The organism is Streptomyces sp. NPDC096013, from assembly GCF_044763565.1.
GTDB lineage: Bacteria > Actinomycetota > Actinomycetes > Streptomycetales > Streptomycetaceae > Streptomyces.
The window spans coordinates 341954-397867 of record NZ_JBIWGK010000005.1 but is presented as its reverse complement, the minus strand read 5'-3'; the positions used below and the strand labels follow the sequence as shown (position 1 = coordinate 397867).

Annotated in this window: 53 protein-coding genes and 1 tRNA gene (2 of these 54 only partly in view); 20 read left to right on the top strand and 34 right to left on the bottom strand. The window is 71.8% G+C overall.

The features are described 5' to 3' along the window. Positions 1-531, bottom strand: partial view of a serine-threonine protein kinase gene (locus ACIRB1_RS19895; RefSeq protein ID WP_403466392.1) — the 5' portion only. The gene continues 834 nt to the left of window position 1, outside the view; the window shows 531 of its 1365 coding nt (coding positions 1-531); the start codon lies at positions 529-531; its stop codon lies beyond the left edge, outside the window. A gap of 81 nt (positions 532-612) precedes the next feature. Then, entirely contained in the window at positions 613-1833 is a 1221-nt protein-coding gene (locus ACIRB1_RS19890) for an exo-beta-N-acetylmuramidase NamZ domain-containing protein (protein WP_403466391.1), read from the bottom strand. Between the two features lie 185 nt (positions 1834-2018). Between ACIRB1_RS19890 and ACIRB1_RS19885 the strand changes: the two genes are divergently transcribed. From ACIRB1_RS19885 to ACIRB1_RS19875, 3 genes are read left to right on the top strand one after another with little or no spacing between them, the layout of a single operon-like run. After that, the gene (locus ACIRB1_RS19885; protein ID WP_352180225.1) at positions 2019-2783 is read left to right on the top strand and encodes an SDR family oxidoreductase; all 765 of its coding nucleotides are present in this window, start codon (positions 2019-2021) and stop codon (positions 2781-2783) included. Then, positions 2780-4447 carry a class I adenylate-forming enzyme family protein gene (locus ACIRB1_RS19880; RefSeq protein ID WP_403466390.1) on the top strand — a complete coding sequence of 556 codons (1668 nt, stop codon included), beginning with the start codon at positions 2780-2782 and terminating at the stop codon, positions 4445-4447. The genes ACIRB1_RS19885 and ACIRB1_RS19880 overlap by 4 nt, the downstream gene beginning before the upstream one ends. A 26-nt stretch (positions 4448-4473) precedes the next feature. Then, entirely contained in the window at positions 4474-5067 is a 594-nt protein-coding gene (locus ACIRB1_RS19875) for a TetR/AcrR family transcriptional regulator (protein ID WP_352180227.1), read from the top strand. A gap of 2 nt (positions 5068-5069) precedes the next feature. Here ACIRB1_RS19875 and ACIRB1_RS19870 read toward each other — a convergent pair whose 3' ends face one another. Continuing rightward, positions 5070-5768, bottom strand: coding sequence for a response regulator (locus ACIRB1_RS19870; protein WP_403466389.1), 699 nt, complete (start codon positions 5766-5768; stop codon positions 5070-5072). Next, positions 5765-7759: a sensor histidine kinase gene (locus tag ACIRB1_RS19865; protein WP_403466388.1), complete on the bottom strand. Its 1995-nt coding sequence runs from the start codon at positions 7757-7759 to the stop codon at positions 5765-5767. Before ACIRB1_RS19865 ends, ACIRB1_RS19870 begins: the two co-directional genes overlap by 4 nt. A 186-nt stretch (positions 7760-7945) precedes the next feature. Here ACIRB1_RS19865 and ACIRB1_RS19860 point away from each other — a divergent pair, with 186 nt between their 5' ends. Further along, the gene (locus tag ACIRB1_RS19860) at positions 7946-8512 is read left to right on the top strand and encodes a hypothetical protein (RefSeq protein WP_403466387.1); all 567 of its coding nucleotides are present in this window, start codon (positions 7946-7948) and stop codon (positions 8510-8512) included. A 60-nt stretch (positions 8513-8572) separates the two neighbouring features. Here ACIRB1_RS19860 and ACIRB1_RS19855 read toward each other — a convergent pair whose 3' ends face one another. The 7 genes from ACIRB1_RS19855 to ACIRB1_RS19825 form a co-directional block, all read right to left on the bottom strand. Further along, positions 8573-9787 (bottom strand): acyl-CoA dehydrogenase family protein, encoded by a 1215-nt coding sequence (locus ACIRB1_RS19855; RefSeq protein ID WP_403466386.1) that lies wholly within the window; start codon positions 9785-9787, stop codon positions 8573-8575. A 6-nt stretch (positions 9788-9793) separates the two neighbouring features. Next, positions 9794-10816 (bottom strand): phosphotransferase family protein, encoded by a 1023-nt coding sequence (locus ACIRB1_RS19850; protein WP_352180232.1) that lies wholly within the window; start codon positions 10814-10816, stop codon positions 9794-9796. 185 nt (positions 10817-11001) lie between these two features. Continuing rightward, positions 11002-11298 carry a hypothetical protein gene (locus ACIRB1_RS19845; RefSeq protein WP_352180233.1) on the bottom strand — a complete coding sequence of 99 codons (297 nt, stop codon included), beginning with the start codon at positions 11296-11298 and terminating at the stop codon, positions 11002-11004. A 799-nt stretch (positions 11299-12097) separates the two neighbouring features. Beyond that, positions 12098-12421, bottom strand: a complete 324-nt coding sequence (locus ACIRB1_RS19840; RefSeq protein ID WP_352180234.1) for a DUF202 domain-containing protein — start codon at positions 12419-12421, stop codon at positions 12098-12100. Next, positions 12418-12810 (bottom strand): YidH family protein, encoded by a 393-nt coding sequence (locus ACIRB1_RS19835; RefSeq protein WP_266767151.1) that lies wholly within the window; start codon positions 12808-12810, stop codon positions 12418-12420. Before ACIRB1_RS19835 ends, ACIRB1_RS19840 begins: the two co-directional genes overlap by 4 nt. Before the next feature lie 10 nt (positions 12811-12820). After that, the gene (locus tag ACIRB1_RS19830; protein ID WP_352180235.1) at positions 12821-13342 is read right to left on the bottom strand and encodes an NUDIX domain-containing protein; all 522 of its coding nucleotides are present in this window, start codon (positions 13340-13342) and stop codon (positions 12821-12823) included. A gap of 54 nt (positions 13343-13396) precedes the next feature. After that, positions 13397-14290, bottom strand: a complete 894-nt coding sequence (locus ACIRB1_RS19825; RefSeq protein ID WP_352180236.1) for a DMT family transporter — start codon at positions 14288-14290, stop codon at positions 13397-13399. A gap of 410 nt (positions 14291-14700) precedes the next feature. Between ACIRB1_RS19825 and ACIRB1_RS19820 the strand changes: the two genes are divergently transcribed. From ACIRB1_RS19820 to ACIRB1_RS19805, 4 genes are all read left to right on the top strand, one after another. After that, a complete protein-coding gene (locus ACIRB1_RS19820) occupies positions 14701-15651 on the top strand; it encodes a hypothetical protein (RefSeq protein ID WP_403466385.1) in 951 nt (316 codons plus the stop codon). Positions 15652-15751: 100 nt separating this feature from the next. Continuing rightward, positions 15752-17299, top strand: coding sequence for an APC family permease (locus tag ACIRB1_RS19815; RefSeq protein WP_352180238.1), 1548 nt, complete (start codon positions 15752-15754; stop codon positions 17297-17299). Positions 17300-17445: 146 nt separating this feature from the next. Next, complete coding sequence (locus tag ACIRB1_RS19810) at positions 17446-18195, top strand: molybdopterin-dependent oxidoreductase (protein ID WP_352180239.1); 750 nt, start codon at positions 17446-17448, stop codon at positions 18193-18195. Then, positions 18179-18814, top strand: coding sequence for a cytochrome b/b6 domain-containing protein (locus ACIRB1_RS19805; RefSeq protein WP_352180240.1), 636 nt, complete (start codon positions 18179-18181; stop codon positions 18812-18814). The genes ACIRB1_RS19810 and ACIRB1_RS19805 overlap by 17 nt, the downstream gene beginning before the upstream one ends. Before the next feature lie 108 nt (positions 18815-18922). Here ACIRB1_RS19805 and ACIRB1_RS19800 read toward each other — a convergent pair whose 3' ends face one another. Genes ACIRB1_RS19800 through ACIRB1_RS19785 form a run of 4 tightly spaced genes read right to left on the bottom strand, consistent with a single transcriptional unit; the run spans position 18923 to position 22696 of the window. Further along, positions 18923-19948: an L-idonate 5-dehydrogenase gene (locus ACIRB1_RS19800; protein WP_403466384.1), complete on the bottom strand. Its 1026-nt coding sequence runs from the start codon at positions 19946-19948 to the stop codon at positions 18923-18925. A gap of 18 nt (positions 19949-19966) precedes the next feature. Continuing rightward, positions 19967-20725, bottom strand: a complete 759-nt coding sequence (locus ACIRB1_RS19795) for an SDR family oxidoreductase (RefSeq protein ID WP_403466383.1) — start codon at positions 20723-20725, stop codon at positions 19967-19969. Positions 20726-20735: 10 nt separating this feature from the next. Further along, positions 20736-22133, bottom strand: coding sequence for a gluconate:H+ symporter (locus ACIRB1_RS19790; RefSeq protein ID WP_352180243.1), 1398 nt, complete (start codon positions 22131-22133; stop codon positions 20736-20738). 44 nt (positions 22134-22177) lie between these two features. Beyond that, positions 22178-22696 (bottom strand): gluconokinase, encoded by a 519-nt coding sequence (locus ACIRB1_RS19785; protein WP_352180244.1) that lies wholly within the window; start codon positions 22694-22696, stop codon positions 22178-22180. A gap of 130 nt (positions 22697-22826) precedes the next feature. On the opposite strand from ACIRB1_RS19785, the gene ACIRB1_RS19780 reads away from it, so the two are divergent. Next, the gene (locus ACIRB1_RS19780) at positions 22827-23528 is read left to right on the top strand and encodes a FadR/GntR family transcriptional regulator (protein WP_352180245.1); all 702 of its coding nucleotides are present in this window, start codon (positions 22827-22829) and stop codon (positions 23526-23528) included. Positions 23529-23551: 23 nt separating this feature from the next. On the opposite strand, the gene ACIRB1_RS19775 is transcribed toward ACIRB1_RS19780, so the two are convergent. The 5 genes from ACIRB1_RS19775 to ACIRB1_RS19755 form a co-directional block, all read right to left on the bottom strand. Next, positions 23552-23932 carry a YchJ family protein gene (locus ACIRB1_RS19775; RefSeq protein ID WP_403466382.1) on the bottom strand — a complete coding sequence of 127 codons (381 nt, stop codon included), beginning with the start codon at positions 23930-23932 and terminating at the stop codon, positions 23552-23554. An 18-nt stretch (positions 23933-23950) separates the two neighbouring features. Next, positions 23951-24682 carry a hypothetical protein gene (locus ACIRB1_RS19770; protein WP_403466381.1) on the bottom strand — a complete coding sequence of 244 codons (732 nt, stop codon included), beginning with the start codon at positions 24680-24682 and terminating at the stop codon, positions 23951-23953. A gap of 84 nt (positions 24683-24766) precedes the next feature. Further along, the gene (locus tag ACIRB1_RS19765) at positions 24767-26110 is read right to left on the bottom strand and encodes a M1 family metallopeptidase (protein WP_403466380.1); all 1344 of its coding nucleotides are present in this window, start codon (positions 26108-26110) and stop codon (positions 24767-24769) included. Between the two features lie 80 nt (positions 26111-26190). Beyond that, positions 26191-30054, bottom strand: a complete 3864-nt coding sequence (locus ACIRB1_RS19760; RefSeq protein ID WP_403466379.1) for a Pls/PosA family non-ribosomal peptide synthetase — start codon at positions 30052-30054, stop codon at positions 26191-26193. 279 nt (positions 30055-30333) lie between these two features. Beyond that, positions 30334-30418: transfer RNA gene (locus ACIRB1_RS19755), tRNA-Leu, on the bottom strand. A 208-nt stretch (positions 30419-30626) separates the two neighbouring features. Here ACIRB1_RS19755 and ACIRB1_RS19750 point away from each other — a divergent pair. The 3 genes from ACIRB1_RS19750 (at position 30627) to ACIRB1_RS19740 (ending at position 33572) form a co-directional block, all read left to right on the top strand. Further along, positions 30627-31952, top strand: a complete 1326-nt coding sequence (locus ACIRB1_RS19750; protein WP_403466378.1) for a M20/M25/M40 family metallo-hydrolase — start codon at positions 30627-30629, stop codon at positions 31950-31952. Between the two features lie 223 nt (positions 31953-32175). Further along, positions 32176-32409, top strand: a complete 234-nt coding sequence (gene chpH / locus ACIRB1_RS19745) for a chaplin ChpH (RefSeq protein WP_352180251.1) — start codon at positions 32176-32178, stop codon at positions 32407-32409. A gap of 131 nt (positions 32410-32540) precedes the next feature. Beyond that, positions 32541-33572 carry a chaplin gene (locus tag ACIRB1_RS19740; RefSeq protein WP_403466377.1) on the top strand — a complete coding sequence of 344 codons (1032 nt, stop codon included), beginning with the start codon at positions 32541-32543 and terminating at the stop codon, positions 33570-33572. A gap of 75 nt (positions 33573-33647) precedes the next feature. Here the strand turns inward: ACIRB1_RS19740 and ACIRB1_RS19735 are convergent, their stop codons facing one another. Continuing rightward, positions 33648-33836, bottom strand: coding sequence for a DUF5703 family protein (locus tag ACIRB1_RS19735; RefSeq protein WP_005485166.1), 189 nt, complete (start codon positions 33834-33836; stop codon positions 33648-33650). Positions 33837-33883: 47 nt separating this feature from the next. Between ACIRB1_RS19735 and ACIRB1_RS19730 the strand changes: the two genes are divergently transcribed. Continuing rightward, complete coding sequence (locus ACIRB1_RS19730) at positions 33884-34609, top strand: hypothetical protein (protein WP_352180253.1); 726 nt, start codon at positions 33884-33886, stop codon at positions 34607-34609. 321 nt (positions 34610-34930) lie between these two features. Here ACIRB1_RS19730 and ACIRB1_RS19725 read toward each other — a convergent pair whose 3' ends face one another. Continuing rightward, positions 34931-37282 carry a helix-hairpin-helix domain-containing protein gene (locus tag ACIRB1_RS19725; RefSeq protein WP_403466376.1) on the bottom strand — a complete coding sequence of 784 codons (2352 nt, stop codon included), beginning with the start codon at positions 37280-37282 and terminating at the stop codon, positions 34931-34933. Further along, positions 37279-38262 carry an aldo/keto reductase gene (locus ACIRB1_RS19720; protein ID WP_352180255.1) on the bottom strand — a complete coding sequence of 328 codons (984 nt, stop codon included), beginning with the start codon at positions 38260-38262 and terminating at the stop codon, positions 37279-37281. Before ACIRB1_RS19720 ends, ACIRB1_RS19725 begins: the two co-directional genes overlap by 4 nt. Before the next feature lie 186 nt (positions 38263-38448). Between ACIRB1_RS19720 and ACIRB1_RS19715 the strand changes: the two genes are divergently transcribed. Then, entirely contained in the window at positions 38449-39504 is a 1056-nt protein-coding gene (locus ACIRB1_RS19715) for an LLM class F420-dependent oxidoreductase (RefSeq protein ID WP_403466375.1), read from the top strand. A gap of 236 nt (positions 39505-39740) precedes the next feature. Next, on the top strand, positions 39741-40529 hold the full coding sequence (locus tag ACIRB1_RS19710; RefSeq protein ID WP_403466374.1) for a ferritin-like domain-containing protein: 789 nt from the start codon (positions 39741-39743) through the stop codon (positions 40527-40529). Between the two features lie 23 nt (positions 40530-40552). Here the strand turns inward: ACIRB1_RS19710 and corA are convergent, their stop codons facing one another. After that, positions 40553-41551 (bottom strand): magnesium/cobalt transporter CorA, encoded by a 999-nt coding sequence (gene corA, locus ACIRB1_RS19705; protein ID WP_403466373.1) that lies wholly within the window; start codon positions 41549-41551, stop codon positions 40553-40555. 62 nt (positions 41552-41613) lie between these two features. On the opposite strand from corA, the gene ACIRB1_RS19700 reads away from it, so the two are divergent. The 4 genes from ACIRB1_RS19700 to mshC all read left to right on the top strand — a co-directional run bounded on the left by ACIRB1_RS19700 (position 41614) and on the right by mshC (position 45072). Next, entirely contained in the window at positions 41614-42300 is a 687-nt protein-coding gene (locus ACIRB1_RS19700; protein ID WP_403466372.1) for a histidine phosphatase family protein, read from the top strand. Positions 42301-42375: 75 nt separating this feature from the next. Next, on the top strand, positions 42376-42966 hold the full coding sequence (locus ACIRB1_RS19695) for a DUF3090 domain-containing protein (protein ID WP_352180260.1): 591 nt from the start codon (positions 42376-42378) through the stop codon (positions 42964-42966). After that, a complete protein-coding gene (locus tag ACIRB1_RS19690) occupies positions 42930-43748 on the top strand; it encodes an SCO1664 family protein (protein WP_403466371.1) in 819 nt (272 codons plus the stop codon). Before ACIRB1_RS19695 ends, ACIRB1_RS19690 begins: the two co-directional genes overlap by 37 nt. Positions 43749-43842: 94 nt before the next feature. Further along, positions 43843-45072 carry a cysteine--1-D-myo-inosityl 2-amino-2-deoxy-alpha-D-glucopyranoside ligase gene (gene mshC, locus ACIRB1_RS19685; protein ID WP_352180262.1) on the top strand — a complete coding sequence of 410 codons (1230 nt, stop codon included), beginning with the start codon at positions 43843-43845 and terminating at the stop codon, positions 45070-45072. 95 nt (positions 45073-45167) lie between these two features. Here mshC and ACIRB1_RS19680 read toward each other — a convergent pair whose 3' ends face one another. From ACIRB1_RS19680 to ACIRB1_RS19645, 8 genes are all read right to left on the bottom strand, one after another. Continuing rightward, positions 45168-46178, bottom strand: a complete 1011-nt coding sequence (locus ACIRB1_RS19680) for a PAC2 family protein (RefSeq protein ID WP_352180263.1) — start codon at positions 46176-46178, stop codon at positions 45168-45170. Between the two features lie 198 nt (positions 46179-46376). Beyond that, positions 46377-47048, bottom strand: coding sequence for a FadR/GntR family transcriptional regulator (locus ACIRB1_RS19675; protein ID WP_352180264.1), 672 nt, complete (start codon positions 47046-47048; stop codon positions 46377-46379). An 85-nt stretch (positions 47049-47133) separates the two neighbouring features. Further along, on the bottom strand, positions 47134-48429 hold the full coding sequence (locus ACIRB1_RS19670; protein ID WP_352180265.1) for an amidohydrolase: 1296 nt from the start codon (positions 48427-48429) through the stop codon (positions 47134-47136). Continuing rightward, complete coding sequence (locus tag ACIRB1_RS19665; RefSeq protein ID WP_403466370.1) at positions 48426-49178, bottom strand: nucleoside phosphorylase; 753 nt, start codon at positions 49176-49178, stop codon at positions 48426-48428. The genes ACIRB1_RS19670 and ACIRB1_RS19665 overlap by 4 nt, the downstream gene beginning before the upstream one ends. Next, positions 49175-50047, bottom strand: coding sequence for an ABC transporter permease (locus tag ACIRB1_RS19660; RefSeq protein WP_352180267.1), 873 nt, complete (start codon positions 50045-50047; stop codon positions 49175-49177). Before ACIRB1_RS19660 ends, ACIRB1_RS19665 begins: the two co-directional genes overlap by 4 nt. After that, positions 50047-51156 carry an ABC transporter permease gene (locus ACIRB1_RS19655; protein WP_403466369.1) on the bottom strand — a complete coding sequence of 370 codons (1110 nt, stop codon included), beginning with the start codon at positions 51154-51156 and terminating at the stop codon, positions 50047-50049. Before ACIRB1_RS19655 ends, ACIRB1_RS19660 begins: the two co-directional genes overlap by 1 nt. A gap of 1 nt (position 51157) precedes the next feature. Beyond that, the gene (locus ACIRB1_RS19650; protein ID WP_403466368.1) at positions 51158-52681 is read right to left on the bottom strand and encodes an ABC transporter ATP-binding protein; all 1524 of its coding nucleotides are present in this window, start codon (positions 52679-52681) and stop codon (positions 51158-51160) included. Continuing rightward, complete coding sequence (locus ACIRB1_RS19645) at positions 52662-53714, bottom strand: BMP family ABC transporter substrate-binding protein (RefSeq protein ID WP_403466367.1); 1053 nt, start codon at positions 53712-53714, stop codon at positions 52662-52664. Before ACIRB1_RS19645 ends, ACIRB1_RS19650 begins: the two co-directional genes overlap by 20 nt. 308 nt (positions 53715-54022) lie before the next feature. Here ACIRB1_RS19645 and mtnA point away from each other — a divergent pair, with 308 nt between their 5' ends. Next, positions 54023-55054 (top strand): S-methyl-5-thioribose-1-phosphate isomerase, encoded by a 1032-nt coding sequence (gene mtnA / locus ACIRB1_RS19640; protein ID WP_352180271.1) that lies wholly within the window; start codon positions 54023-54025, stop codon positions 55052-55054. 50 nt (positions 55055-55104) lie between these two features. Here mtnA and mtnB read toward each other — a convergent pair whose 3' ends face one another. Continuing rightward, positions 55105-55713 carry a methylthioribulose 1-phosphate dehydratase gene (gene mtnB / locus ACIRB1_RS19635; protein ID WP_403466366.1) on the bottom strand — a complete coding sequence of 203 codons (609 nt, stop codon included), beginning with the start codon at positions 55711-55713 and terminating at the stop codon, positions 55105-55107. Then, on the bottom strand, positions 55710-55914 hold the end of the coding sequence (mtnC, locus tag ACIRB1_RS19630) for an acireductone synthase (RefSeq protein ID WP_403466365.1). The gene runs 521 nt beyond the window's last position; the window shows 205 of its 726 coding nt (coding positions 522-726); the start codon falls outside the window, past its right edge — the gene reads right to left on this strand; the stop codon is at positions 55710-55712. Before mtnC ends, mtnB begins: the two co-directional genes overlap by 4 nt.

Genomic DNA, 55914 nt, shown 5'->3' with positions numbered 1-55914 from the left:
CTCCGCCAGCGTGTCCGCGCCGAACAGCGCCTGCGGGCCGGGCACCACCACCTCCACCAGCGTCCGCACCAGCCGCCCGAACTCCTCCAACTCCGCCTCCTGCGGCGGGTGTTGGTCCAGCATCCGGGCGATCTGGTCGATCACCGGGGCGTTGCCGGGGAAGGCGTCGAGGAGCGCGTGCCGGGTGTCGGCGTCGAGGGCGGGAGGCGTCACCGGCCGGGCCACGGTCGCCGGTGTCCGCGCGAAATCCGGAATCGGCTGGTCCGGAAACTCCATGGATGGCCAGATGACGCCCACGTACCCGAGCCTCGCCTTCGGTGCGAGGCGTGGAATCGGCGCGAAGAAGCGGCTGTAGAGCCGGGTCGCGCCGGCGCGTTGGTTGTTCCACCCGTGCGAGAAGACGATCAGGTCCTCCACCCCGCGCTGCCGCACCTCGTGCAGCAGTCGGTCGCGTTCTCCCTGGTCCACGTCTCCGTCCGCGTCGAAGGTCAACTCCCAGTAAGGGCTCACACTCATCGCCGGATCCGCCATGGCCGGCCCCCTTGGTCCCCGAAGTGGTGCGATGTGGGCGCATCGTCCCGCTACCGGTGAAGATTGGCCATACGTCGCGACTCACTTGTAGAGGAGATATTCAGTTCGAACCCGCCGGAACGCCCTCAACTCCTCCTGCCACTCCGCCACCACCTCGTCGGTGCCCGCGCCCGCGTCGATCGCCGTCCGCACCCGCGCGGACCCGGTGAGCTTGTCGATCCAGTTGTCCGAGCGCCAACCGAAGCCGCTCCAGACCCTCTTGGCGGTCACCAGCAGCGCGATGCCGGTACGCACGGGGTCGTAGGCGGCCCGGTCGTGGACGTGGATCTGGACCCCGCCGACCGTCCTGCCCTCGAACTTGGAGAACGTGGGGGCGAAGTAGGCCTCCCTGAAGTGCACGCCGGGCAGCTCGAGTTGATTCGCCGCCGCGGCCCAGCGTCCGTCGATGCCCTCCGCGCCGAGCAGTTCGAAGGGGCGGGTGGTGCCGCGCCCCTCGGACAGGTTCGTGCCCTCGAAGAGACACGTCCCCGAGTACACCAGCGCGGTGTCCGGCGTCGGCATGTTGGGGCTCGGCGGCACCCAGGGAAGCGACCAGGCGTCGTAGAACTCCGCACGCTTCCAGCCCGTCATCAATACGGTCTCCAGGGGGACCGGCTTCGTCAGGAACTCCCCGTTGAACAGTCGGGCCAGCTCGGCGACCGTCATGCCGTGGGCCTGGGCGATCGGCTGTCTGCCCACGAAGGTCGCGAACTCCCGGTGCAGGACCGGGCCTTGGGCCGAACGGCCGGACACCGGGTTGGGGCGGTCCAGGACGACGAAGCGTTTGCCGGCGAGTCCGGCCGCCTCCATGCAGTCGTAGAGGGTCCAGATGTACGTGTAGAAGCGGGCGCCCACGTCCTGGATGTCGAAGACGACGGTGTCCACGGCGGCGGTGGTGAAGATGTCGGCGAGGGGCCGGCCGCTCTTCAAGTACGTGTCGTAGACCGGGAGTTCGGTTGCCGGGTCGGTGTAGTGGCCCTCGGAGCCACCTGCCTGGGCGGTGCCCCGGAAGCCGTGTTCCGGGCCGAAGACCGCGACCAGGTCCACGTGCGGGTCCGCGTGCATCACGTCGACGATGTGGTGGGCGTCTCTGGTGACGCCGGTGGGGTTGGTGACGATGCCGACGCGCTGGTTTGCGAGCTGGGCGTAGTCGTGTGCGGCCAGTTGTTCGAAGCCGGTGTGGAAGGCGCGTGGCCTGGGGGACGTGGGGGCGAGGGTGGCCGCCGGGGTCGCTGCCAGGAGGGTTCGTCTTGTGAGGGGCATGTCGGCACGGTAGGGGTTGCCGCGCGGGGTTGGCAGGGTGCGGGCCGCATGCGGCCGGTCGCGCTCGCGCGGCGGAGCCGCTGATCGCTACGGCCCCGTGCCCCGATCGGGGCGACGGCCCTTCCGGTGTTACATACCGACCGGTTAGTCTGGCCGGGCAGTGGAGCCGCAGTCGAAGGAGACCGATGGTGGAAGCCGTTCAGGGTGCCGGGGTAGTCGTCACGGGGGCCGGGGGTGGCATCGGGGCCGCGCTCGCGCGGCGGTTCGCCGCCGAAGGGGCCCGGGTCGTGGTGAACGACCTCGATGGCGACCGGGCCAAGGCCGTCGCCGACGAGATCGGGGCCGTCGCCGTACCGGGGGACGCCTCCGCCGTCATCGGTGACGCCCGCGACGCCCTCGGTGGCACCGTCGACGTCTACTGCGCCAACGCCGGGGTCGGCTCCGGCGGATCGGAAGCCGCCGGTGAGGACGTCTGGGCGCAGGCCTGGGACGTCAACGTCATGGCTCATGTGCGGGCCGCCGAGGCGCTGATCCCGGGCTGGCTGGAGCGGGGCGGCGGCCGGTTCGTGTCGACCGTGTCGGCGGCCGGGCTGCTCACCATGATCGGGGCCGCGCCGTACAGCGTCACCAAGCACGGGGCGTACGCCTTCGCCGAGTGGCTGTCGTTGACGTACCGCCACCGGGGGATCAAGGTCCACGCGATCTGCCCCCAGGGGGTGCGCACCGACATGCTGGCCGCCACCGGCAGCGCGGGTGACCTGGTGCTCCAGCCGACCGCGATCGAGCCCGACGTCGTCGCCGACGCGCTGATGAAGGGGATCGCGGAGGAGCGGTTCCTGATCCTGCCGCATCCCGAGGTCGCGGGCTACTACCAGGCCAGGGCCGCCGAACCGGACCGCTGGCTGACCACCATGAACCACATCCAGCAGAAGTGGGAGGCCGGAGAGTGACCGACTCCCTGTATGCCGCCAAGCCGTGGGTGGCACTCCTCAACGAGGCCCAGCGAGGACCCGTCAGCCCGGACGACTCCCTGGTACACGCCCTGCGCCGGGTGGTCGGCGAGACGCCCGACAGCACCTTTCTCACCTACTTCGACGGGCGGCTCAGCTACCGCGAGGTCGACGCGCTGAGCGACTCCGTCGCCGGGCATCTCGCCGCGCGCGGGCTGGAGCGCGGCGACCGGGTCGCCGTGCTGCTCCAGAACTCGCCGCACTTCGTGATCGCCCTGCTCGGTGCCTGGAAGGCGGGCGCGATCGTCGTGCCCGTCAACCCGATGTACAAGTCGGGGGAGGTCACCCATGTCCTGCGGGACGGTGAGGTGGCCGCGCTGATCTGTACCGACCGCGCGTGGGAGTCGTATCTGCGCGAGACGGCCGCCGGGTCCCCGGTGCGGATCGTGCTCACCGCCTGCGAGCTGGATTTCCAGACGCGCGACGACGCGCGCGTGCTCACCTTCGAGCGGCTCCCGCAGGCCGCCGACGCCGAGGACCTGGTGGCCGTCGCGCAGGCCGGTCACCAGGCGCCCGCCGGGCGTGAACCGGCGCCCGCGGACATCGCGTTGATCAGTTACACCTCGGGGACGAGCGGTGCCCCCAAGGGCGCCACCAACACCCACGCCAACATCCTGTACAACGCCGAACGGCAGCGCACCGGGCTCGGGCTGCCGGACGCGCCCGTGTACTTCGCGATGGCGCCGCTGTTCCACATCACCGGGATGGTCTGCCAGCTCGCCGCCTCCCTCGTCAGCGGGGGCTCGCTGGTGCTGGTGTACCGGTTCGAGGGCGGGGTCGTCCTCGACGCGTTCGCCGAGCACAGGCCGCACTACACGGTCGGCCCGTCCACCGCCTTCATGGCGCTCGCCGCGCACCCGGCCGTCACCCCGGACCACTTCGCGTCCTTCCGGAACATCTCCTCCGGCGGTGCCCCGGTGCCGCCCGCGCTGGTGGAGAAGTTCCGGGCCGGCTTCGGGCCGTACATCCGCAACGGCTACGGCCTCACCGAGTGCACCGCGCCCTGCGCCTCCGTACCGCCCGACCTTGAGGCGCCCGTCGACCAGGCGTCCGGGACGCTGGCCGTGGGCGTGCCGGGGCCCGACACCGTCGTACGGATCGTCGACGACCAGGGCGCTGAGGTGCCCTTCGGGGAACAGGGCGAGATCGTCGTGCGCGGGCCGCAGGTCGTGCCCGGGTACTGGCGGCGCCCCGAGGCCACCGCCGAGACCTTCCCGGACGGCGAGCTGCGCACCGGCGACATCGGGTTCATGGACCCGCAGGGCTGGCTGTACGTCGTCGACCGCAAGAAGGACATGATCAACGCGTCCGGCTTCAAGGTGTGGCCGCGCGAGGTCGAGGACGTGCTGTACACCCATCCGGCGGTGCGCGAGGCAGCCGTCGTCGGGGTGCCCGACGGGTATCGCGGCGAGACCGTGAAGGCCTACATCAGCCTCCGGCCGGGCGTCGAGACCGACCCGGATGAACTCGCCGTGTACTGCAAGGAGAGACTGGCCGCCTACAAATATCCGCGCCAGGTGGAGATCCTGCCCGACCTGCCGAAGACGGCAAGTGGGAAGATCCTCCGGCGGGAACTGCGTTCCCGGTCGCACGACAGCGCGTGAACAGTCAGAAAAGGCAGGTGGCGGCAGTGCCCAGGACGACCGACGGAGACGGGGCCCCTGTCCCGCAGCGGCTCCTCGCCGCCGCCACCAGGCTGTTCGCCGAGCAGGGCTACGACCGCACCTCGGTGCAGGAGATCGTCGAGGCCGCGGGCGTCACCAAGGGGGCGCTCTACCACTACTTCGGCTCCAAGGACGACCTCCTGCACGAGGTGTACGCGCGTGTGCTGCGCCTCCAGCAGGAGCGTCTGGAGGTGTTCGCGACGGCCGAGGAGCCGGTCGAGAAGCGTTTGCGCGACGCGGCGGCGGACGTCGTGGTGACGACGATCGACAACCTCGACGACGCGTCGATCTTCTTCCGGTCCATGCACCACCTGAGCCCGGAGAAGAACAAGCAGGTGCGCGCCGAGCGCCGCCGCTACCACGAGCGCTTCCGCGGACTCGTGGAGGAGGGCCAGCGCGAGGGCGTCTTCTCCACGGCGACCCCGGCGGACCTCGTCGTCGACTACCACTTCGGCTCGGTCCACCACCTGTCGACGTGGTACCGCCCGGGCGGCCCGCTCACCCCGCAGGAGGTCGCCGACCACCTGGCGGATCTGCTGCTGCGGGCGCTGCGACCGTAGGCCTACGGCTCGGAGGGCGGCCTCAGACCCGCCTCCCGCGCCCACGCCGCCGCCTCCGCGCGATCGGCGACGCCCAGCTTGGCCAGGACCGCCGACATGTGGTTGCTGACCGTCTTCGGGGACAGGCCCAGGCGGGCGGCCACGGTCGAGTTGGGCTGGCCGGCGGCGATCAGGGCGAGGACGTCGCGTTCGCGTGGGGTGAGGGTCGGGCAGGGGTCGGGGCGGTCCGGGGGCCTGCTCAAGTGGCCGAGCACGCGCCTCGCGACACCGGGGCCGAAGATCGCCTCGCCCGCCGCCACCGCCCGGATCGCCCGGACGATCTCGTCCTGGCCCGCGCCCTTGAGGACATAGCCCAGGGCGCCCGCCCGCATCGCGGCGAACACCGAGTCGTCCTCCTCGACCATCGTGAGCATCAGTACGGCGACCCCGGGCGCCACCCGGCCGATCTCACGGGTCGCCTCGATGCCGTTCAGGCCGGGCATCCGGATGTCCATCACCACCACATGCGGATGCAGGGTCACCGCCGCCCGCACCGCCTCCCGGCCACTCGCGGCGACCCCGACCACCCGCACGCGCGGGGTCCCGTCCCGCACGGACTCCAGGAGCGCGGCCAGCCCGGTGCGGACCACCGGGTGATCGTCGGCGAGCACGACCCGCAGCTCGTCCCCGGCGCCCTCGCTCCCGGCTTCCCGTGCCGTCACAGCGCCTCTCCCAACGGCAGCGTCGCCACCACCCGCCCCTGCCCCGCCACACACCGCCCGCCCAGCTCCGCCGCGCGCTCCTGCATCGACGTGATGCCCACGCCCGGTGTCCACGCGGTCTCCTCGTCCACCGGCGATCCGTCGTCGCACACCTCCAGGCGCAGCCCCTCGCCGATCTCGATGCTCAGGTCCACCCGGGAGGCGCGGGCGTGCCGGGCCGCGTTGGTCAGCGCCTCGATCGCGATGCGGTACGCGGCCACCTCCACCGCGGCGGGCAGCGCGGGCAGCCGCTCCGGTGCCTCGAACCGCACCTGGAGCGGAACGCCGTCCGCCCGCCAGGACAGCCGCACCGCGCGTTCCCGCAGCGCGCCCAGCAGCCCCAACTGGTCCAGGTCCGGCGGCCGTAGACCATCCACGAGGCGGCGCACCTCCGCGACCGCGCCGCCGACCTCGGACCGCAACTCGGTGAGCAGTACCGCCGCCCGCTCCGGATCGAACGTGAGCAGGTTCCGTACGGCGTCCGCCTGGAAGGCCGCCCCCGCGAGGGTCGGTCCGAGCCCGTCGTGCAGATCGCGGCGGATGCGGCGGCGTTCCTCCTCGCGCGCGGCCACGATGCGCTCGCGGGAGTGCTGCAACTGCCGGGTGAGGTCGGTGGCGTGCAGGGCGGCGGCCAGCGGTACGGCGAGCAGCTCCAGGACCGCGAGGTCGGCCGTGTCGGGTTGCTGTTCGCCGGGGCGCAGCCCGATCACCAGCGCGCCCACGGTCCGGCCGTCGTAGTCCAGCGGTATGGCATGGATGTGTTCTCCCGGTTCGCCCCAACTCCCGTCCGTCACCCCGGACTTCGACTCCACGCAGACGTACGGCAGCCGCAGTGCCTCGCCGACCGCCTCCGGGACCGCGTCGACGCCGGTGCCGGCCAGCCGTTCGCCGATGCGGGAGACCGCGCGCACCGGGTCGTGCCGGTCGCCGTACAGGGCGTGGTCGACCATGCGCTGGAGGAGGCGGCGGGCGGGTTCGAAGGCGGCGGCGAGGGTGACGGCGATCAACGCCGGTCCCAGCAGCGCGGGGTCGGGGTTGAGGAGAGCCTGGAGGACGGTGACGAGACCGGCGTAGGCGACGGCCACGCCGATCGTGAGCGCGCCGTAGAGCAGGCTGCGGGAGACGACGAGGCGGATGTCGAGCAGCTCCTCGCGGACCACGGCGATCATGATGGCGGTCGGCAGGAACAGGGTGCAGCAGGACGTGTAGACCGCTGGGAAGCCCATGATCTGCACGGCCACGCTCAGCGCCAGCGGCAGCATTCCCGCGATCAGCCACAGAAGCCGGCGGCGGTCCTGTTCGGCGCCGCGCCGGTAGCGGACGGACATGACCGCGAACACCGCGGTCAGCACCAGACAGGCCTTCGCGGTCTCGATGTCGCGCAGGACGGGCATCCAGTCGTCCGGCACCGGAAGGTACGACGGCTGGGCCGGTGTGCCGCGGAACAGTCCCCAGTCGTCGCGCGCCCAGATCGCGAAGTCCAGCGGGGAGGACAGGAGTTGGGCGACCAGGGCCCAGCGCCAGCGGCGGTCGGGCAGGTGGCCGTCCGGGAACAGGAAGAACACGAGCACGAACGCCGTGGAGCTGCCGAAGATCCAGGTGTGGCGGCCCACGGTGGTGAGCGCGTGCAGCAACTCCGGTGACCAGCCCAGCCGCAGGCCCTCGACGGCCAGCCCGATCGACAGCCCGGTGAAGGCGTGGCCGAGCCCGTACGCGATCAGCAGCCAGCCGATGGGGTTGCGCGGCCGGTGCAGCGCGATCACCGTGCCGCAGACCGGATAGGCCAGGCCGACCGCGAGGTCGACGACCATGTCGTAGCGGATCACATCCGCCGCGGAGACCCCGGCCGCCGCCAACGCGACCGCCCCGACGGCAACTTGGAGTGCCGCGAGCCCCAGCAGCACGTACGCCGTCGTCGGGCGGAGCCGGGTGCGGCCGTCACGGTCGTCCATGTGTCCCATCGTGGGGGCGCGGAGCCCGGGTGTCCCGGGAACGCTTCCTGGTCCACCCGGGAGAAGTCCCCGGCGCCGCCCGAGGCCTTCCCCTCAACTCCCGGCCCCCGGCGGCGCGATGCTCAGGGCAGCGGAACGGCGGGCCCACCGCCGGACCGACCGACCGGAACCAACGGGGGAAACACCATGCTGTCGACGAAGCGACGCCTGACCGGCGTTGTCCTGGGCTCCCTGCTCGCCCTCGGCGGAACGGCCGCGGTACCGGCCGCCGCGCAGACACCGACCCGCGCCGGATGCGGCATCGCGGTCAACGAGCCCCACATCTACCAGCGTTGGAGCGCGCTCGGCGGAGCCGGCGGCTGGCTGGGCTGCCCGACCAGCGGCACCCGGGACGTGTACCTGAACAACGTCTACGCCGGCAAGCGCCAGTACTTCACCTACGGCACCGCCACCTGGTCGCCGCGCCAGGGCTCGAACATGGTCGTCGCCGCGTGGGAGGACCGGGGCTACGCCTACTTCAACTGGGGCACGACGGCCCCGGAGCACCACTACGACTCGTTCCTGGTCCGCTGGACGAGCGCCTCCGACCCCGGGGGCACCCAGCGCGAGTTCAGCGGCAGCACGTCCGGCCGGATCCGGGTGCTGGAGCGGAACACCGGCGCCTACGTCTTCACCGTCGAGGGCTGCGACATCGGCACCTTCGGCCACACCTGCCGCGAGGGCTGGACGCTGAGGGCGAGCACGCCCAACTGACCATCACCTCGGGGGAACGGGGCTGGAAGGGTGCGACCACCCTTCCAGCCCCGCACATGCCTACAGGTACTTCTTCAACTCCCGGCGCGCCAGTGACCGTTGGTGCACCTCGTCCGGGCCGTCGGCCAGCATCAGGGTGCGGGCGCTCGCGTACAGCTCGGCCAGCGGGAAGTCCTGGCTCACCCCGCCCGCGCCGTGCAGCTGGATCGCCTTGTCGAGGATGCCGACGACCGTGCGGGGCGTGGCGATCTTGATGGCCTGGATCTCCGTGTGGGCACCCTTGTTGCCGACGGTGTCCATCATCCAGGCCGTCTTCAGGACCAGCAGCCGCAGCTGCTCCACGGCGACCCGCGCGTCCGCGATCCAGTTGTGGACGACGCCCTGCTGGGCCAGCGCCTTGCCGAACGCGACGCGGGAGACGGCGCGTTGACACATCAGCTCGATCGCCCGCTCGGCCATGCCGATCAGCCGCATGCAGTGGTGGATCCGGCCGGGACCCAGCCGCGCCTGGGCGATGGCGAAGCCGCCGCCCTCCTCGCCGATCAGATTCGTCACCGGCACCCGCGCGTGGTCGAAGACGACCTCGGCGTGGCCGCCGTGCGAGTGGTCCTCGTAGCCGAAGACCCGCATCGCCCGCTTGACGGTGACACCGGGGGTGTCGCGCGGGACCAGGACCATGGACTGCTGGCGGCGCGGGTCGGCGCCGTCCGGGTCCGTCTTGCCCATCACGATGAAGATCTTGCAGTCCGGGTTCATCGCCCCGGAGATGTACCACTTGCGGCCGGTGATGACGTAGTCGTCGCCGTCCCGCTCGATGAGGGTGGTGATGTTCGTGGCGTCCGAGGAGGCCACCTCCGGCTCGGTCATCGCGAACGCCGAGCGGATCTCACCGGCGAGCAGCGGCTCCAGCCACTGCTTCTTCTGCTGTTCGTCGGCGAACTGGTGCAACACCTCCATGTTGCCGGTGTCCGGCGCCGCGCAGTTCAGCGCGGTGGGCGCCAAGTGCGGGGAACGGCCGGTGATTTCGGCGAGCGGCGCGTACTGGAGGTTGGTCAGGCCGCCGCCGTACTCGGCGTCGGGCAGGAAGAGGTTCCACAGGCCCTGCCTGCGGGCCTCCGCCTTCAACTCCCCTACGACGGCGGGGGTGTCCCAGGGCGAGGCGAGCCGGGCGCGCTGCTCCTCGGCGACGGGCTCGGCCGGATAGACGTACTCGTCCATGAAGGCCAGGAGCTTGGCGCGCAGTTCCTCGGTGCGTGCGTCGTACGCGAAGTCCATGGTGGGTCAGCCTTCCTGAAGGGTGGTCAGGCCGTGCTCGATGAAGAGGGGGACCAGTTCGCCGATGCGGTCGAAGCCGGGGCCGACCGTCTGGCCCAGGGTGTAGCGGTAGTGGATGCCCTCCAGGATCACGGCGAGCTTGAACCACGCGAACGCCGTGTACCAGGAGACCGCCGACACATCGCGCCCCGAACGCGCGGCGTACCGCTCGATCAGCTCGGCCGGGGCCGGGTGGCCGGGGGCCGAAGCGGTCGTGGAGATGGGGGAGTTGGGGAGGTCCAGCGGCATGCTGTACATCACCAGCAGGCCCAGGTCGGTGAGCGGGTCGCCGAGGGTGGACATCTCCCAGTCGAGGATCGCCTTGATCTTGTCGTCCTCGCCGATCAGGACGTTGTCGAGGCGGTAGTCGCCGTGCACGACCGCCGGTGCGGGGGAGACGGGGAGGCGGCGGCCGAGGGCCGCGTGCAACTCGTCGACGCCGGCCAGGTCCCGGTTGCGGGAGGCGTCCAACTGCTTGCCCCAGCGCCGGAGTTGGCGGTCCAGAAAACCCTCGGGTCGGCCGAAGTCCGCGAGCCCCACCTCGGCGGGGTCCACCGCGTGCAACTCGACCAGCGTGTCGACCAGTTCGAGCACCGCGCCCCGGGTGCGCTCGGGGCCGAGCGGGGCGAGGTCGCCCGCCGTGCGGTACGGGGTGCCCTCGACGAACTCCATGACGTAGAACGGGGCTCCGAGCACCTCGTCGTCCTCGCAGAGGAGGATGGGTCTCGGTACCGGCACGTCGGTCGGGTGCAGGGCGCTGATCACCCGGTGCTCGCGCTTCATGTCGTGCGCGGTGGCCAGAACATGGCCGAGCGGGGGCCGTCGTACGACCCACGTCGCGGTGCCGTCGGTGACCGCGTAGGTGAGGTTCGACCGTCCGCCCTCGATCAGCCGGCCGGACAGGGCGCCGGTCACCAGACCGGGCCGCTCGCGGTCGAGCAGACCGCGCAGCCGGTCGAGATCGAGTCCGGGCGGGTGGTCGGCGCTCATACATCACTCCTACGAACGGAGGGGCAGGACTGCACCCATCATGCCGACCGGTCGGTATGTCGTCCAGTGCGGGAACGAAACGTGACCGGGGCCACCATAAGCCGACAGCTCCCCGCGCCGGGCGACGGGGAGCTGTGCGTCAGTGGTTCCGGGCCGTTGCGGACCGCTGTGGATTGGGTGTGGGCTCAGTGGTCGTCCCAGTGGTCCTCGTGCCGGGCGTGGCGGTGGCCGTCGTGGACGTAGTCGACGTGGTCGCCGTGCAGCACGCTCTCGTGTCCGCAGTCCTGGCCGTGCCGGTGTGCGTGCTCCTGGTGGGTGACGTGGGTGCCGGGCTCGCACTCGTCCCAGTGGCCGCCGTGTTCGCGGTGCAGGTGGCCGTCGTGGGCGTAGTCGACGTGGTCGCCGTGGGGCACGGCGGCGTGGCCGCAGCCCGGGCCGTGCGTGTGGGTGTGGGAGTCGTGCTCCAGGTGAAGGGTGGTCATGGGGCTCACCTTCGGGAGTGGGGGCGATGACGTCCGACAGGGTGCCATGAGAAGCGGGCGTATGGGGTTATATGGGGTGCGTGGCGCGGGGGTTGGGGGTGGGGGTGGGTGGGGTGACGGGTGGGGGTGGCTCGCGTTGTTGGCGGGTGCGGGTGGGGTGACGAGAGGGGGTGGCTCGGGTCGTTGTCAGGTGCGGGTGGGTGGGGGCTGGTCGCGCAGTTCCCCGCGCCCCTAAAGGGGGTTGGGGGTGGGCTGGGTCGTGCCGTCGCGGGCCCGCTCTTCGCTCGCCGCTCAGTGCGCGAGTGCCGCTGCGGCTCCGCTCTTCGCTTGCCGCTCAGCGCACGAGTCTCGCCGTGACCCCGGTCCTCGTTCCTCGCTCAGCGCACGAGTGCCGCCGTGACCCCGCTCTTCGCTTGCCGCTCGGTGCACGAGTCTCGCCGCGACCCGGCCCTCGTTCCCCGCTCAGTACGCGAGTGCCGCCGCGGCTCCGCTCTTCGCTTCCCGCTCAGCGCACGAGTCCGGCCGTGACCCCGATCCTCGTTCCTCGCTCAGTGCGCGAGTGTCGCCGTGGCTTCGCTCTTCGCTCCTTGCTCAGTGCGCGAGTGCCGTCGCGGCCCCGCTCTTCGCTCCTTGCTCAGTGCGCGAGTACCGCCGTGACCTCGCTCCTCGTTCCCTGCTCAGTGCGCGAGTACCGCCGCGACCTCGCTCCCCGTTCCCCGCTCACCGCGCGAGTACCGCCGCGACCCCGCTCCTCGTTCCCCGCTCAGCGCACGAGTGCCACCGCGATCCCGATCCCCGCTCAGTACACGAGTGCCGCCGCGCACACCGCCAAGGCCACCGTGCACAGGGTCGCCGCCACCGCCTGCCTCGGGGGCAGGGTTGGGGGGATTCCGGCTGTCGCGAGGGTGCGGATTCGGTGGTGGGCCAGTGTCAGGAAGGCCAGCCAGAGTGTGCAGCAGAGGGCGCAGACGATGATGCCGGGCGGGTGGACGCCGCCGTGGAGGGCCGCCTTCATCGCGAGGACCGCGGCGACCGTGCTGGACAGGGTCGTGCGGCGCCAGGCCAGGCGGGTGCGCTCGGGCTGGAGGCCGGGGTCGCGGTCCGGGGCCGGGGGGCGGGTCATCCGGCCCAGCCGGCGAGGACGACCACGACCATCGCCAGGGCGACGATCGCCACCGCGACGCTCAGCAGCGCCGGGAAACGGGAGACCGGCAGATCCTCGCCCCGCCGCATCGCCCGCTCGCACCGCACCCAGTGATTGACCGCGCGCAGCGCGCACAGCACGCCCGCCGCGAGCAGGGCCAGCGCCAGCCCGGCCCGCCAGGCCCAGCGCAGGTGCGGCAGGAACTGGTCCACCGCGAAACCGCCGCCGATCAGCGCGAGCGCGGTCCGCAGCCAGGCCAGGAAGGTGCGCTCGTTGGCCAGCGAGAACCGGTAGTCGGGGGTGCCGCCCTCCTCGCTGATCTCCTGGGGCGCGAACCACAGCCGGACGTTCCGCACGAATTCGATCACGGGCAGGACCCTATCCGGCCGTTTCTTCCCGGTACGCCGTCAGCCTCGCGTAGGCCGCCAGGCCGTCCGGCACCCACTCCCACTCACCGAGCCGCCGTCCGATCTCGTCGTCGGTCAGGAAGTCGTGCCAGGCGACCTCCTCGACCTGCGGGCTGACCGGAAGTTCGCAGCGCACCTCGTACACCGCCGACCACCACGTCCGCCCGGCGCCGTCGTCGTACAGGAACTTGAAGAGGAACGTGGGGCGGGGCAGGCCGGACACGCCGAGTTCCTCCTCGGCCTCGCGGAGCGCCGCGTCGTCGTAGGACTCGCCCGCGCCGACCACTCCGCCGACGAACATGTCGTAGAGGGAGGGGAAGACGAGTTTGGTGGGGGTGCGGCGGTGGACGAAGACGCGGCCCCGCGCGTCGCGGGCCTGGATGAAGGTGGCGCGGTGGCGCAGGCCCCGCGCGTACGCCTCGCCGCGGGGGGACTGGCCGATGACCTGGTCGTGTTCGTCGACGATGTCGAGGATTTCGTCAGCTGCGCTCATGCCCCCATCCAAACAGGGCCGCGCCGACGACCTCGTCCCGGCGGGGGCCCGGGGTCAGTGCGGCTGGAGTGTCCGTGCGGACTGCGGCCTCGCCGTGCCGCGCGGCATCGCGGGGTGCATGCCGAGGAGCAGGATGCCGACGACGATTCCGGCGAGGCCCACCGCCTCCCAGGCCAGCGCGCCGGTGTCGGTGCGCAGCCGGTCGCCCAGGAAGCCCACGCCGCAGATGATCCCGGCGAGTGGCTGCGCCGCGGTGAGGGCCGGCAGGGACATGCGCAGGGGGGCCGTCTCGAACGCGCTCTGCACGAGGACGAGGCCGGTCACCCCCAGGGCGAGCACGCCGTACGGCTGCCAGCCCGTGAGGAGTTCGGTGAAGCCGCCCGCGCCGAAGCGCTGGCCGCTGACCCGGGTGAGCGCGTCCTGCACGCCGTAGAGCAGGCCGGCCGCGAGGGCCAGCAGGACCGGGGCCGAGCTGAGGCGGGAGCGTTTGGCGTAGGTCGTCAGGAGGAGGGCCAGGCCCACCATGACGCCGATGATCAGCCAGTGGCGGAACGGGTCGGTGACGGCCGTGCCACTGCGTGGTTCGCCCGCGACGATGAACGTCGTGACGCCGCCCGCGAGGAGCGCGAGGCCCGCCCAGCCCTGGCGGCCCAGGGGCTGCCGGGTCTGCTTGCGGGAGAGGGCGAGGGCGAAGAGGAGGTTCGTGGCGAGGAGCGGTTCGACGAGGGAGACCTCGCCCTTGCCGAGCGCAATCGCGCCGAGCACCATGCCCGCGACCATCAGGGCGATGCCGCCGAGCCAGCGCGGGACCCGCATCAGGTCGAGCAGCAGCCGCGGCGAGAGGAAGTCGTTCAAGGGTGCGTGCTGGGCCGCGTTCTGCTGGAGCACGAAGCCGAAGCCGAGGCAACAGGCCGCACTCACGGCGAGCATCAGAACCAGAACCGACACGCTGCGTACCTCGATCGTTGGGCCGGGTTACGGGGTGCGTTGCGGCGACTGTAGCGTCCCAGGGCCCGGCGTGCCCCTGGGAGTACCGGAAGCGGACGGTCGACGCGGTCACGATGCTCTGACGACCTCGGACACGATCGGAGGCGGCGGCGGGACCGTGCTCCCATGGTCCGTCGCCGCGCGCCCGAGCGCCATGGCGTACGCCACACCGGCTCCTCGCGAACGGTGCGGAACGTACCGTCCGGGGTAACGGAACCAGCCACAAGTGCCGCTCCCGTCAAGGTAGTTGACAGGTGTAACAGGCGTACGCCACTTGACGCGAAGCGTTGGCTGAGGGTTTGCTGTGCGTGATCGGCCGATGGCAGGCCGATGTCCCGCAGCGTCGCGTGAGGATCGTGAGGAATACCCGGGTGTCCCCACCCCCGCCACCCCTCGGACGCCGTCACAAGCGCCCGTCCCAGGCTTTCGACGCCGCGCTCGACGACGGTCGGCTCGTCGCCGCGCGAGCCGCTCTGGCCCAGGGCCGCTGGCAGGCGGCGCGCGGACTGCTCGCCCAGACGGGCGACGACTGGGACGTCCGCGCCCACCGCGTCACCGTCCTCGCCCAGGAGTCCTACACCGCCGCCTGGGCCCGCGACTGGCTGCTCGCCGAACCCGAGTCCGGTGACGCCGCCGTGCTGCTCGCCCTGGCCCTCGTCCAGCGCACGCTGGCGGGCAAGGAGAAACCCGCGTGTGCTCGCGACGCCTGCCGTACGGCGTCGGCCAGGCTGCCCGATGATCCGACCCCGTGGCTCGGACTGCTCCTGCTGGAGCACACCCTCGGCACCGACGAAGGCGTCGTCCAGCTCTTCGACGAGGTCCGCCACCGGCACGCCGACCACCACCACGCCCACCATCTGATGGTGGCCCGGCTCGCCGAGCGCCGGGCCACCGCGGGCCTCGACCCGCTGCACGAGGTCTACGACTTCGCCTACTGGGCCGCCGAACAGGCCCCCGCCGACTCCCCGCTCGCGATCCTCCCGGTCGTCGCGCACGCCGAGCGCTACCGGGTCCTGGCCGCCGCCGGCCTGGAACCCGCCGACCCGGCCGCCTCCGGGCACTGGGCCGGACGCCGGGCCCGGCAGGTCATGAAGGCCGCCTTCGACTGGTGGCTGGAGTGGGAGCAGGAAGGCCACCCGCGCCGCCTGGTCGACCTCAACTTCCTCGCCCACGCCAAGTGCTGCGAGGGCCGGGGCGCCGAGGCCGCCGCCCTGTTCCTCCGCATCGGAGAGCACCCCACCCCGGCGCCGTGGTCCTACCCGGACCGCGACCCCCTCACCGCCTTCCGCACCGCACGCGACCACGCGCTCGGTATGTCGTGACGTCATCGCGCCGACGTGACGACCCCGTGGCGACGGAACTCCCTCGCGCCGACGTTCCCGTGACGCCCTCCCCGTAGCGACCCGAAAGGACGTTCCCGCCATGACGACGGGCAGTTCCAGTACGAGCAGCGCCACCGCGGACGGCGGCGGCATCAGCACGTTCAGGGGACAGGAACGCGCCCTGCGCGCCGACCGTCTCGGCACCGGGGGCCTGCTGCTCTCCGTGCTCGCGGCGACCGCCCCCCTCATGGTGGTCGCAGGTGTCATGCCCACCACATTCGCGGTGATGGGGATCGAGGGGCAGCCCCTGCTCTTCGTCCTCCTCGGGGTCGTCCTGGTCCTCTTCAGCGTCGGCTACGCGGAGATGAGCCGGCACGTCCACAACGCGGGCGCGTTCTACGCGTACATCTCCCGCGGCCTCGGCGGCACCGCGGGCGCGAGCGCGGCCCTGGTGGCACTCGTCGCGTACAACGCTCTCCAGGTCGGCATCTACGGCATCTTCGGCTTCGAGGTCTCCGGCCTGTTCTCCACCTACGCCGACCTCCAAGTCGCCTGGTGGATACCGGCGTTGGCGGCCGTCCTGGTCGTCGGCATGCTGGGCTGGCTGAAGATCGACGTCAACGCGCGCGTTCTCGGCGTCCTGCTGATCATCGAGGTCGCGCTCGTCGTCATCTTCGACATCGCCGCCGTCGCCGACCCGGCCCAGGAGGGCCTGTCGCTGCACGCCTTCAACCCGGACACCCTCAGCGGCGCCGGCGTCGGCACCGCCCTGTGCTTCTGCATCGCCGCCTTCCTCGGCTTCGAACAGGCCCCGGTCTACGCCGAGGAGACCAGCCGCCCGCACATCCTGGTGCCCCGCGTGATGTTCCTGGCCGTCGGCGGCGTCGCCGTCTTCTTCGCGCTCAGCTGCTGGGCGCTGACCGTCGCCGCCGGGCCCTCGCAGATCGTCGGCGTCTCCCAGAAGCAGAGCGCGGGCCTGCTCTTCCACCTCACCGAGTCCCGGCTCGGCGGCACCTTCACCGACGTGCTGCACGTCCTGTTCGTCACCGGCATGTTCGCGGCGATGCTCAGCTTCCACAACGTCGTCGCCCGCTACGCCTTCGCCATGGGCCGCGAGGGTCTGCTGCCGTCCGCCTTCGGCCGTACGACGGGCTCCAGCGGCGCGCCCGGCACCGGCTCGCTGCTCCAGACCGCCGTGTCCGCCGTCATCGTGGTCGCCTTCGCGATCGCCGACGACAAGCCGACCGGCGACCCCACCGAACCCGTCCTGCACCTGTTCACCTGGTTCGGCAACATCGGCGCCCTCGGCGTGATCCTGCTGATGGCCGCCGCCTCCGTCTCGGTGATCGTGTTCTTCGCCCGCCGCGGCTCGGCCCGCGCCCAGATCTGGCGGCTGGTCACCTCCGCGCTCGCGGGCATCGCGCTCGTCGTGATCGCCGTCTACACGGTCAGGGACTTCGACGTCCTGGTGGGCGCGGGCCCCGACTCCGCCCTGAGCTGGGTCCTGCCCGGCATCGTCGGTCTCGCCGTGCTCGTCGGCCTGGCCCAGGGCCTGTTCCTGCGCGCCCGCGACCCCGAGGCGCACGCCCGCATCGGACTCGGCAACGAGGCGTTCCAGCTGGAGAAGGCGGCGGGGGAGACGCCGTAGCGCGTCCCCGTGCCTCTTCGTTCCCCTTCGTTCCTCTTCGTTTCGTCCTCGGGGTCTCTGAGAAGCGCGTAAGAAGTGGTTACGGAAGTCTGACGGGCACCCGCGATCTCTGGCCGCGCCGGGGTCGCGGGTGTTCGAATGAGTCCGTGAACCCTGAACAGCCCGAGCCTGCTCCACCCGAGGAGGAGAAGGCGGAGGGCCGGCCGATCGGTCGCCGGGTCCTCCTCGGCACCCTCGGCCTGGGCGCCCTCGGCGTCGTCACCGCGCCCGCCCTCCAGAAAGGCATGGAGGGGTTCCTCGGCGCGATGTCCGGCGAGGACCCCACGGGCCTGACCGGACTGCTCCCGAACGGCGGCGGCTTCCGCTACTACTCCGTCACCGGGTCCGTGCCGCACAAGAACGCCGCGAACTACCGGCTGACCGTCGACGGCCTGGTCGACAGACCGGCTGCCTACACCCTCGCCGATCTGCGCGCGCTGCCGCAGACCCGGCTGGTCAAGGACGTCCAGTGCGTCACGGGCTGGCGGGTCCCCGGGACCCCCTTCGAGGGGGTGCGCCTGTCCCGGCTGCTGGACGCGGCGGGAGTGCGTGCCGAGGCCGGGGCGGTGCGCTTCACCTGCTTCGACGGCGCCTACACGGAGAGCCTGACCATCGAACAGGCCCGGCGCTCCGACATCCTGGTCGCGCTGCGCATGCAGGACAAACCCCTCGGCCACGACCACGGAGGCCCGGTCCGCCTCTATGTGGCCCCCATGTACTTCTACAAATCCGCCAAGTGGCTCTCCGGCATCACGGTCACCGAGCATGTGAAGCCCGGCTACTGGGAGGACCGGGGCTACGACGTCGACGCCTGGGTCGGCAAGTCGAACGGACGCGACGATGCCCCTACGAACTGAAGCCCACGCCGCGCGGACGGAACCCTCGGCCCGCGTCCGCCGCTTCGGCCGCGCCGAACGCTGGGTGCACCGGACGACGGCCGCGCTGATGGGCATCTGCGTGGCCACGGCTGCCTGCCTGTACATCCCGCAGTTCGCCGAACTGGTCGGCCGCCGCGAACTCGTCGTCCGCATCCATGAGGTGGCCGGGGTCGCGCTCCCCGTGCCGGTCCTGATCGGCCTGATCTCGCGCGGCTTCCGCGTCAACCTCGGCTTTCTCAACCGCTTCGGCCCCCATGACCGCGTCTGGCTGCGCGGCGCCCTGATGCGCGACAAACGCCGCTCGGCGCGCCCGGCGGGCAAGTTCAACGCAGGCCAGAAGGTCTACGCCAACTGGATCGCCGGCGCGACCCTGGTGATGCTCGGCACGGGCCTGATGATGTGGTTCACCCACCTCACCCCGATCATGTGGCGCACCAGCGCGACCTTCGTCCACGACTGGCTCGCCCTGACCATGGGCATCGTCCTCGGCGGCCACATCGGCATGGCCCTGGGCGACCCGGAGGCCAGGGCGGGGCTGCGCACCGGGTCGGTGAGCCGGGAGTGGGCCAAGCGCGAACACCCGCTCTGGAAGCCGTAGCGCTCCGCCGGGGGGCCGTTCTCCGTCCGCGGCGGCGTCGTGGCCGGGCGCGCCCACGCGGCGGAGCCGCATGTCGATACAGCCCCGCGCCCCTTCGGGACGCCCCGCTCAGCCCCTGAAGTCGAGCAGCACCTTGCACGACCGGGTCCGGTCGGCCGCCAGCGCGAACGCCGACTCCGCCGCCCGCACCGGCACCACCGCACTGACCAGCGCGTCGAACGCGGGCTCCACGGCGAGGAGTCGCAGCGCGTCGTCGAACTCCGAGTCGAAGCGGAACGCGCCCCGGAGCTCGATCTCCCTGCTGACGACCAGGTTTCCGGCGAACGGACTCTGCCCCGGCGGCAGCATCCCGAGCTGTACGACGACCGCGCCCCGCCGCACCAGCCGCAGACAGGTGTCGAGCCCGGCCGCCACCCCCGACGCCTCGACGGCCACGTCCACCTCGGACGGCCACCCGGAGTCGTCCGGATCATCGGCCCGTACGACGGTGTCGGCACCGGCAGCCGTGGCGTACTCAAGGGCCGCCGGGAGCAGGTCGGTCACCGTCACCCGGGCCGCGCCGGCCGCCTTCGCCGCCGCGACGACCAGACAGCCGATCGGGCCCGCGCCGGTGACCAGCACATGGCGTCCGGTCACGTCCCCGGCCCGCCGTACGGCGTGCAGGGCGACGGAGAGCGGTTCGGCGAGGGCGGCCCGGCGCGGTTCCAGGCCGGCCGGGAGCGCCCTCAACTGCTCCGCGGGGACGGTGACCTGGGCCGCGAAACCGCCCTGGACGTGCGGGAAGCGGGCCGCGCTGCCCAGGTACGCGGTGTCCCGGCACACGTTGCGCCGGCCGTCCACGCACTCGGGGCACACCCGGCAGGGAGTGGCCGGGTGCACGGCGACCGCCGTACCGGGGACGGGACCTGTGGCCCCGGGGCCGTAGGACAGGACCGTGCCGACGATCTCGTGGCCGAGCAGCATCGGCTCCCTGAGGCGGAAGTCGCCGACGCCGCCGTGGCGCCAGTAGTGGAGGTCGGAGCCGCAGACGCCGCCGTAGCGGACGGTGACCAGCGCCTGGCCGGGGCCGGGCGCCGGAGCCGTCAACTCCTCGACCCGCAGGTCGTCCTGACCGTGAATCACACAACCCAGCATGTCCGGACCCCCGGTTCTCTACAGCACGCTCGTCATGCCGCCGTCGACGTACAGGATCTGTCCGCTCACGAAGTCCGCGGCGGGCGACGCCAGGAACAGCACCCCGCCCACCAGGTCCTCCGTACGGCCCCAGCGTCCTGCCGGCGTCCGCCCGCGCACCCAGGCGCTGAACTCCTCGTCCTGGACCAGGGGTTGGGTGAGTTCCGTCTCGATGTAGCCGGGGCCCAGGCCGTTGACCTGGACTCCGCTCGGGCCCCAGTCCGCGCACATGCCCTTGGTGAGCATCTTCAGGGCGCCCTTGGTGGCCGCGTAGGGCGCGATGCCGGGGCGGACCACCTCGCTCTGAAGTGAGCAGATGTTGATGATCTTCCCGTGCCCGCGTTCCGTCATCCGGCGGGCCGCTTCACGGCCGACCAGGAACGCGCTGGTGAGGTTGGTGTCGACGATGCGGTGCCAGTCGGAGTCGGTGAACTCCAGCAATGGGGCGCGCAGTTGCATGCCCGCGTTGTTCACCAGGATGTCCAGCGGGCCGACGCGCTCCTCGACATCCCTGATCCCGGCGGCGACCGACGGACCGTCGGTCACGTCGAAGGCCGCCGTGTGGATGTCGCCGTGGAGTCCGGCGGCGGCCTCGGCGAGGCGTTCGCCGTTCCGGCCGTTCAGGACGACCGTGCAGCCGGCCTCGGACAGGCCCCGGGCGAGGGCGAGTCCGATGCCCCGGCTGGAACCGGTGACCAGGGCCGTACGGCCGCTGATGTCGAAGAGCGGGTGACTCATTCCCGTACCCCTAGATGATCAGCGAGAGGAGGAGGACCAGTCCGCCGCCGACGACCGAGATGACCGTCTCCATGACCGACCAGGTCTTGAGGGTCTGGCCGACACTCAGACCGAAGTACTCCTTCACCAGCCAGAAACCGGCGTCGTTGACATGGCTGAAGAAGACGGAGCCCGCACCGATCGCCAGCACGAGCAGCGCGGTGTGGGTGGTCGACATGTCGGCGGCCAGCGGGGCGACCAGACCGGCCGCGGAGATGGTGGCCACCGTCGCCGAACCGGTCGCGAGCCGGATCGCCACCGCGATCAGCCAGGCCAGCAGCAGCGCCGGGATCGACCAGTCCTTGGAGATGTCCAGGATCATCTGGCCGACACCGGAGTCGATCAGCGTCTGCTTGAAGCCGCCGCCCGCGCCGACGATGAGCAGGATGCCCGCGATCGGCATCAGGCCCTTCTCGACGGTCGTGGAGAGCCGGTCCTTGGTGAACCCGGCCGGGCGGCCCAGCGTGAACATGCCGACGATGACGGCCGCGAGGAGCGCGATCAGCGGCGAGCCGATCACGTCGAAGACGCGCTGCACGGTGTGCGCGGGGTCGTCGATGATGATGTCGACCAGGGCCTTGGAGAGCATCAGCACGACCGGCAGCAGGATCGTGGCGAGGGTCGCGCCGAAGCCGGGACGGTTCTTCACGTCCTCGGACGGGCGGGCCGGGAGCATCCGCTCGGGCGCCTGGACGTCCACCCAGCGGGCGGCGACCTTCGAGAACAGGGGGCCCGCGATGATCACGGTCGGGATGGCGACCAGCACGCCGAGCGCCAGCGTCAGACCGAGGTTGGCCTTGACCGCGTCGACGGCGACCAGCGGGCCGGGGTGCGGCGGGATCAGCGCGTGCATGACCGACAGACCGGCCAGCGCCGGGACGCCGATGCGCATCAGGGAGTAGTTGCCGCGCTTGGCGACCATCAGGACGACCGGGATCAGCAGCACGATGCCGACCTCGAAGAACAGCGGCAGGCCGATCACGGAGGCGATCAGGACCATCGCCCACGGCATCGACCGGGGGCTCGCCTTCGCGAGGATCGTGTCGACGATCTGGTCCGCGCCGCCCGAGTCGGCGAGCAGCTTGCCGAGGATCGCGCCCAGCGCGATCAGGACACCCACACCGGCGACGGTGGAGCCGAGCCCGGTGCTGAAGCTGGTGATGACCTTGTCCAGCGGCGCCCCGGCGAACGCGCCGAGCGCGAGCGAGCCGATGGTCAGCGCCAGGAAGGCGTGCATCTTGAACTTGGTGATGAGCAGGACGATGACGGCGATGCCCGCCAGTACGGCGATGCCCAGCTGAGCGTGTCCGGCCGAGGTGATGGGCTCGACGGGGTCCGCTGCCAGCATCTCGACGCTGAGTCTGGTCACGGTGTTTTCCTTGCGGATATGGGGAGTTGAGGTGGCGGGGAGGACTAGGCGGTCGGCTCGGGAACCTGCGCGAGCGCGGTCATGGCCCGTTCGGCGATCTGCTCCGGGCTGCCGGTGACGTCCACGGCGACGCCCGCCTCGTCCGCCTCCAGCGGCTGGAGCGTGGCGAACTGCGAGTCGAGCAGCGCGGTCGGCATGAAGTGGCCGTGCCGGTGCGCCATACGGTTCTCGATGAGCGCGCGGTCACCGGTGAGGTGCACGAAGACGACCCCGGGGGCCGCGGCGCGCAGCCGGTCGCGGTACGACCGCTTCAGCGCGGAGCTGCTGACGACCCCGCCGAGTCCCGCGCGCCCGTGCGCCCAGGAACCGATGGCGTCCAGCCAGGGCCACCGGTCCTCGTCCGTCAGCGGGTGCCCGGCCGACATCTTCGCGATGTTGGCCGGCGGGTGGAAGTCGTCGCCCTCGGCGTACGGAACGCCGAGCCGGGCCGCGAGCAGGGGACCGATGGTGGTCTTCCCGGTGCCCGCCACTCCCATGACCACGACGACATGGGGGGTACGCATGGCTGCCTCACTGTCTCCGTCGACACCTGATGTCGAACCCACTGAAACCGATTAGGTACGACGAATTCAAGAGTCTGTGACATATAAGTCTGACTTTTTAGTTCCGTGACGCGCCCCGTACGCTGAGTGCATGACCACTCCGGGCCGCGGGTTGCACGGCCGCGTACTCGACTCCCTCGGCCCCGCCATCACCGCGGGCGCCTATCCGCCGGGCAGTGTCCTGCGCACGGACGAGCTCGCCAAGGACTTCGAGGTCTCCCGCTCCGTGATGCGCGAGGCGGTCCGCGTCCTCGAATCCATGCACCTCGTCGAGTCCCGCCGCAGGGTCGGCGTCACGGTGCGCCCCAAGGCCGAGTGGAACGTCTACGACCCGCAGGTCATCCGCTGGCGCCTGGCCGGCGCGGACCGCCCCGGGCAACTGCGCTCACTCACGGTCCTGCGCTCCGCCGTCGAGCCGATCGCGGCGGGCCTCGCCGCCAAGCACGCCACGGCCGAGCAGTGCGCGGAACTCACCGAGTGCGCGATCGGCATGGTCGCCAACTCGCGCGGCCACCAGCTGGAGGCCTACCTCGTCCACGACGTGGCCTTCCATCGGGTGATCCTCACCGCCTCGGGCAACGAGATGTTCGCCCGCCTGGGCGACGTCGTCACCGAGGTCCTGGCGGGCCGCACCCACCACGAGGTCATGTTCGAGGACCCCGACCCCGCCGCCGTCACCCTTCACGTGCAGGTCGCGGAGGCGGTCCGCGAGGGCGACGCGGTCCGTGCCGAGACCCTGACCCGCGAGATCACGGTGGGCGCCCTCCAGGAACTGGACATCCTGGCCCCGTAGGCGACCTGGGGTGTTCGCTGTCCCTACTCCAGGAACTCCCCGTCGAGATACACCCACGCCCCGTCGACCCGCTCGAAGCGACTCCGCTCATGGATCGCCCCGCCCTGGTACGAGGCCCGGAACGTCACCGTCCCGGCGGAGTGGAACGCCGACCCGCCGGTCCTGTCGATGATCTCCAGCCCCGTCCACCGCATCCCCGGATCGAGATCGAGGGGAGCGGCGGGACGCGTCCGCGGATGCCAGGTGCGCACCAGATAGGGCGCGTCCAGCCGCACGAACGCGGTGTAGCGGGAGCGCATCAGGGCCTCGGCGGTGGGGGCGGTCGCGGGGCCCGAGTGGTAGCGGCCACAGCACTCTTCGTAGGGCTGGGAGAGGCCGCAGGGGCAGGTGGTGCGTGGGGTCATGGGCATATTGTGCCGGGGCTACGCTCGCGGACGTTCGGGGGTGACGCGCAGGGGCAGCCGGACGTAGGCATCCTCGGGCAGCCGCGTCTCCCTGTCGCGGGTGAGCGTCGCGCAGGCCAGGAGCGGCAGCGGCTCCCCGCAGGGAGGGTCGGTGACCTCGTCCGCGGGAGCGGCACCGATGAACTCCACGAGGAGGGCGCCGGTGACCCGGGTCCCGATCTGCCGCACGAAGTTCGCCGGGAGCGTCCACTCGACTCCCTGGTGCAGGATTCCGCCGGGACTGCGGTGCACCCGCCTGACGAACCACTCCTCGTCCCGCATCTGCGGCGCGCTGCGCGCCCTCAGATGGGCCGCGGCCGACGTCATCGCGTTGATCTCGGGAAAGCCGGCCAGCTCGGCCGTGAGCCTGCCGGCGGCCTCCAGGACGGGTCCGGCCGCCCGCAGGTCCCTCGCCAGAGTGGTCCGCCACGCCCGCTCGTCCGCCACCGGCGGCAGGTGGTACACCACGGCCTGGACGTCCTTCACCCGCCAGCCGCCCACGGCCGGGAACAGCAGCGTCACCTTCACCGACGGCGCTTCGTCCCCGGTGTACCCGAGCGACCACACGTAGAGATACCCGGTGAAAGGGCGCCCGCTGTCCGGTCCCGTGGCGAACATCTGCTCCAACGGGACGGACCGCGGCTCGGTCTCCCCGTAGACCTCCAGCCACTCACCCGTCTCCGCGAAGCCCCGGCTCCATGCGGCTGCCATGACATCACCCCCGTGACCTCACCTGATGCACCGTCAACTCGACACTCGCGGTGCGGAGCATCCGTTGGCAACGGGGCGCACCGCTCACACCGCGATGCCCGTCTCCGCCGAGGGCATCGGCGGCAACGCCCCCCGGTACACCCACGCGTCGAAGAGCTGGTCCAACGGCTCTGAGGTGAACCGGGACGCGTGAGAGGTGAACGTCGCGGTGGTCACCGTGCCGTTGCGGTGCTGGGTCGTCCACCCTCGCAGCATGCGGAAGAACGCGATGTCGCCGAGCGCGCAGCGCACCGCGTGGACGGCGACGCCGCCGCGTTCGTAGAGGCGGTCGTCGAACATGGACTTGCGGCCGGGGTCGGCGAGCCGCAGGTCCTGGGGGAGGGTGGCGAGCAACCGGTGGGCGGCTGCGGCGTGTTGGTGGGCCGTGCGGCCACCGGAGCGCTCGGACCACAGCCACTCCGCGTACTTCGCGAAGCCCTCGTTCAGCCAGATGTGGCGCCAGTCGGCGATGGAGACGCTGTTGCCGAACCACTGGTGGGCCAGCTCGTGCGCGACGAGCCGTTCCGAACCCCGGGCCCCGTCCACGTGGTTGGCGCCGAACAGCGACAACCCCTGTGCCTCGACGGGGACATCGAGCTCCTCCTCCGTCACCACGACCGCGTACTCGTCGAACGGATACGGCCCGAAGATGTCCTGGAACAGCTCCATCATCGCGGGCTGCCGCGCGAAGTCCCTGGAGAACTCGGGGAGCAGGTCCGACGGGATGTGCCCGTGCTGCGGGACCCCGCCAAGACCCGGGTCGCCCAGCAGCACCGTCTGGTACTTGCCGATCGACAGGCCGACGAGATAACTCGACGTCGGCGCGGACTGTTCGTACACCCACGTGGTCGTGGAGGCCTTGGTGGTCCGGGTGAGGAGCCGCCCGCCCGCCACCACCGCGTACGCCGACGGCGTCGTGATCGAGATCTGGTACGACGCCTTGTCCGCGGGCCGGTCGTTGCACGGGTACCAGGACGGCGCCCCGATCGGCTGGCTCGCCACCAGCGCCCCGTCGGTCAACTCCTCCCAGCCGAGGCCGCCCCAGGGACTGGCGACCGGCTTGGGGTTGCCCGACCAGTGGATCTCCACGGTGAACGCGGCACCGGCCCGCAGCGGCTTCGCCGGACGCACCCGGAGCCGTCCGCCGCGGTGTGTGTAGTGCGGCTGGCGGCCGTCCACCCGGATCCGGCCGATCTTGAAGTCGCCCAGGTTCAGCTGGAATTCGGGCAGCGGCGCACGGCCCGCTATGGCGTTGATGCGCGCCGTGCCGGAGAGACGGTTGGGGCCGGGGCGGTAGTCCAGCGCGAGCTCATAGCGGTGCACCCGGTAGCGGGCATCGCCGTTTGCCGGGAAATACGGGTCCGGACCCGCCGCCTGCTGAACGGTCACTGCTGCGTCTGCTCCCTGCGCTGTGCTCGTATCCCGTACCCGTGCACCGCCCTCCGAAGCCGACGCCGCGTGACCTGTGTTCAGGATCGCCATGACTCGATCGGATTGCCCAGCCAGCGGGTGTCGTCCGGGACGGACTCCCCCGCCATCACCAGCGACGCGGGCCCCAGAGTGGTACGGGCCCCCACCTCGCTGCCGGGCAGGACGATTCCGCCAGGACCCAGCGTCGCGCCCTCACGGAGGACCACAGTATCCGTCCGCAAGATCCGGTCGTGGAAGAGGTGGGTCTGGAGCACACAGCCGCGGTTCACCGTGGCGGCGTCCTCCAGGGTCACCAGGTCGGTCTCGGGCAGCCAGTAGCTCTCCACCCACACGCCCCTGCCGATGTGCGCCCCGAGCCCGCGCAGCCAGGCCGTCAGCAGCGGAGTGCCCGGCACCGAACCGGCCAGCCACGGCACCGCCACCACCTCGACGAAGGTGTCGGCCAGCTCGTTGCGCCACACGTAACCGCTCCACAGCGGGTGCTCGTCACCGCGGTGCCGGCCCACGAGCAGCCACTTCGCCACGATCGAGACCAGCCCGGCCAGCGCGCCCACCGCCAGCAGCACGAGCCCCGACAGCAGCGGCGCCCACACCCCCAGCGCGCACAGCGCGGCCACCGTCAGCACGGCAAGCCCCGCCGAGCAGAACACCGGCACGATCCGGCACAGCTCCACCAGCCCGCGCGCCCACAGCAGCTTGGCCGGCGGATCGTACGTCCGGCTCTGGTCGCCGCCGCTCGTGCTGCGCGGCAGCTTCACCGGCGGCAGCCCCAGGTACGACGTGCCCTTCTTCGCCTTCTTCGGCGTCGCCGACAGCACCCCGACGAGCCCGCCGTCCGGCACGCTCCGCCCGGGCGCGGTCATCCCGGAGTTCCCGAGGAACGCCCGCCGCCCGATCTCGGCGCGCCCGATCCGCATCCAGCCGCCACCGAGCTCGTACGGCGCGGTCAGCGTGTCGTCGGCCAGGAACGCGCCCTCGCCGACCGTGGTCAGGCTCGGCAGCGCGAGCACGGTCGACACCTCGGCACCGCGCCCGATCCGCATGCCGAGCATGCGCAGCCACACCGGCGTGGCGAGCCCGGCGTACAGCGGGAACAGGGTCTCGCGGGACAGGTCCATCAGCTGCGTCACGGTCCACGCCTGCCAGCCGATCCGGCTGTGCGTCGGGTGCGTACCCTCACGCAGCCCCAGGCTGAGCAGCCGTACCCCGACCAGGATCAGCAGCGCGTACGTCAGCCCGAAGGACAGCGTCGCGGGCACCAGCGCGACCGCCGCACCCCGCAGGGCCCCGCCGAGTCCGTCACCGGGCGCGATGAACGCGCTCGCCACCAGCAGCGATACGGCGACGGAGACCACGGGGAGCATGGTCAGCGCGAAGCCCGTCACGCCGTACATCACGCGCCAGTACGTGCCCCGCTGCGGGCGCTGCTTGGGCCAGTTGTGCTTGGCCTTGCCGAGCTTGACCGCGGGCGCGCCCGCCCAGCGCTGGCCGGTCGGGACCGTGCCGGTGACGGCCGAACCCGGCGCCACCTCGGCCCGCTTGCCCACCCGGGCGCCGGGGAACAGCATGCTGCGCGTGCCGACGACGGCGTGCGCGCCGACCTTGACCGGGCCGATCTCCAGACGGTCGCCGTCCAGCCAGTAGCCGGACAGGTCCACCTCGGACTCGACCGCGGCACCGCGGCCCAGCTTGAGCATGCCGGTGACCGGCGGGAGGGAGTGCAGATCGACGTCCTGGCCGACCTTGGCGCCGAGGGCACGCGCGTACCGCTCCAGCCACGAGCCCGTCAGGGACGTCGCCCCGCTGAACTCGGCCAGCCGCTCCGCCGCCCACAGCCGCAGATGGACGCTGCCACCGCGGTCGTAGCGTCCCGGCTTCACACCGCGCAGCAGCAGGCGCGCGCCGCCGGCGGCGATCGCGAGCCGGCCGGGCGGGCTGAAGAAGAGCAGCGCGCCCGTGGCGACCAGCCACCAGGAGGCGGTCGGCAGCCAGGCGTAGCCGCCCAGTACGTTGCCGAGGGCGGCCAGCGCCACCGTCCAGCGCAGCCCGACCAGCGTGAACAGGGGGATCAGCGCCAGGAGTTGGACCACCTTGGCGCGGGTCGGCACCGGGGCGATCAGCCGCGCGGTGCCGTCGCCCTGCGCCGAGTCCTCCAGGTGCCGGGCCAACTTGCGCAGCGTCGGCTGCTGGTAGATGTCGAGGACGGCCGCGCTCGGGTACCGGGTGCGCAGCCGCGTGGTCAACTGCGCGGCGGCCAGGCTGCTTCCGCCGATCGCGAAGAAGTCGTCGGCCGCGCTGCTCACGGGGATGCCGAGCACCTCGGCCCACTGCTCCGCGAGCCAGGCCTCCGTGCCGTAGAGCTGCTCCTTGGCGCCGCCGGTCTCCAGGCCCTCGAGCGGCCAGGGCAGCGCGTTGCGGTCGACCTTGCCGGACGTGCGGGTCGGGAGGTCCTCGACCGGCGCGATCAACGGCACGAGGGCGGCGGGGAGTTCGGCCCGCAGCTTCTCGACGGCGGTGGCCTGGTCCCAGCCCTCCTGGGTGACGACATAGCCGACGAGGAGCTGGTTGCCGCTGCGCGCGGTGCGCACGGCGGCGGCCGCTCCGGCGACACCGGGCAGCGCCTGGAGCGCCGCGTCCACCTCGCCGAGTTCGATCCGGCGTCCGCCGAGCTTGATCTGCTCGTCGGCCCGGCCAAGGAAGACCAGCCCCTCGGGCTCCGCCTTGACCAAGTCGCCGCTGCGGTACGCCCGTTCCCAGCCGAGCGATTCGAGGGGCGCGTACTTCTCCGCGTCCTTCTCGGGGTCCAGATAGCGGGCGAGACCGACCCCGCCGATCACCAACTGCCCACTGCCGCCCATCGGTACGGGCACCCCGGCCTCGTCGACGACGGCCAACTCCCAGCCGTTCAGGGGCAGTCCGATACGGATCGGCTCGTCGCCGGTCATCAGGGACGCACAGGCCACGACGGTCGCCTCGGTCGGCCCGTAGGTGTTCCAGACCTCACGCCCCTCGGTGACGAGCCGCTGCACCAGCTCGGGCGGGCAGGCCTCACCGCCGAAGATCAGCAGGCGTACGTCGTTCAGCGCCTCCGGCTCCCACAGGGAGGCCAGCGTCGGCACGGTCGAGACGACGCTGATGTCCTGGTCGACCAGCCACGGGCCGAGGTCGGCGCCGCTGCGCACCTGCGAGCGCGGCACCGGCACCAGACAGGCGCCGTAGCGCCAGGCCAGCCACATCTCCTCGCAGGACGCGTCGAACGCGACGGACAGCCCCGCCATGACCCTGTCACCCGGACCGATGGGGTCCTCGGTGAGGAACAGGGCCGCCTCGGCGTCCACGAAGGCCGCCGCGCTGCGGTGGGTGACGGCGACGCCCTTGGGCTTGCCGGTGGAGCCGGAGGTGAAGATGATCCACGCGTCCTGCTCGACACCGGGCCGGGCGGCCGGGGCCTCGCTGTGTCCGAGCACGGTCAGCGCGTGCCCGGCGCCGATGACGGCCCGCACGTCGGCCTCGCCGAACACCAGCTCGGCCCGCTCGTCCGGGTCCTCGGCGTCCACGGGCACATAGGCGGCACCGGCGGCCAGCACGGCGAGGATGGCGACGTACAGATCGTTGGTCCCGGAGGGGACACGCACGCCGACCCGGTCGCCGAGGCCGACACCGGCCGCGGCCAGGGCGCGGCGCAAGGTCTCCACCTCGGCGGCCAGCGCACGGTAGGTCAGGCGGACGGTGCCGTCGTCCAGAGCGAGTTCGTCGGGATACGAGCGCACCGACGCGTCGAGAATGTCGACAAGAGTGCGGGGCGAAGCGGCGGGCGCCGCGGAGAAGCGTGCCGTATCGCCGAACTGTGTGCGGATCTCATCGTCAAGCCCGAGAGCGCTGCTCTCGTGTATGGCTGCCATCGGTCCTCGCGTCTCGAACCCGGACATCTCCGGGGTGCTGGCGGGCCCGCAGGTATGCCTGGGGTTGTCCAGCTCCAGCTCCGTTCCGTAACAAGCCGGAAATTTTAGTACGACGCTAGGCTCCGGGCCTGCCGACGGCCACTCGGGGCGGCCGAACGGGGGCGCTCCGTGAGCGCGCGACAACGCTCTGACCTGGTGATCTTCAGGCCGAAGGAGACATCCCCCACAAAAGCGGCGAGGGCCGCGACCAGTGCTGGTCGCGGCCCTCGCCGTCGAGTGTGTCCGAGGGGGGACTTGAACCCCCACGCCCGATAAAGGGCACTAGCACCTCAAGCTAGCGCGTCTGCCATTCCGCCACCCGGACAAGGTGTCTGTCGCGCGTGGTTTCCCCCGCGGCGACGAAGGAAACATTACCAGGCTTCCAGGGGTGGCCGATCACCCCCCGTCGCCGCCCCGCCCGGCCCCGTCCCGCGTGAACGGCGTGTGACGGGCCGGGACCGCCCTTGGGGTGCGGGGCGTGGGAGAGGGAGGATGAGGGAGGACCACCAGCAGTGACAGTGGGAGGAAGCAGCGTGAGCGACACGGGCACGGCCAAGGGCGTCACCGGTGAGGACGAGGTCGTGGACCTCTGCCGCGAGCTGATCCGGATCGACACCAGCAACTACGGCGACCACTCGGGCCCGGGTGAGCGCAAGGCGGCCGAGTACGTCGCCGAGCAGCTCGCCGAGGTGGGCCTCGAACCGAAGATCTTCGAGTCGCACCCCGGACGCGCGTCCACGGTGGCCAGGATCGAGGGCACGGACCCGTCCCGGCCCGCCCTCCTCATCCACGGCCACCTGGACGTCGTACCGGCGAACGCGGCGGACTGGACCCACCACCCCTTCTCCGGCGAGGTCGCCGACGGGTGCGTGTGGGGGCGCGGCGCGGTCGACATGAAGGACATGGACGCGATGACCCTGGCGGTCGTCCGCGACCGGCTGCGCAGCGGGCGCAGGCCCCCGCGCGACATCGTGGTCGCCTTCCTCGCGGACGAGGAGGCGGGCGGTACGTACGGGGCGCGGCACCTCGTCGACAACCACCGCGAACTGTTCGACGGCGTCACCGAGGGCATCAGCGAGGTCGGCGGGTTCTCGTTCACGGTGAGCGAGGAGCGGCGGCTCTATCTGATCCAGACGGCCGAGAAGGGCATGCACTGGATGAAGCTGACCGTGGCCGGCACCGCCGGGCACGGCTCGATGATCCACCGGGACAACGCGATCACCGAGCTGTCCGAGGCCGTCGCCCGCGTCGGCCGGCACAAGTTCCCGGTGCGGGTCACCAAGACGACCCGGGCCTTCCTCGACGAACTCGGCGACGCGCTCGGCACCCCCCTCGACCCCGAGGACATGGAGGCCACGCTGGCCCGGCTCGGCGGCATCGCCAAGCTGATCGGCGCGACCCTCAGCAACACCGCCAACCCGACGCAGCTGAACGCCGGCTACAAGGTCAACGTCATCCCCGGCGAGGCCACCGCCCACGTCGACGGGCGCTTCCTGCCCGGCCACGAGGAGGAGTTCCTCGCCGACCTCGACCGCATCCTCGGCCCGAAGGTCAAGCGGGAGGACGTGCACTCGGACAAGGCGCTGGAGACCTCCTTCGACGGCGCGCTCGTCGAGGCCATGCAGTCCTCGCTGCTCGCCGAGGACCCGACCGCGAAGGCCGTCCCGTACATGCTCTCCGGCGGTACGGACGCCAAGTCCTTCGACGACCTGGGCATCCGGGGCTTCGGCTTCGCGCCGCTCAAGCTGCCGCCGGAGCTGGACTTCGCGGGGATGTTCCACGGCGTCGACGAGCGGGTGCCGGTGGACGGGCTGAAGTTCGGGGTGCGGGTGCTGGACCGGTTCATCGACGCGTCCTGAAGCCGCGTCCCAAGGCCGCATCCCGTAGCCGCGTCCCGAAACCGTGGCCCGAAACCCTGGCCACAACACCGGTCGACGTCGGTTGACGCCGGAATTCGACCGCGCGTACGGAATCCACCGGGACGAGTGAATGTGCTCATAAGCTCGTAGCTCCATTACTCCCTCCTCGTTACAGGTGATGCGATCGGCAACACGAGATCGCTTTTGCCAACAAGGAGGAATAATGATCAAGAAGGTCGTCGCCGCTGCGGCTGCCACCGGTGGCCTGGTTCTCGCGGGTGCGGGTCTGGCCGTCGCCGACTCGGGCGCTCAGGGTGCCGCCGTGCACTCCCCGGGTGTCGTTTCCGGCAACGTCATCCAGGTTCCCGTGCACGTCCCGGTGAACGTGTGCGGCAACACGATCTCGGTGATCGGTCTGCTGAACCCCGCCTTCGGCAACGTCTGCGTCAACAAGTGACGTCGTCCCTCTGAGGGGTGACCATGTCCTCGGCCCCGGAGCGCGCGCCATGCGCTCCGGGGCCGACGGCCTTTGTGCGGGAAATCGCGCGAAGAATTCAGTCAGGAATGAAGGCAGGGGGGAATACAGCAATGCGACAGGTCACTCGAAAAAGCTTGATGACGGTGGCGGCGGCGACCGGGGTGATCGCGGCCGCGGGCGGCGTCGCCCACGCCGACTCGGGCGCTGTCGGCTCCAGCGCGGACTCGCCCGGCGTGCTCTCCGGCAACACCGTGCAGGCACCGGTGCATGTGCCGGTCAACGTCTGCGGCAACACCGTGAACGTGGTCGGACTCCTCAACCCGGCGGTCGGCAACAAGTGCGCCAACCAGGGCGGGGGCAGCGGGAGCGGGAGCAGTGGCGGCGGTGGTGGCTACGGCGGCTCCGGTGGCCACGGGAGCCACGGGGGCTCGGGCGGACACGGCGCGCACGGCGGCACAGGGGGCTCGCACGCCGGCGGACACGCCTCGAACTCGCCCGGCGTCGGCTCCGGCAACCACATCCAGGTACCGATCGACGTCCCGGTTAACGTCTGCGGCAACAGCGTCGACGTCATCGGCATCGGCAACGCGGCCACCGGCAACGACTGTGCGAACGGGAGCAGTCCGGGCGGCGGCGACCACGGGACCCCTCCGGGCGGAGGCGGTCACCACGGTGGCGGTCACCACGGTGGCGGTCACCACGGTGGCGGTCACCACGGAGGCGGTCACCACGGGGGTGGCCATCACGGGACCCCTCCGGGCGGGGGCGGGCATCACCCCGGAGGCGGTCACCACCCGGGCGGCGGCCACCACCCCGGCACGCCTCCGGGCGGCGGCCACGGCACGACCCCTCCGGGGACGCCGGGCCACCCCGGAACGCCGGGTCACCCTGGGACGCCGAGCCACCCGGGCACGCCCACGCACCCCACCACACCGGGCACCTCGCCGGTCAAGGGCGGTCAGACGCCGATCGGTTCCGTGCACGTGAACCGGCCCGGTGCGCAGTCCGGCGTCCAGTCCCAGGGCGGCGCCCAGCTCGCGCACACCGGCAGCGAACTGCCGCTGGGCCTCGCCCTGCCGGTCGGCGCGGGCGCGCTGCTCGCGGGTGCGGTGCTGTACCGCAAGGCGCGAGCCTCGATGTAGCTCCCGGAGAGATGTGATCTGCGCAACGGAGGGGCCCCGCACTGTCGGGGCCCGCTCCGTTTCGCCCGGCTCAGCTCACCACGTGGCGCGCACCTGGCGGATGATCCGCCGGCGCAGCCGCACCCTGCGACTCCCGTCGCGCAGCAGGCTCAGTCGGTCCAATTCCCAGTGTCCGTACTCGGCATGGTCCGTCAGCAGACGCGTGGCGTCCTTGCGGGAGACCCCGCGCGGTACGTACACGTCGACAAATTCGTATTCCGGCATCGCATCTATTGTGCGGGCAGAGCCCCGGTACGGATAGCGTCTGCACTATGTCTGATGCTGCGCAGCCCACCGCTGCCGAGGTACGCGCCGCCGCCGAGGCGGTCAAGACCGCGCTCGACCGCCACCTGGCCGCGGTCGAAGCCCGGTCGGGGGAGGACGACCCGGCCGTCTACGAGGCGTTCAACCAGCTCGCCGCCGCCGCCGAGGTCTACGACGAGCTGCTCTACGACCGTTACGACGAGGTCACGCCTTTCGAGATCCCCGGTTCCGACGACTCCCTGCCGCCGTACACCGGCCCCGAGGAGCCGAACGCGGTGAGCGTGCTGATCCGCCGGGACTACGCCGTGGCGGAGCCGCAGCGGCTGCTGGCCCAGGCGCAGCGGGTCGAGGCCGCGGTCGGCGACGGCACGGGCACGGAGGCCTCCGCCACGATCCACGGCGCGCTCGGCATCCTCTTCGACGAGTTCGAGGCGGACGAGATCGCCTCCCGCCCCAAGGAGTTCGGCCTGGAGGAGGGCGACTCCACGCTCTGGGTGACCGCCGCCGACGAGACGGCCGAGCCCGGCGCCTGGCTGGAGGCCCCCTTCGAGCAGGTCGATCCGCAGCGGGTGGTCTGCCGCTTCGACGTCAGCGCGGTCTTCGACGACGAGATCAACGACGAGATCGACGACATCGACGAGGTGGAGGACGAGATCGAGGACGAACTCGATCCCGACCTGGACGCCGATCTCGACGAGGACGAGGACCTGGAGGCGCTGGAAGCGGACCGCTGATCCGCACGCGCCCAGCTGATACGACGACGGCGGCGGCCGTGGAGGCAACCCCTCCACGGCCGCCGCCGTCGGTTGTCCGCCCAGGATCTCCGCGAGGTGACCGTGGCTGTCGGCTGTCGGCCCGGACCTCGGTGACCTGGCGGCGGGGGACAGTCGTCCGTTCGGACCCCGGCGGGTGCGAGCATGGCTGTCGGCGTCGGCGTCGGCTTCAGGGTCGGCTGTCCGCTCGGACCGCCGTGACGTGGCCACCGCTGCCTGCGCTGCCGCTCAGACCCCCGCTACCTGCCGTGTCGCTCAGACCTCCGCCGCCTGCCCTGCCCCTCAGACCTCCGCCGGCACCTGCGGTCGCAGCAGCACCGGCAGCCGGGTCGTCCGCGGCTTGGCCGGGACCTCGGCGACGGCCCGGGGCAGTGCCTGGTCCACGCCGTGCACGACGGACAGATGCCGGTCGGCCCGGCTGAACGCCGTGTACACCCAGGGCCGGCTGAGCGCCTGCGCCGCGTCCCCCGGTAGCACCACGACCACCGCGGGCCACCGCGTCCCCACCGCCTGGTGTGCGGTCAGCGCCCACCCGTGCCGTACGGACTGCTCGACCCGCTCCTTCGGTACGACGACGGGTCCCCCGGCGCACGCCAGGTGCAGGCCCTCGGCGTCGGCGTTCACCACGCGGCCCGGGATCGTACGGCCCGGGGCGGGGGAGTACGCGATCCGGTCGCCGGGGTCGAAGCCGCCGAAGCGGCCGGGGCCGGGGTTGAGCCGCTCCTTCAGCGCCACGTTCAGCGCGCGGGTGCCCGCCGCGCCGCCGTGGCCCGGTGTGATCACCACCGTCTGCTCGGCCGGGACGCCGATCACGCGCGGCACCGAGTCGGCGACGAGTTGCACGGTCCGGTGCACGGCCTCACCGGCGTCCCGCACCGGCACGATCACGACCTCCTTGCCGGGGGCCTCCACCTGGTTCAGCTCACCGATGCCGATGCCCGAGACCAGCTCGCCCACGGGGCCGAGATCCGGGCGCCGCGAGACGACCTGGGGGCAGGCCTTCGACGCGAGCAGATCCGCGAAGACCCGGCCGGGCCCCGCCGACCACAGCACCGCCGGGTCCCCGGCCAGCACCAGCCGGGCGCCGTCCGGCAGCGACTCGCTGAGCAGCGCCGCCGTCTCCACGTCCAGTTGAGGCGCGTCGAGCACGACCAGCAGATCCAGGTCCAGGGCACCGTCCGCGTCCCGCCCGGGGCCCTCGGCGCCGGACAGGAGCCCGGCGAGGGTGGTGGCGCGGGGGCCGTCGCCCGACTCGGGGCTGTCCGGCGCGGGGCCGTCCGTCGCCGGGTCCCGCGGCGCGTCGGACGCGGGACCACCGGGTGCGGTGGACCCGGGATCTCCCGAACCCCCGGACGCGCTCCCCGCAGCCGCGCCGGACCCGGCGAGCAGCGCGGCGAACCGGTCCCGGCCGACCGGGCTGTGGGCGGCGGCCCAGACGCGCAGCCCGAAACCCGCCGCCGCGCGGAGCAGTGCCGCCGGCTCCTCCAGGGACGCCTCCCCGCCGGTGTGCAGGACCAGGCCGTGGCCCGCGACCGCGCGGATCAGCTCGCCGGTGGAGCCCTTGGCGGCACCCGCCTGCTCCCAGTCCGCCGCCGAACCGTCCTCCTTCGGCACCGAGTTGATCAGCTTGGCGAGCCCGTCGGCGAGGCTCTCCTCGGCGAGCGTGTACCGCTCCAGGCCGATCAGCACCCGGACCGGACGTTCCTGGACCTCTTCGTCCTCCTCGTCCGTGCGCTGCACCGGGACCGGAGGCTCGTCCAACGCGTCCTGGAAGACGAGCACTTCACCCTCCGCGATGGCGTTCTGGGTCGCCGCGTCCGGGTCGGGCACGCCCTGCTTGGCCAGCGCGGCCGTCAACGCCGAGGCCTCCAGGGCCGTATGACCGGCCAGGGCCGCCTGCTCCAGCAGCCAGCCGGTGACCGCACGGCCCCGCCGCTCGTCGTCCGGCGCGCACTCGGCGCCGAGCAGCGCCCGCGCGAACCCGTCGGCCTGCTCAGGCCGTACACCGGGGACGCGGAGCAACTGCCAAGGGTCCTCGCGGAGTTGGTGGTCGGCGCCTTCGCCGAGCGCCGCCGCGACCTGCGCCGCGAGCGTCTCGGGGGCGCCGCCCTCGGCCAGCACCCGGCGTACGGACTCGACGGTCTCGGTCGCGGGGGTGCCGGGGTCGGCCGCGACGGGCTGCGGGCGGCGGACCGCCTCGGGGGCGGCCGACCGGCGCGGGGCGGGGTCCGGCTTGGCGAAGGGGGTGGTCACGGGCTTCTCGCCGCTCTCCACGGCCCGCACCGCCGCGAGCAGGTCGGCGGCCGTCCCGCTGAGCTTGGTCCCGGCCGCGATGGGCCCGGCCTTCTCCGCCTTCCGCCGCTCGATCCGCTCCCGCTCCAGCCGCTGTGCCAGCAACTCGGCTGCGGCCTCGGACAGTTCGGGCGCGGCTTCGGCCTTGGCGTCAGTGGTGCCGTCGGCGTCCTCGGCCGCCGTGCCCTCGGCGCCTTCCGCGGCCGTCTCCTCACCTGTGCCCTCGGCGCCTTCCCCGGCGTCCGAGGTCACGTCCGCCCCCGCTCCCTCGGCGCCCCCCGCGGCATCCGTGCCCGTGTCCTCGGACGGCGAGGTCTCCGTGGTCTCCGGATCCGTGCTCACAGCGTGCTCCAGTCGTGATCGGGATAGCGGTGCAGAGGCGCCGACACATCGTCGAGCGCTCGGCAGATCTCGTCAGGAAGACTAAGGGCCTCCACTGACAATGCGGCCGTGAGCTGCTGCGCGTTGCGCGCGCCGACGATCGGGGCGGCCACCCCGGGCCGGTCGCGGACCCAGGCGAGGGCGACCTGGAGGGGCGTCACCGCGAGCCCGTCCGCGGCCGTCGTCACCGCGTCCACGATGCGGGTCGCCGTGTCGTCGAGGTACGGCGCGACGAAGGGCGCCATGTGCTCCGAGGCGCCCCGGGAGTCGGCAGGCGTCGCGTGCCGGTACTTGCCGGTGAGGACTCCGCGCCCGAGCGGCGAGGAGGGCAGCAGGCCGATGCCCAGGTCGAGCGCGGCCGGCAGCACCTCGCGCTCCACGCCCCGCTGGAGCAGTGAGTACTCCAGCTGCGTGCTCGCCAGCCGCGTCCGCGTGCCCGGCGCCGCCAGCTGCCAGGTCGCCGCCTTGGCGAGCTGCCAGCCGCAGTAGTTCGACACGCCCGCGTACCGCGCACGCCCGCTGCTGACCGCCAGGTCGAGGGCCTGGAGGGTCTCCTCCAGCGGCGTGAACGGGTCGTAGGCGTGGATGTGCCACACGTCGACGTAGTCCGTGCCGAGGCGGGCCAGCGAGGCGTCCAGCGCGGCGAGGAGATGGCCGCGCGAGCCGTCGAAGCGGCGGTCGGGGTCGGGTACGCTCCCCGCCTTCGTCGAGATGACCAGGTCCCGGCGCGGCACGAGCCCTTCTATGAGCTGTCCGAGCAGGTACTCGGCCTCCCCGTCGCCGTACACGTCCGCCGTGTCGACGAGGGTGCCGCCGGCCTCCCAGAACGCCTTCAAGAGGTCCGCGGCGTCATGCTCGTCGGTGTCGCGCCCCCACGTGAGGGTGCCGAGTCCGATCCGGGACACACGAAGGCCGGTACGGCCGAGATGCCTCTGCTCCATGAACGCCGAGATTACTGGCCTGAACCTGCGGTGTGGTGGCCTGTGGATAACCGATTTCCACGATGATCCACAGTCCCTCCCGCGGCACGCTCCGTGATCGCTCACCGCCACCCGTCCTGTCCGCCCGCACCCCCGCGCGCTAGGGTCGGCACAACAGCGACGTTACTGATCGGTAAGGGGTCTGCCATGCAGCTCGGGATCAACCTCGGCTACTGGGGTGCCGGAATGGACGGCGACAACCTCGCCGTGGCGCGGGAGGCCGACCGCCTCGGCTACGCGGTGTGCTGGGCCGCCGAGGCCTATGGCTCCGACGCGGCCACGGTGCTCACCTGGGTCGCCGCGCAGACCGAGCGCATCGACGTCGGCTCGGCCATCTTCCAGATCCCGGCCCGCCAGCCCGCTATGACGGCGATGACCGCCGCGACCCTCGACTCCCTCTCCGGCGGCCGTTTCCGCCTGGGCCTCGGTGTCTCCGGCCCGCAGGTCTCCGAGGGCTGGTACGGCGTCAAGTTCGACAAGCCGCTGGCACGCACGCGTGAGTACGTCGAGATCGTCCGCAAGGCGATGACCCGCGAGCGCCTGTCCTACGACGGCGAGCACTGGACGCTGCCGCTGCCCGGCGGCCCGGGCAAGCCCCTCAAGCTGACCGTGCACCCGGAGCGCGAGCACATCCCGCTCTACATCGCGGCGATCGGCCCGAAGAACCTGGAGCAGACCGGTGAGATCGCCGACGGCGCGCTGCTGATCTTCCCCTCGGCCGAGCACCTGGAGGACACCGCCGTACGGCATCTGCGGGCCGGGCGCGAGAAGGCGGGGAAGACCCTGGAGGGCTTCGACATCGTCCCGACGCTCCCGCTCGCCCTCGGCGAGGACAAGGACGTCGAGAAGCTCGCCGACACCTTCCGCCCGTACACCGCGCTCTACGTCGGCGGCATGGGCAGCCGGCAGCAGAACTTCTACAACAAGCAGGCCCGGCGCATGGGCTTCGAGGCTGCCGCCGCCGAGATCCAGGACAAGTACCTGTCCGGCGACAAGGAAGGCGCCGCGGCGGCGATCCCGCACGACCTGATCGACAAGACGACGCTGCTGGGTTCCGTGGACCGCATCGCGGACCGGATGAAGGAGTACGCGGCGGCCGGTGTCACCACCCTGACGCTCGCCCCGGCCGGCTGGACCCTGGACGAGCGCCTCGCCGCCCTGCGCGCCGGAACCGAAGCACTGGAGCGCGCCGGTCTCGCGTGACGCGCCTTCGCGGCACGGAAGTTTTCTACGGCCGTGGTGGGGGCTCGGGGGGTCTTCCCCGCCACGGCCGTCACGGGGAACAACGCGCGGCGGCCCGCGCGGTTACGCCCTCGACGGCACATCCGTAGTCCCTCTTTTGGCGGAGTTGTCCGACACTGCTGTTGCAGCACCTCTGATGCCGCATTTGACTCGTTCTTTGCGGTATGCGGCGGAATCCTGCATGGAGGTGCCTTCAGATGCTTTCGGCCAAGAGTCTGTTCCAGGAGATCCTCGACAACGACGAGTCGTTCCGGCTGTTCTGTTCCATCGCGGCCAGCGGCGAGTCCCAGGGCGGCTGGGAGAACGGGCGCATCGCCGTCCTCGTCCCGCCGAGCGAACGTCACCTCGCCCCCAAGATCAGCCGGCACGGCGCCGACGAGGACAAGCACGGGCGCATCTTCGGCGCCCTTCTCAGGAAGCGCGGCCTCGAACCGGTCCGGGTGCCCGCCGACACCGACTACACGATGCTCCTGGAGCGGCACGGCATCGGTCTCGCGCACGAGAAGCTCAAGGGCGAGGCGGCCCTGACCGTCCAGGACGTCGTCACCTACCTCGCGCACAGCCGGGTCACCGAACAGCGCGCCTCCGAGCAGATGGACCTCCTGCGCAGGCACTTCGCCGACCACCCCGACCTGGGCCGCGCGGTACGGATGATCTCGAACGACGAGGACAACCATCTCGCCTACTGCCACGAGGAGTTGCTGCGCTTCGCCGCCGCGGGACACGGCCGTGCCATCCAACGCGCGCTCCGGCAGTGCGCGTTGGCCGAGATCCGGATCTACCGGGACGTCAGCCTCGCGGTGATGGCCCACATGGGACGCGTCCTCGGCTGGTCCCGCGCCAAGTCGGCCGCGCTCGCCGCCGGCATCCACGCGGTGTACGCGTATGAACGGCTCGGCGGCTGGCGGCGGATGGTGTCCCTGAGGATGCCGGAACACCGCGACGCCCTCGGCGGACCGGCCGCCGCGGCCCCTGAGTTCGCCTGACCCCGGGATTGGGCCCGAGCGCCCTACAGCCAGCCGCGCCGCTTGAACGTCCGGTACAGCAGCACCTCCAGGGCGGCCATCAGCAGGATCACCGCCGGGTACCCCCACAGCCAGTGCAGCTCCGGCATGTGGTCGAAGTTCATGCCGTAGATCCCCGCGATCATCGTGGGGACCGCGGCCATGGCGGCCCAGCCGGAGATCTTCCGCATGTCGTCGTTCTGCCGCACGCTGGTCTGCGCGAGGTGGGCCGACAGGACGTCCGAGACCAGCCGGTCCAGGCCCTCCACGGACTCGTTGACCTTCGTCAGGTGGTCGTTGACGTCACGGAAGAACGGCCGCGACTTGTCGTTCACGAAGGGCACCCGGTCCGCGGCGAGCCCGACACCCGCGAGCCGGGTCAGCGGCTGCGCCAGCGGTCCCGTGGCCCGGCGGAACTCCAGGATCTGCCGCTTGAAGGCGTAGATCCGCGAAGCCGTCGTCCGCGAGCCGCCGCCGGTCGGCGAGAACACCGCCGCCTCCAGCTCCTCCAGGTCGGTCTGCAACTCGCCCGCCACGTCCACGTAGTGGTCGACCACCGCGTCCGCGATCGAGTACAGCACCGCCGTCGGCCCGTGCCGCAGCATCTCCGGCTCCTCCTCCAGGCGGTGCCGTACGGCCGCCAGGGGCGCCTCCTCGCCGTGCCGGACGGTGACCACGAAGGAGTCGCCGACGAAGACCATGACCTCGCCGGAGGTGACCACGTCGCTGTCCGCCTCGTAGCCGACCGGCTTGAGGACCACGAAGAGCGAGTCGTCGTAGACCTCCATCTTGGGCCGCTGATGGGCGGTCAGGGCGTCCTCGACGGCCAGCGGGTGCAGCCCGAACTCCTCGGTGACCTTGTCGAACTCCTTCTCCGTGGGCTCGTAGAGGCCGACCCACACGAAGGCGTCGCGCTCCCGGCGGCAGTGGTCGAGGCCGTCGGAGAAGTCGCCGGGGCCCTCCGTCCGGCGTCCGTCACGGTAGATGGCGTAGTCGACGATCACGGTGCGTATTCTCCTGCCGTCCGGCCGAAGGCGCACCCGCGCGTACGCCTACCCTTGGCCACATGCCCACGTTGATCCTTGTCCGGCACGGACGTTCGACCGCCAACACCGGGGGAGTGCTCGCCGGCTGGACGCCCGGTGTCGCCCTCGACGAGCGCGGCAACGCCCAGGCCGCCGCGCTCCCCGGGCGGCTCGCCGAGCTGCCGATCGCCGAGGTCGTCACCAGCCCGCTGCAACGCTGCCAGGAGACGCTCAAGCCCCTCCTGGACGCCCGCCCCGACCTGCGGCTGCACACCGAGGAGCGGATCGGGGAGTGCCATTACGGCGACTGGTCCGGCCGCAAGCTCGCCGAACTCAAGGACGAGCCCCTGATGGAGGTCGTCCAGTCGCACCCCTCGTCGGCGGCGTTCCCCGGCGGCGAGTCGATGCGCTCGATGCAGACCCGCGCGGCCGAGGCCGTACGCGAGTGGAACGCGCGCGTGGAGCGCGATCACGGCTCCGACGCCGTCTATCTCATGTGTTCGCACGGCGACATCATCAAGTCCCTCGTCGCGGACGCACTCGGACTTCATCTCGACCTCTTCCAGCGGATCTCCGTAGAACCGTGTTCCATCACAGCGATCCGTTACACCCGTCTCAGGCCTTTTCTCGTCCGGCTCGGGGACACGGGTGATCTCGCGTCCCTGGCGCCGCGCGAGGTGCCGCCGGGCGACGACGCCCCGGTCGGGGGCGGCGCGGGCGCACCGTGATCGTCGGCCGCAGTAGGGTGAAGCGGTCGCAGTAGCGCCCCACTTGTCAGCAGTCGATTCCAATGGAGACAGGACGTGTCCCGTCAGGTGTTCCTCTACGATCCGCCGGACCGCTTCGTAGCCGGCACGGTCGGACTGCCCGGGCGCCGTACGTTCTTCCTCCAGGCCGCCTCCGGTCCTCGGGTGACCAGCGTGGCCCTGGAGAAGACGCAGGTCGCCGCGCTCGCCGAGCGCATGGAAGAGCTTCTGGACGAGGTCGTACGGCGCAGTGGCGGCAGCGCGGCCGTCCCGGCCGTCACCCCCACCGAGATCTCCGACACCCGCCCGCTGGAGACCCCCGTCGAGGAGGAGTTCCGCGTCGGCACCATGGCGCTCGCCTGGGACGGTGAGGAGCAGCGCATGATCGTCGAGGCGCAGGCCCTCGTCGAACTCGACGCCGACACCGACGAGGACCTCGCCGAGGCCGAGGAGCGCCTCCTCCAGGACGAGGAGAACGGCCCACCGATGCTGCGGGTCCGCCTCACCGGAGCTCAGGCCCGCGCCTTCGCCAAGCGGGCCCTGGACGTCGTCAACGCCGGCCGTCCGCCCTGCCCGCTGTGCAGCCTCCCGCTCGACCCGGAAGGACACGTATGTCCGCGCCAGAACGGATACCGCCGCGGAGCGTGACCACGGCCGAGCTGCTCGCCAAGGGTGAGCTGACAGTGCGCGGACGCATCCGCGAGGCCTCGAACGCGGTGCTGTTCTGCTCCGTGACGTACGAGGGCCGCGAGGCGTCCTGCGTGTACAAGCCCGTCGCCGGGGAGCGCCCCCTGTGGGACTTCCCGGACGGCACCCTCGCCCAGCGCGAGGTCGCCGCCTACGAGGTCTCCGAGGCGACCGGCTGGGGCCTCGTGCCCACCACCGTGCTGCGCGACGGGCCGCACGGCGAGGGCATGTGCCAGCTGTGGATCGAGGCCGCGCCCGGGTCCGAACTGCTCGCCCTGGTCGACGCCGAGGAGCCCGGCGAGGGCTGGAAGGCCATCGCCTTCGCCGAGGTCGGCGAGGGGAAGACGGCCCTCCTGGTGCACGCCGACGACGAGCGGCTGCGGAGGCTCGCCGTCCTCGACGCGGTCATCAACAACGCGGACCGCAAGGGCGGCCATCTGCTGCCCGCCGACGAGGGCCGCCTCTACGGCATCGACCACGGGGTCACCTTCAACGCCGAGAACAAGCTGCGCACCCTCCTGTGGGGCTGGGCGGGCGACCCCCTCACCCCGGAGGCGGTCGACGTCCTCCAGGGGCTCAGGGAGGCGCTGGGCGACGGCGGCGGTCTCGCCGGGAAGCTCGCCGAGCTGATCACCGCGGCCGAACTCGATGCCACGCGCGCGCGGGTCGAGGCGCTGTTCGCGGACGGGAAGCATCCCGAGCCGAGTGGGGAGTGGCCCGCCATTCCGTGGCCGCCCGTGTGATTGCACACGGGGCGGGGGCGCGCAAGAGCGCCCTACCGGCCATACGGCCTGGTCCGGTTCGTAAACGGATCATCCGTCCGGTTACGCTCATGACATGTATGCCTGGCCCGCTTCTGAGGTCCCCGCCCTGCCCGGCAAGGGCCGCGACCTCCGGATCCACGACACCGCGACCGGGGGTCCGGTCACCCCGGACACCGGTCCCGTCGCCCGTATCTACGTCTGCGGCATCACGCCGTACGACGCCACCCACATGGGACACGCGGCGACCTACAACGCGTTCGACCTCGTGCAGCGCGTGTGGCTCGACACCAAGCGGCAGGTGCACTACGTCCAGAACGTGACCGACGTCGACGACCCGCTCCTGGAGCGCGCCGTGCGCGACGGCGTCGACTGGGTGGCCCTCGCCGAGCAGGAGACGGCGCTCTTCCGCGAGGACATGACCGCCCTGCGGATGCTGCCCCCGAAGCACTACATCGGCGCGGTCGAGGCGATACCGGGCATCGTGCCGCTCGTCGAGCGCCTGCGGGACGCCGGTGCCGCCTACGAACTCGACGGCGACATCTACTTCTCCGTCGAGTCCGACCCGAACTTCGGCAAGGTCTCCCGCCTCGACGCGGCAGCGATGCGCCTGCTCTCCGCCGAGCGCGGCGGCGACCCGGACCGCCCGGGCAAGAAGAACCCGCTCGACCCGATGCTCTGGATGGCCGCCCGCGAGGGCGAGCCGAGCTGGGACGGCGGCACGCTCGGGCAGGGACGGCCCGGCTGGCACATCGAGTGCGTCGCGATCGCCCTCGACCACCTCGGCATGGGCTTCGACGTCCAGGGCGGCGGCTCCGACCTCGCCTTCCCGCACCACGAGATGGGCGCCTCGCACGCCCAGGTGCTGACCGGCGAGTTCCCCATGGCCAAGGCCTACGTCCACGCCGGCATGGTCGGTCTCCACGGCGAGAAGATGTCGAAGTCCCGGGGCAACCTCGTCTTCGTCTCCGCGCTGCGCCGCGAGGGCATCGACCCGGCCGCCATACGGCTCGCGCTGCACGCCCACCACTACCGCTCCGACTGGGAGTGGACGGATGGGGTCCTGGAGGACGCGGTCGCCCGGCTCGGGCGCTGGCGTGCCGCCGTCTCCCGGCCCGACGGCCCCTCCGCGCTGACGGTCGTCGAGGAGATGCGCGAAGCTCTCGCGAACGACCTGGACGCCCCGGCCGCGCTCGCCGCGGTCGACCGCTGGGCGGCTTTCCAGCGGGACCGGGGCGGCAGCGACGAGGGCGCCCCCGGCGTCGTCTCCCGTGCCGTGGACGCCCTGTTGGGTGTGGCCCTGTAGCAACGGCTCACAGCACAGGGGCGGTTCCTCCCACCCGGGAGGAACCGCCCCTGTCTCATGTCCTGTCGGCGGACGGACTCATCTGGCGGAAGGACTCACTCCTCGGAGGAGTCCGCGTCGTCCGGGCCGTCCGCGTCGGTCTCCGGTTCCGGGTCGGGCTTCGCCGGCCGCTGCGGCTTCGTCCGACCGCCGCCCGGGTTGTCCCGGAGATACGACGCGCTGTCGCTGCCGTCCGCCGTGGCATGGCCCCCGGGCTGCGGGCCGCCGCCGTCGCGTCTGCGCAGATAGCGCTCGAACTCACGCGCGATCGCCTCGCCCGACGCCTCCGGCAGCTCCGCGGTGTCGCGGGCCTCCTCCAGCGTCTGCACGTACTCGGCGACCTCGCTGTCCTCGGCGGCCAGCTGGTCCACGCCGACCTGCCAGGCGCGCGCGTCCTCGGGCAGCTCGCCCAGCGGGATGCGCACGTCGATCAGGTCCTCCAGGCGGTTGAGCAGCGCCAGGGTCGCCTTCGGGTTGGGCGGCTGCGACACGTAGTGCGGCACCGCCGCCCACAGCGACACGGCCGGTACGCCCGCGTGCGTGCACGCCTCCTGGAGGATGCCGACGATCCCGGTGGGACCCTCGTACTTCGTCTCCTCCAGGTCCATCCGCTGCGCCAGGTCCGAGTCCGACGTGGTCCCGCTGATCGGCACGGGACGGGTGTGCGGGGTGTCACCGAGCAGCGCGCCCAGGATCACCACCAGCTCGACGCCCAACTCGTGGGCGAAGCCGAGCAGTTCGTTGCAGAACGAGCGCCAGCGCATGGACGGCTCGATACCCCGGACGAGCACGAGGTCACGCGGCTTCTCGCCGCCGACCCGGACCACCGAGAGGCGCGTCGTCGGCCATGTGATCTTTCGCACTCCGGCGTCCATCCACACCGTGGGCCGGTTGACCTGGAAGTCGTAGTAGTCCTCGGCGTCCAGCGCCGCGAAGACCTCGCCCTTCCACTCCTTGTCCAGATGCGCGACCGCGGTGGAGGCGGCGTCGCCGGCGTCGTTCCAGCCCTCGAACGCGGCCACCATCACTGGGTCGATCAGCTCGGGAACCCCCTCCAGCTCGATCACCCAGCGCCTCCTTCCGATCCGTCCTCGCGTACGCCCCAACCTTACGGCGTCCGACGGGGGCGCCCGCAGCCCCCTTGCACGGGGGAGTGAACCCATGCCTGCCCCGTCCGAGCGGCTCGAACACACAAGATCGCCATCCTGTGCGGCCCCGTGCCGGCCGGTCACTCCTCCGATGGATCGACGGAGCGCCCCACTCGATCACAGGCTCGAACGCAGCCACTGCTCCACACTCGCGATGTGCACCGTCGCCCACGACCGCGCGGCCTCCGCGTCCCGGTCGCGCAGCGCGCCGAGGATCGCCCGGTGCTCGTGCAGCGTCCGGCTCACCGCGTCCTCCTGCGTCAGCCCGCGCCAGATCCGGGCCCGCGTGGTGGGACCGGACAGCCCGTCGAGCAGGGAGCAGAGCACCGAGTTGCCGGAACTGCGCACGATGCCCCGGTGGAACTCCAGGTCGCAGGCGACCAGTTCCTCCACCGAGGGCGCCCCGCCCAGCGCGTCCAACTGGGCGCTCAACGCGGCCAGTTGCTGCTCGCTGATGCGCAGTGCCGCCATCGCCGTGGCGGCCGGCTCCAGGATGCGCCGGACGGCCAGGAACTCCAGCACGGTGTCGTCGCGGTGGAAGTCCACCACGAAACTCAGCGCCTCCAGCAGGAGTTGGGGGTCCAGGCTGGTGACGTAGGTCCCGTCGCCCTGGCGCACGTCCAGGATGCGGATCAGCGACAGGGCGCGCACGGCCTCCCGCAGGGAGTTGCGGGACAGCCCCAGTTCGGCGGCGAGTTCGCTCTCCTTGGGCAGCCGGTCCCCGGGCCGCAGCGCGCCGGAGACGATCATTCCCTTGATCTTCTCGATCGCCTCGTCGGTGACCGCCATGACCGGCCTCCCTGTTCTTCAGACATCCGATGTATCAGGCCCATTATGGGGGTTCAGCGGGCTGAACGGGAGGGAAACGCACAGCTCAGGCAAGTGCTTCGAGCTCGGCGAGCGCCGCGTCCTCGTCCAGCGTGGCGAGTGTCCGGTTCCGCATGAGCACCCGCCCGTCCACCACGGTGTCCCGTACGTCCGCCGAGTGCGCGGCGTACGCGAGCGTCGACCACGGGTCGTGCAGCGGGCGCAGATGCGGCGCCGCCAGGTCCAGCACGATCAGGTCGGCCCGCTTGCCGGCCTCCAGGGACCCCAGGTGCTCCCCGAGCCCCAGCGCCCGCGCGCCCTCGATCGTCGCCATCCGTACGGCCTGTTCGGCACCGACGGCCGTCGGGTCGCCGCCCGCCTTGTGCACCAGGGCCGCCTGTCGTACGGCGCCCAGCACGTCCAGGGTGTTGGAGCTGACCGCGCCGTCCGTGCCGAGTCCGACGGTGACGCCCGCGCTGAGCAGCCGGGGCACCGGCGCGATACCGCAGCCCAACTTCAGGTTGGACACTGGGCAGTGGGCGACCGATGTGCCGGTGCGGGCCAGGGCCGCGATCTCCGGGCCGGTCAGGTCCACGGCGTGCGCGAGCAGCAGATCGGGACCGAGCAGCCCCAGCGAGTCGAGCAACTCCACGGGCCGCTTGCCGTACTTGACCTCGACGGTGGCGACCTCGGTCGCGTTCTCCGCCGCGTGGATGTGCAGCAGCGCCCCGAACTCCCGTGCCAGGGCGGCGATCTCGACCAGCTGGCCGGGGTCGAGGGTGTAGGTCGAGTGCGCGAACAGGACCGGGCGGGTGCCGTGGTGTGCCTCGCCCCGGGCCGCCAAGTCCCTCCGCGCCCAGTCCAGTCGATGCTCGTACGGCATCCCGTCCGGCGGCTTCGGCACGTCCATGAAGGTGGGGCCCGTGTGCAGCCGCCAGCCCGCCTCGCGGGCCGCCTGCTCGGCCGCCTCGTGGAACCAGTACATGTCGAGCGCCGAGGTCACCCCGGCCCGTACGCTCTCGGCGACCGCGAGCCGCACCGCCGCCGCCACGTTCTTCGGCCCCAGCAGCTCGGCCTCCCACGTCAACACCCTCTCCAGGAAGCCCTGGAGCGTCACGTCGTCGGCGCGACCGCGCAGCAGCGTCATCGCGAGATGCGTGTGCGTGTTGATCAGCCCCGGCAGGACGAGACAGCCCGCGGCGTCGATGGACTCCGCGGCCGTGAACCGAGTGGTCAGCTCCGCGGCCGGTCCTACGGCGACGATCTCGCCCTCGTGAACGGCAACCGCCCCGTCCCGTACGACCGTTCCGGCCTCGTCGACGGTCAGGACGTCCCCGCCGCGCACCAACAGGTCGATGGTCATGCCGGGTACTCCTCCGCCAGCAGCCGCAACGCCTCCAGCGACACCACCGCGCCCCGCTCGACACCCGCCGCGACGACGTCCCGGTGCGGGTCGTAGCCGCCGGTGGCCTCCGCGTCGACGAGCTCGTCGGCGTTCGCGCCGTCCACGACCAGCACCCCGCCCGCGACCAGCCCGCGCAGCGAGGCCGTCACCAGCAGCGCCGAGAGCTCCATCTCGATCGCCGCGAGCCCGGCGCCGTCGTAGGAGAAGAGGGGGAGGAGGCCGGGCTGGAAGGCCGCGCGGGTCCAGACGATGCCGCGGTGGTGCGGGGCGTCGGCGGCGCGGGCCGCGCGCTGGAGGGCGAGGACCGCCTCGGGGGCGGCGACCGCCGGGTACTCCGGGGGCAGCAGCTGCTGGGTGACACCGTCGTCGCGGACGGCCGCCTCCGCGATGACGAGGTCGCCGTCGCCGATGCCGGGCTTCATCGCGCCCGCCGTGCCGAAGCGCAGGAAGGTGTGCACGCCCGCGTCCGCCAGCTCCTGGAACAGCAGGATCGCGCCGGGTCCGCCCACCCCGTGCGAGGCGACGGTGACCGGCAGGCCCTTCCAACTCCCGCTGAACACACGGTATTCGCGGTGGTACGACACCTCCTCGGCACCGTCGAGCAGCGCGGCGACGGCGGCGGAACGCGCCGGGTCGCCGACGACGACCGCGTGCGCGGGAAGTCCCGTGCGCGGTATTCGGGTGATGGGCAACAGGTCCTGCGTCATGTGACAGCTCCGGTGGGGGAGTCGGCGATACGGCGACGGCGGCGGGCCGTCGAGAGGAAGAGGGCGACGAGGGTCACGACGTACGGCGCGGCGTCCGTGGCCTGTTGGGGCAGGCCGACGCCCTGGAGGCGGAAGCCGGCGGCCTCGGCGAGACCGAAGAGCAGCGCGGCGAGCAGCACACCGACGGGTGCCGCGCGGCCGAGCATCACCGCCACGACCGCGATCCAGCCCCGGCCCGCCGTCATGTTCTCGGAGAACAACGTGACGTTGCCGAGGGCGAGTTGGGCCCCCGCGAGCCCGCACAGGACACCGGAGACGAGCACGGCCGCGTACTTGTACTTCGCCGGGTTCACCCCGAGCGTGGCCGCCGCGTCCGGCGCCTCGCCGACCCCGCGCAGCCGCAGCCCCCACACATGCCGGGACAGCAGCACCGCGGCCACCGCGACCGCGGCGAACGCCAGATAGGCGAGCGGGGTGAAGCCACCGATCAACGGCAGCCCGGCGAGTGACGGATCGTCGAAGGTGCCCTGCACACCGAAGACCGTACGCAACAGGAAACTGGTCAGCCCCACCGCCAGGAGGTTCATGGCGATTCCCAGCACGACCGCGTCCCCGCGCAGGGTCACCGCACCCACGGCGAGGATCAGCGAGTACGCGGCTGCCGCGAGGGCGGCGGCGAGCACACCGAGCCAGGCACTGCCCGTGAACCAGCTCGTGGCCACCGACGTGAAACAGCCCATCAGCATCATGCCTTCGAGGCCGATGTTGAAGACCCCCGCCCGCTCGCACAGGGCACCGCCGAGTGCGGCCAGCAGGATCGGGGTCAGCGCGCGCAGCGCCGACATCAGCAGATCGGAGTCGAAGAACATCACACGGCCCCGATCTGCTGAGCGGTCCCCGGGGAGGATTCCTGAGCGCTGTCGTCCCGGTCCTTGCGGGTGCGTCTCGTGAACCACCGCCCGGGGAAGCGCAGTCGGGCCGCGAGGAACACGATCACGATGGCCTGGAGCACCTGCGTCAGTTCGCGCGGCACCTCGGTCGTGCGCTCCATCGCCAGGCCGCCGACCGCGAGGACGGCGAAGAAGAAGGACGCGACGACCGTGCCGAGCGGGGCCGCCGCGGCGAGCAGCGCGGCCGTGAGTCCCGTCCAGGTGTAGCCCGGTGCGGTGAGCGAGCCGTCCACGAAGCGGTACGGGAAGCTCAACACCCCGATGGCGCCCACGAGTCCGGCCAGGGCGCCCGAGACGGACATCAACTTGAGGGTGAGGCCCCGGCGTTCGACGCCCGCGTAGGCGGCGAAGCGGGAGTTGAGACCGGTCATGCGGATCTCGTAGCCGAACGCCGTGCGCCTGTCGGTGAACCAGTAGGCGGCTGCCGCGAGGGCGACCAGGACGAGCCCGATGGTGACCGTCGAGTCGCCGAACGCGGGCAGTGCCACGCCGTCCGGCATCGCCCGGGTCTGGGGGAGGCTGGAGCCGGGCTCCTTCAGCGGGTAGCGCGCCAGGTAGGAGGCGAGCGAGACCGCCGGGTAGCTCAGCAGCAGGCTGCTGACCAGCAGCGGGACACCGAGGCGGTTCTCGCACAGGGCGGCCAGGGCAGCGTAGGCGGCGCCTGCCGCCATGCCCGCGATGAGCGCGAGTGCGACGGTGAGCGGTGCGGGCAGCGGCGAGTAGAGGCCGGTCACGGCGGCCGTGATGCCGCCCAGCACCAGCTGTCCGTCGCCGCCGAGGTTGATCAGCCCGGCGCGCAGCGGGATCGCCAGCGCGAGCGCCATGCCGAGCACGCTGGTGCCGGTGCTCAGCGTGGAGCCGATGCCGTCCGCGCCGAGCGAGCCGGTGAGGACGGCGCCGTACGCCGTGAACGGGTCCGCGCCGGTGCCGACCAGGAACAGGGCGCCGATGACCAGGCCCGCGAGCACGGAGAAGGTGACGGGGGAGCGCAACACCCCTGCTGTGCGCGGGATCTGAGTGGGTGTCATGTCAGTCGAGGGCCTCCGTCGGCGCTGCGGTCCCGCCCGCCATGGCGAGTCCCAGCGCCCGTTCGTCCGCCTCGTCCTTCGGGTACGTCGCCGTGACCCGGCCCTCGTACATCACGAGGACGCGGTCCGCGAGGCCCCGGATCTCGCTGAGATCGGCGGAGACGAGGAGGACGGCGTGACCGGCGTCGCGGTAGGCGACGATCTGGTCGTGGATGTTCTGGATGGCGCCGATGTCGACCCCGCGCGTGGGCTGCTCGACGAGCAACAGCGGTGCCTCGTGGGCGAGTTCGCGGCCGATCAGCAGCTTCTGCAGATTGCCGCCGGACAGCGCGGACGCGGGTACCTCGGGGGTGGCCGCCTTGATGCCGAACCGCTCGATCAGCCGCCCGGCGTGGGCGCGTACGGCCGCGGGCGGCAGAAGTCCCCTGCTGGACAGGGACGTTCGGTGGTGGCCCATCGCGAGGTTGTCCGCAACGGACGCCGCCGGTGCCGTACCGACCGTGTGCCGGTCCTCCGGGACATAGGCGAGACCCCGCGCACGGCGCTCGGTGGCGGAGACGTGGGTGATGTCCCGGCCCTTGAGCGCGACCCGGCCCGAGGCGACCGGGCGCAGCCCGGCCAGGGCCTCGATCAGCTCGCTCTGGCCGTTGCCCGCGACGCCCGCGATGCCGACGATCTCCCCGGCGTGGACGGTGAGTCCCACTCCGTGGACAGAGTCGGTGGTGAGGTCGCTCACGTCCAGGACCACGTCACCGGGTGTCCCGGGCGCGTGGACACGGTCCAGGTCGACCGAGCGGCCGGTCATCGCGGCCGCGATCTCGTCGGCGGAGGTGTCCGCTGTGACCAGGCGGGCGACCACCCGGCCGTCCCGCAGCACGGTCACGTTGTCGCTGCCTTCGAGGACCTCGCGCAGCTTGTGGGTGACAAGGATCACCGTACGGCCCTGCGCGGCCAGCGACTTGAGGACCGCGAACAGGGCGTCCGCCTCGGCCGGTGTGAGCACGGCGGTCGGCTCGTCGAGGATCAGCGTGCGGGCGCCCCGGTGCAGCAGCTTCAGGATCTCCACCCGCTGCCGCAGCCCGACCGGCAGCTCGCCGACCCGGGCGTCCGGATCGACGGCGAGCCCGTGCTCCGCCGCCAGCTCCCGCACCCGGCAGCGGGCCGAGGCCCGGTCCACCAGGCCGAACCGTCGCGGCTCGGCGGCGTAGACGACGTTCTCGGCGACCGTCAGCGAGTCGAACAGCTTGAAGCTCTGGTGGACCATGCCGAGCCCGGCGGCCATCGCGGCGCTCGGGTCGCCGAAGGACACCTCGCGCCCGTCGATCCGGATCGATCCGGCGTCGGCGCGCTCCATGCCGTAGAGGACCGACATGAGGGTGGACTTGCCCGCGCCGTTCTCGCCCATCAGGGCGTGGATCTCGCCGCGGTGGACGGTCAGGTCGACGGAGTCGTTGGCGAGCGTGCCGGGGAACCGCTTGGTGATGCCCCGGAGCTCGACCGCCGGCTCAACTGGCGGCGGGGTCATCGACCTTGAGCTTTCCGGAGACGATCTGGTCGCGCAGCGCCTCGACCTTCGTGAGGACGTCCTTGTGCTGGGCGATCACGCACTTCGACGAGTCGACGCCCGCCTCAAGGCCGGTGAGGCTGATGCCGCCCTCCTTCAGGCCGTACGACACCGAGGTGCCGGTCCTGCCAGCGAGGACCTGCTCGACGCCCTTCTCCACGGCGACATCCGTCTTCTTGATCACGTTGTCGACGACCGTGCCGGGGGAGGAGACGCACTGGTTCACGTCGACGCCGTACGCGAACGCGCCCTTGGCCTTCGCGGCCTCGAACACGCCGTAGTTGCCGGCCGCCGCCGCTGCCATGATCTGGTCGGTGCCCTTGGCGAGCAGGGAGTTGGCCTGCTCCTTGGCGCGCGCCGAGTCGTCGAACGGGGACTGGCCGCCGACGAAGCGCGTCGACGCGGACGTCTTCGCGGCGACCTTCTCGGCACCGGCCGCGAACGGGTCGCTGTAGCGCCGGAATTGAGGCGTGTCGAGCACGTCCACCGCGCCGACCTTGCCGCTCTTGCTGAGCAACCCGGCCTCGGCGCCCGCGAGATAGACACCCTCGTGCTCACGGAACACGGCGCAGGTGACGTTCTTGAAGGTCTTCGTCGTGCACGCGTCGATCATCAGGAACTGCTGCTGAGGGTGCGCCTTCGCCTGCTGTGCCACGAGGTCCGCGAACTCGAAGCCGACCAGCACGATCACGCTGGGGCCCGCGTCCACGGCGGCCTGCACGTTCTGCTGCTGGGACGCGGTGTCCGTCGACTCGTAGACCTTCTCGGTCCCGTCGTGCGTCTTCGCGGCGGCCTTCACGCCGGTGACGGCGAGCTTCAGGAACTCGTTCTGCCCGACGGCGTCCGGAGTGACCAGCGTGAACGACTTTCCGCTGCCGCCGCTCGCGCTGTCCGAGGCGTCGGTCTTCGCGGCCGCGTTGCAGGCGGTGGCGGCGGTGACCATGAGCGAGGTGGCGGCGACGAGCTGCACGGTACGACGTGATCTGCGGAGCATGGGGACCTTCCGGGGTACGGCAAGGCGCGCTCCGGCGGGAGCGCGTGCGACCAGATGGTGAGACGGGAGGGACGGGGAGTGGACGCGAGAGGGACAGGTCAGCGTCGACAGCAGTCGCTCGCGCAGCGGCCGTGATCGAGGAAACGACGCAGGGTGAACAGCACACGCCCTCCTTCGTCTCGGCCTTCGGGCTGCGGGTGCTGGACTTTAACATTGCTTTTGAGACACCTGCTCGACTGTCTCGAACTGTGGTTCTGGCAGGTCATGTACGGTGTCCGACATCATCGGAACAGCAGGAGTGTCCCGTTATGCCCCAGGAATTGCGTGCCGTCGACTGGACCGGCAGCGGCCTCGCGCTCATCGACCAGACCCTGCTCCCGCAGCGCAACGAGACAGTGGCTGTCCACGATGTGGACACGCTGGTCGACGCGATCCAGCGCCTCGTGGTGCGCGGCGCGCCCGCGATCGGCGCGGCGGGCGCGTACGGCGTGGCGATCGCGCTCATCCAGGGCGAGCGGGAGGGCTGGACGGAGGCCGAGACACGTGCCGCCGTCGCCCGCGTCCGCGAGGCCCGTCCCACCGCGGTCAACCTCATGGTGTGCGTGGACCGGGTCATGACCCGCTTCGACGAGGGGCTGGACGCGGTCCTCGAAGAGGCCACGGCCGTCCAGCGCGAGGACGTCGCCGCCAACCGTGCGATGGGCGCGTCCGGCGCCGACTGGCTGGTCGAAAAGATCGGCGTGGACCGGCCGTTGAGGCTCCTGACGCACTGCAACACGGGCGCGCTGGCCACCGCCGGCTGGGGCACCGCACTCGGCGTCATCCGCGAACTCCACGCGCGTGGACTGGTGGAGGTCGTCTACGCCGACGAGACGCGCCCCCTGCTCCAGGGATCACGCCTCACCGCCTGGGAGTTGGTCCAGGAAGGCATCCCGCACTACGTCCAGGCCGACGGCGCCGCCGCCGGCACCATCCTGCGCGGCGAGGTCGACGCGGCCGTCGTCGGCGCGGACCGCATAGCCGCCAACGGCGACACCGCGAACAAGGTCGGCACGGTGGGCATAGCCCTGGCCTGCGCGGACGCCGGCATCCCGTTCCTGGTGGCGGCCCCCACCACCACGGTCGACCTCTCGACGGAGACCGGCGACGACATCCACATCGAACTCCGGGGCGAGGCCGAGGTGTTGGAGTGGTCGGGAGTGCGCACGGCCCCGGCGGAGTCGCGTGGGCACAACCCCGCGTTCGACGTCACACCGGGCCGCCTGGTGACGGGCCTGGTCACGGAACAGGGCGTGCTGGAAGTGTCGGCGGGTGAACTCCCGGGCGACCGCCTGAAGTAGCGGAAGGGGACCCCCGGAATGCGCGAGCAGGGGTCCCCTCTTCCTTCCGGTCAGCGCTGCGTGAGTTCCAACTCCAGCAACCACTCCACCACTTCGGTGTGGTGCCGCGCCTGACGCGGATCGGCGCCCCACACGTACAGCCCGTGCCCGGCGACGACAACGGCCGGCATCCGAGGATCGCGCGCCGCCTCCAGACGGTCCCCGAGCACCTTCATGTCCTGGCTGTTGGCGATGACCGGCAGGGTCACCTCGACGTCGTGCGCGGGCTGACCTACACCCTTCAGCATCTCGACGTCCTTGAAGACGATCCCGCCCGGCTCCCGGCGTCCCATCGCGACGGACGCCACGGTGTGCACATGGACCACCGCGCCGGCGCCGGTCAACGCGGCGATCCGGGCGTGCAGTTCGGCCTCGGCGGACGGCTTGCCGCCCCGCACGGCCGCGCCGTGTCCGTCCACCAACACCACGTCGGCGGGCGTCAGTTCACCTTTGTCTTGCCCGCTCGCCGTCACGGCCAGCCGCAGCGGCTCCCGGGACAGCACCACGGACAGGTTCCCGGAGGTCCCCCGCATCCAGCCGAAGGAGGCGAAACGGGCGGACTCGGCGGCGAGGACCGCGCCGGCCTCCGTCAGGTCGAGTGCGGTGGCTTCGGTGGTCACGTGGTGCTCCTTGGACTGGTGATGCCGATCTCGTCGAACGTCCCCGCCTCCGCGTGGTCGCCGACGCCCTGCTCGAAATACGGTTCGCCCGGCCGCCGTACGCCCACGGCGTGCCACCCCGCGGCCACGGCCGCGTCGAGTTCGCCGGGCCGGTCGGAGAGGAAGAGCAGCCGGGACGGCTCGACGCCGGTCGCCTCCGCG

Bases quoted from the DNA above. Each gene is read 5' to 3' on its own strand.
- ACIRB1_RS19665 (WP_403466370.1), bottom strand. From the start codon at position 49,178: ATGACGCAGGACCTGTTGCCCATCACCCGAATACCGCGCACGGGACTT.
- ACIRB1_RS19785 (WP_352180244.1), bottom strand. From the start codon at position 22,696: ATGCGTACCCCCCATGTCGTCGTGGTCATGGGAGTGGCGGGCACCGGG.
- ACIRB1_RS19720 (WP_352180255.1), bottom strand. From the start codon at position 38,262: ATGGAGCAGAGGCATCTCGGCCGTACCGGCCTTCGTGTGTCCCGGATC.
- ACIRB1_RS19840 (WP_352180234.1), bottom strand. From the start codon at position 12,421: ATGACCCGCCCCCCGGCCCCGGACCGCGACCCCGGCCTCCAGCCCGAG.
- ACIRB1_RS19690 (WP_403466371.1), top strand. From the start codon at position 42,930: ATGTCCGCGCCAGAACGGATACCGCCGCGGAGCGTGACCACGGCCGAG.
- ACIRB1_RS19740 (WP_403466377.1), top strand. From the start codon at position 32,541: ATGCGACAGGTCACTCGAAAAAGCTTGATGACGGTGGCGGCGGCGACC.
- ACIRB1_RS19770 (WP_403466381.1), bottom strand. From the start codon at position 24,682: ATGGCAGCCGCATGGAGCCGGGGCTTCGCGGAGACGGGTGAGTGGCTG.
- ACIRB1_RS19815 (WP_352180238.1), top strand. From the start codon at position 15,752: ATGACGACGGGCAGTTCCAGTACGAGCAGCGCCACCGCGGACGGCGGC.
- ACIRB1_RS19670 (WP_352180265.1), bottom strand. From the start codon at position 48,429: ATGACCATCGACCTGTTGGTGCGCGGCGGGGACGTCCTGACCGTCGAC.
- ACIRB1_RS19845 (WP_352180233.1), bottom strand. From the start codon at position 11,298: ATGACCACCCTTCACCTGGAGCACGACTCCCACACCCACACGCACGGC.
- ACIRB1_RS19865 (WP_403466388.1), bottom strand. From the start codon at position 7,759: ATGGACGACCGTGACGGCCGCACCCGGCTCCGCCCGACGACGGCGTAC.
- chpH (WP_352180251.1), top strand. From the start codon at position 32,176: ATGATCAAGAAGGTCGTCGCCGCTGCGGCTGCCACCGGTGGCCTGGTT.
- ACIRB1_RS19700 (WP_403466372.1), top strand. From the start codon at position 41,614: ATGCCCACGTTGATCCTTGTCCGGCACGGACGTTCGACCGCCAACACC.
- ACIRB1_RS19885 (WP_352180225.1), top strand. From the start codon at position 2,019: ATGGTGGAAGCCGTTCAGGGTGCCGGGGTAGTCGTCACGGGGGCCGGG.
- ACIRB1_RS19860 (WP_403466387.1), top strand. From the start codon at position 7,946: ATGCTGTCGACGAAGCGACGCCTGACCGGCGTTGTCCTGGGCTCCCTG.
- ACIRB1_RS19780 (WP_352180245.1), top strand. From the start codon at position 22,827: ATGACCACTCCGGGCCGCGGGTTGCACGGCCGCGTACTCGACTCCCTC.
- ACIRB1_RS19735 (WP_005485166.1), bottom strand. From the start codon at position 33,836: ATGCCGGAATACGAATTTGTCGACGTGTACGTACCGCGCGGGGTCTCC.
- ACIRB1_RS19715 (WP_403466375.1), top strand. From the start codon at position 38,449: ATGCAGCTCGGGATCAACCTCGGCTACTGGGGTGCCGGAATGGACGGC.
- ACIRB1_RS19660 (WP_352180267.1), bottom strand. From the start codon at position 50,047: ATGTTCTTCGACTCCGATCTGCTGATGTCGGCGCTGCGCGCGCTGACC.
- ACIRB1_RS19855 (WP_403466386.1), bottom strand. From the start codon at position 9,787: ATGGACTTCGCGTACGACGCACGCACCGAGGAACTGCGCGCCAAGCTC.
- ACIRB1_RS19830 (WP_352180235.1), bottom strand. From the start codon at position 13,342: ATGAGCGCAGCTGACGAAATCCTCGACATCGTCGACGAACACGACCAG.
- ACIRB1_RS19645 (WP_403466367.1), bottom strand. From the start codon at position 53,714: ATGCTCCGCAGATCACGTCGTACCGTGCAGCTCGTCGCCGCCACCTCG.
- ACIRB1_RS19775 (WP_403466382.1), bottom strand. From the start codon at position 23,932: ATGACCCCACGCACCACCTGCCCCTGCGGCCTCTCCCAGCCCTACGAA.
- ACIRB1_RS19850 (WP_352180232.1), bottom strand. From the start codon at position 10,816: ATGAGCGCCGACCACCCGCCCGGACTCGATCTCGACCGGCTGCGCGGT.
- mtnA (WP_352180271.1), top strand. From the start codon at position 54,023: ATGCCCCAGGAATTGCGTGCCGTCGACTGGACCGGCAGCGGCCTCGCG.
- ACIRB1_RS19795 (WP_403466383.1), bottom strand. From the start codon at position 20,725: ATGAGTCACCCGCTCTTCGACATCAGCGGCCGTACGGCCCTGGTCACC.
- ACIRB1_RS19675 (WP_352180264.1), bottom strand. From the start codon at position 47,048: ATGGCGGTCACCGACGAGGCGATCGAGAAGATCAAGGGAATGATCGTC.
- mshC (WP_352180262.1), top strand. From the start codon at position 43,843: ATGTATGCCTGGCCCGCTTCTGAGGTCCCCGCCCTGCCCGGCAAGGGC.
- ACIRB1_RS19800 (WP_403466384.1), bottom strand. From the start codon at position 19,948: ATGCTGGGTTGTGTGATTCACGGTCAGGACGACCTGCGGGTCGAGGAG.
- ACIRB1_RS19890 (WP_403466391.1), bottom strand. From the start codon at position 1,833: ATGCCCCTCACAAGACGAACCCTCCTGGCAGCGACCCCGGCGGCCACC.
- ACIRB1_RS19730 (WP_352180253.1), top strand. From the start codon at position 33,884: ATGTCTGATGCTGCGCAGCCCACCGCTGCCGAGGTACGCGCCGCCGCC.
- ACIRB1_RS19710 (WP_403466374.1), top strand. From the start codon at position 39,741: ATGCTTTCGGCCAAGAGTCTGTTCCAGGAGATCCTCGACAACGACGAG.
- ACIRB1_RS19760 (WP_403466379.1), bottom strand. From the start codon at position 30,054: ATGGCAGCCATACACGAGAGCAGCGCTCTCGGGCTTGACGATGAGATC.
- ACIRB1_RS19655 (WP_403466369.1), bottom strand. From the start codon at position 51,156: ATGACACCCACTCAGATCCCGCGCACAGCAGGGGTGTTGCGCTCCCCC.
- ACIRB1_RS19650 (WP_403466368.1), bottom strand. From the start codon at position 52,681: ATGACCCCGCCGCCAGTTGAGCCGGCGGTCGAGCTCCGGGGCATCACC.
- ACIRB1_RS19805 (WP_352180240.1), top strand. From the start codon at position 18,179: ATGCCCCTACGAACTGAAGCCCACGCCGCGCGGACGGAACCCTCGGCC.